Here is a 46,413-nt window from a genome sequence, read left to right as displayed (position 1 = left end):
GCTGCTCGGCCCGCTCAAAGTGCAAAAACGTCAGCGCGGCGAAGCGCAGCAGCAGGCCGAAGCCTTGCTTGCGCGCGTAGGCCTGGCGGACAAGCGCGACGCCTTCCCGCGTCAGCTCTCCGGTGGACAGCAGCAACGCATCGCCATCGTCCGTTCGCTGTGCATGAACCCGCGGGTGATGCTATTCGATGAAGTCACCGCGGCGCTTGATCCGGAAATGGTCAAGGAGGTACTGCAAGTGATTCAGGGCCTGGCACGCGAAGGCATGACCCTGCTGATCGTCACCCATGAAATGGCCTTCGCCCGCGCGGTGGCCGACCGCATCGTGTTCATGGATGCCGGGCGCATCCTCGAACAGACCCCGCCCGAGATTTTCTTTACGAACCCGCAAACCGCACGCGCGCAGCAGTTTCTGGAGAAGTTCTCCTTCGTGGCAACACTGCCGAAAACGAACCCGACCAAGGAACTGGAACTGTTATGAAAACTGCCGTTTTGTTACTGCCCCTGTTGAGCCTGGCCTTGCTGGCCGGTTGCAGCAAAACCGAAGAACCGGCGAAACCGAAAGTCGCCAGCGAGAGTGCTGCGCCGGCCGGTTATCTGGAAAAGATCAAGGCCCGCGACAAGCTGATTGTTGGCGTGTTCACCGACAAACCGCCGTTCGGCTTTGTCGACGAGAGCGGCCGTTACGTCGGTTTCGATACCGACATCGGCCGGCGTTTTGCCAAGGATCTGCTCGGCGATGAAAACAAGGTCGAATTCGTCGCGGTGGAACCGGCCAGTCGTATTCCGTTTCTGCAAAGCGACAAGGTCGACCTGATCCTCGCCAACATGACTGTGACACCGGAGCGCAAGGAAGCGGTGGAATTCACTAACCCCAATCTCAAGGTTGCGGTACAGGCCTTGGTGCCGCAGGGCAGCTCGGTGAAAAAACTCGATGATCTGGCGACTCGTACCACCATCGTCACAACCGGTACGACCGCCGATATCTGGCTGACCAAGACTCATCCGGACTGGAAGTTGCTCAAGTTCGAGAAGAATTCCGAGTCGCTGCAAGCCTTGGCCAACGGTCGCGGCGATGCCTATGCACAGGACAATCTGGTGCTGTTCAGCTGGGCCAAGCAGAATCCGGGCTATCGCGTGCTGGAAGAAAAACTCGGGGCCGAAGCGCCAATTGCGCCGGCGGTGAAGAAGGGCAATACCGAGCTGCGCGACTGGGTGAACAGCGAGCTGGCGAAACTGGGCGAGGAGAAATATCTGCTCAAGCTGTATGACCAGTATGTGCGCAAGGAGCTGAGCGATGACACCCGGCCTGAGAGTGTGATTGTCGAGGGAGGCAAGTGGCAGGGGTGATTGCCTGTGGGATCGGCGGTGAGGCTTGTCCCCTCACCCCAGCCCTCTCCCCAGGGAGAGGGAGCCGATCTTTGTGCTTTTCAAACCTGAGTTCGACCCGAGATTTTCAGGTAGACGCAACTCTCATAAACAACTCGGTCAGTCCCCTCTCCCTCCGGGAGAGGGTTAGGGTGAGGGGGTTTTTCGCTGGCACAGCTCAATCCGGCCAGTTCCAAGCCGGCTCATCCAGCACCCGCTGCCCAACCAGCCCGGTCTGCCCCAGCGTTTTCTCCAGCACGATGCAATTGCACTCGGGATCTTCCTGCAACGCCGAAATCAGCCGTCGTGCATGCGACACCACCCACACCTGACACTGCTCCGAGGCGCGAATGATCAGTCGTGCCAGTGCCGGCAGCAGATCCGGGTGCAGACTGGTTTCCGGCTCGTTGAGCACCATCAATGACGGCGGTCGCGGCGTCAGTAGCGCCGCGACCAGCAGCAGATAACGCAAGGTCCCGTCCGACAGCTCTGCCGCCGACAACGGCCGTAGCAAGCCTTCTTGATAAAACTCGATGGCGAAGCGTCCACCAGCCAGCGGTGCGATGTTCAGCCGCGCACCGGGGAAGGCATCACTGATCGCTGCGCGCAAGGCTTCGGGGTCGCCGATTTCGATGATGGTCTGCAAGGCTGCCGCGAGGTCGCGCCCGTCGTGGTGCAGCACTGGCGTGCGGGTGCCCAGTTGCGGCTGACGCACCGGCGCCTCGGCATCGCTGCGAAAATGATCATAGAAGCGCCAGCGGCGAATGAACTCGCGCATCTGAAACACTTCTGGCGAGCTGCGCAGGCTGCCAATCTGGTCAAACAGGCTGTCGAAGTTCGGCGTGTGCTGCGCCAGAACATCCCATTTGCGCTCGTTACGGGCGCGGATCATCGGCCCATCGCGATCCACCAACAGGCTCGCCGGGCGATACAGCGGTCCGGCCCAGATGCATTCGCGCTTGATTTGCGGGTCGAGGCTGAAACGCGAGGGAATTGGTCGCGAATGTTCTGGCAGCATGAAATGGCCATTGGAATCAGGCAGACCAAGGCTGATCGAATAACTGAAATCCTCCCCGGCAAACCCCAGGCGCAATCGCTTCACGCCCTGACGCACCGTCGGTTCGATCGCCACTTCACCGTTGCGCATGCGTCGGCTGATGGTTTCCGGCCCGGCCCAGAAGGTCGAATCCAGCCCACCCTCGCGGGCCAAGGCATTGACCACGCCACCCTGCGCGGTTTCCGCCAGCAGGCGCAGTGCGCGGTAAAGGTTGGATTTGCCACTGCCGTTGGGCCCGGTGATCAGGTTCAGACGCCCGAGCGGGATCACCAGTTTGTTGATCGAGCGGTAGTTGGCCACCGCCAGGGTGTTGAGCATGAAATCCTTCTCCAGGTGACTGCGGAACGTTCGCAGCATACCCGCAATGAGATAAATCTGTGCTTGACCCCTGCAACCGTGGAACCCTGTTCTAAGCTCTGAAGTCGTATCGTCTCGACAGCAGCATTAAAGGCCAAGGAGTGTGCATGGCGGGTCCCGGATTGAAAGTGCTGATGGCGTTGAGCGCCATGGTCTTGCTCACCGCTTGCGGCGACAAGAAACCCGCTCAGGAATACTTGCCACGGGTCTTTGTGCAAGAGGTCAAGCCCCAGAATTATGCGGCAGCGGTGACCCTCACCGGTGACGTGCAGGCGCGCGTGCAGACGCAATTGTCATTTCGCGTGGGCGGCAAGATCATCCAGCGCATGGTCGACGTCGGTGACCGCGTCACTGCCAAACAGGTGCTGGCCAAGCTTGACCCCAAGGATCTGCAGACCAATGTCGATTCGGCCCAGGCTCAGGTCCTCGCCGAACAGGCCCGCGTGAAACAGGCCGCGGCGGCCTTCGTCCGCCAGCAAAAACTGCTGCCCAAGGGCTACACCAGCCAGAGCGAATACGATTCCGCCCAAGCGGCGTTGCGCAGCAGCCAAAGCGCCCTGAGCGCCGCGCAGGCACAACTGGCCAACGCCAAGGATCAACTCAGCTATACCGCACTGATTGCCGATGCCCCCGGAGTGATCACCGAGCGTCAGGCCGAAGTCGGGCAAGTGGTGCAGGCCACCGCACCGATCTTCAGCCTGGCCCGCGATGGCGACCGTGATGCGGTGTTCAACGTGTATGAATCGCTGCTGGCCGAGCGCCCTGCGGACAATTCGATCGTGGTCAGCCTGCTCGATAATCCCGAGATCAAAACCACCGGCACCGTGCGTGAAATAACCCCGGCGGTATCGGCGCAATCCGGCACTGTGCAGGTCAAGGTCAGCCTCGACAAACTGCCGCCGGGCATGCAGCTCGGCTCGGTCGTCAGTGCCACAGCGAAAGGTGCGGGCAAGTCGGCGGTGGAGCTGCCGTGGTCGGCGCTGACGAAAAACATCAGCGAGCCAGCAGTCTGGATGGTCGATGACAAGGGCGAGGCGCAGTTGCATACGGTCACGGTCGGTCGCTATCTGACCGGCAAGGTGATCATCAGCGAGGGCCTGAAGGGCGGCGAGAAAGTCATCGTCGCCGGCGGGCAGCTGTTGCACCCCGGGATGAAAGTCGAAATCGCTGAAAACACTTACAAAGACCTGCAACCGGGAGCGCAGCCATGAAGCGTCTCGGACTGTTTTGCCTGGCGCTGCTGCTGGGCGCCTGCTCGGAAAAGGAAACGCCGCCGGAACCAGTGCGTCCGGTTTTGTCGGTCAAGGTCGAAGCGTTGAGCGAGGAAAATCTCGGGCGTTTCGCCGGCAGCATTCAGGCGCGTTACGAGAGCAATACCGGTTTCCGCGTTGGCGGGCGCATTGCCAGTCGTAATGTCGATGTCGGCGCCGAAGTACAGAAAGGCACGTTACTCGCCACCCTCGACCCGTCCGACCAGCAAAACCAGCTGCGTTCGGCCGAGGGTGATCTGGCCAGGGTTCAGGCGCAATTGATCAATGCGCAGGCCAACGCGCGCCGGCAGCAGGCGCTGTTCGATCGCGGCGTGGGTGCACAGGCGCAACTGGACGTTGCCACGACCGACCTGAAAACTACCCAGGCTTCGCTGGATCAGGCGCGCGCGGCGGTCAACCAGAGCCGGGATCAACTCGGCTACACCGAACTGCGCGCCGATCACAAAGCCGTGGTCACCGCGTGGAACGCCGAAGCCGGGCAGGTGGTGACCGCCGGCCAACAAGTCGTGACGCTGGCTCAGCCGGACATCAAGGAAGCGGTGATCGACCTGCCGGATACCTTGGTCGATCAGCTTCCGCCCGACGTGGTGTTTTCGGTGGCCGCGCAACTCGACCCGAGCATCAACACCACGGCGATCATCCGCGAAATCGAGCCCCAGGCGCAGAGCGCCACACGCACGCGCCGGGCGCGTTTGACCTTAACCGACACCCCGGACGGTTTTCGCCTCGGCACGGCGATCAGCGTGACCCTCAGTTCGGCGATCAAACCGCGCATCGAATTGCCCGCCACCGCGTTGCAGGAGGTCGAAGGCAAACCGCGGATCTGGGTGATCGACACGCAAAGCAAAACCGTCAGCCCCCGCGACGTCACGGTGATCAGCCGCACCGACAGCAGCGTGGTGCTGGCCGGCGGCGTGAAGAACGGCGAGCGCGTGGTCAGCGCCGGCGTCAACAGCCTCAAACCCGGGCAATCGGTAAAACTTGACGAGGACAGTCAATGAAAGGCTCTTTCAACCTCTCCGAATGGGCCCTCAAGCATCAGTCATTCGTCTGGTATCTGATGTTCGTCGGATTGCTCATGGGGGTGTTCTCCTATTTCAATCTGGGCCGTGAAGAAGACCCATCGTTTACCATCAAGACCATGGTCATCCAGACCAAATGGCCCGGCGCGACCCAGGACGAAACCCTCAAGCAGGTCACCGACCGCATCGAGAAAAAACTCGAGGAACTCGACTCGCTCGATTACGTGAAAAGCTACACGCGCCCCGGCGAATCGACGGTGTACGTGTACCTGCGCGACACCACCAGCGCCGAAGACATTCCGCAAATCTGGTACCAGGTGCGAAAGAAGATCGATGACATTCGCGGGCAGTTTCCCCAAGGGATTCAAGGGCCGGGGTTCAACGACGAGTTCGGCGATGTGTTCGGCTCGGTCTATGCGTTTACTGCCGACGGCCTGACCATGCGCCAATTGCGCGATTACGTGGAGCAGGCCCGCGCCGAGATTCGCAGCGTGCCGGGGCTGGGCAAGATCGAAATGGTCGGCCAGCAGGACGAAACGATTTACCTGAACTTCTCCACGCGCAAACTCGCCGCGCTGGGCATCGATCAGCGTCAAGTGGTGCAAAGCCTGCAGTCGCAGAACGCGGTAACGCCGGCCGGGGTGATCGAGGCCGGGCCCGAGCGGATTTCCGTGCGCACGTCGGGGCAGTTCGCTTCGGAGAAGGATCTGGCCGAGGTCAATCTCAAGCTCAACGACCGTTTCTATCGTCTGGCCGATATCGCCGACATCCGTCGCGGCTACGTCGACCCGGCCACGCCTGAATTCCGCTTCGACGGCAAACCGGCCATCGGTCTGGCGATTGCGATGCAGAAGGGCGGCAACGTTCAGGAGTTCGGTAAAGCGCTGCACGAGCGCATCGACCAGCTCACCGCAGATTTGCCGGTGGGCGTCGGTGTGCACACGGTGTCCGATCAGGCGGTGGTGGTGGAAGAAGCCGTCGGCGGCTTCACCAGCGCCTTGTTCGAGGCGGTGATCATCGTGCTGGTGGTGAGCTTCATCAGCCTTGGCGTGCGCGCTGGGCTGGTGGTGGCGTGCTCGATTCCGCTGGTGCTGGCGATGGTATTTGTATTCATGGAGTACAGCGGCATCACCATGCAGCGGATTTCCCTCGGGGCGTTGATCATTGCCCTCGGCCTGCTGGTGGACGATGCGATGATCACCGTGGAAATGATGGTCACGCGTCTGGAAATGGGTGAAACCAAGGAGCAGGCGGCGACGTTCGCCTACACCTCGACGGCATTTCCAATGCTCACCGGTACGCTGGTGACGGTGGCCGGGTTCGTGCCGATCGGCCTCAACGCGAGCTCCGCCGGTGAATATACGTTCACGCTGTTTGCGGTGATTGCCGTGGCGATGATCGTCTCGTGGGTGGTGGCGGTGTTCTTTGCGCCGGTGATCGGCGTGCATATCCTCAGCGACAAGGTGAAGGCGCATGACGCCGAACCGGGTCGCATCGGTCGCGCCTTCAACGGCGGCCTGTTGTGGGCGATGCGCAACCGTTGGTGGGCGATCGGCGTCACCGTACTGTTGTTCGTGCTGGCGGTGTTCTGCATGCGCTTTGTGCAGAACCAGTTTTTCCCCGCTTCGGACCGTCCGGAAATTCTCGTCGACCTCAACCTGCCGCAAAACGCTTCGATCGATGAAACCCGCAAAGCGGTGGACAAGCTCGAGGCCACGCTCAAGGGCGACCCTGACATCGTGCGCTGGAGCACCTACATCGGTCAGGGCGCGATTCGTTTCTATCTGCCCCTCGACCAGCAATTGCAGAACCCGTATTACGCGCAACTGGTCATCGTCAGCAAGGATTTCGAGGCCCGCGAAGCGCTGAGCCAGCGCCTGCGCGAGCGCTTGCACAAGGACTTCGTCGGCATCGGCAGCTACGTGCAGGCGCTGGAAATGGGCCCGCCAGTCGGGCGTCCGATCCAGTACCGGGTCAGCGGCAAGGACGTCGATCAGGTGCGCAAACATGCGATCGACCTGGCCACTGAACTGGACAAGAACCCGCATATCGGCGAGATCATCTACGACTGGAATGAGCCGGGTAAAGTCCTGCGCGTTGACATTGCTCAGGACAAGGCCCGCCAGCTCGGGCTGTCGTCGGAAGACGTGGCGAACCTGATGAACAGTATCGTCAGCGGCTCGCCATTGACCCAGGTCGATGATGATATCTACCTGATCAACGTGGTCGGCCGCGCGGTGGACTCCGAACGCGGTACGCCGGAGACCCTGCAGAACCTGCAGATCGTCACGCCAAGCGGCACCTCGATTCCGCTGCTGGCGTTCGCCACCGTGCGCTATGAACTGGAGCAGCCGCTGGTGTGGCGTCGCGACCGTTTGCCGACGATCACCATCAAGGCTTCGGTGCGCGATGAGATCCAGCCAACCGATCTGGTGAAACTGCTCAAGCCATCGATTGACGCTTTCGCGTCGAAACTGCCGGTCGGCTACAAGGTTGCCACCGGCGGTACCGTCGAGGAAAGCGGCAAGGCCCAGGGGCCGATTGCCAAGGTCTTGCCATTGATGCTGTTCCTCATGGCGACCTTCCTGATGATCCAGTTGCACAGCGTGCAAAAGATGTTCCTGGTGGCCAGCGTCGCGCCGCTGGGGCTGATCGGCGTGGTGCTGGCGCTGGTGCCGACCGGCACTCCGATGGGCTTCGTGGCAATTCTGGGGATTCTTGCGCTGATCGGCATCATCATCCGCAACTCGGTGATTCTGGTGACGCAGATCGATGAGTTCGAGCAGAAAGGCTATGCGCCATGGGATGCGGTGGTGGAAGCGACCGAGCACCGGCGCCGGCCGATTCTGCTGACCGCCGCCGCGGCGAGCATGGGCATGATCCCGATCGCTCGCGAAGTGTTCTGGGGGCCGATGGCCTACGCGATGATCGGCGGGATCGTAGTGGCGACGTTGCTGACGCTGCTGTTTCTGCCGGCGCTGTATGTGGCCTGGTACAAGATTCGCGAGCCGCAGAAGGAAACAGAGTAAAAGCGAGCGCTGCGCACTCATCGCGAGCAGGCTCACTCCCACAATTGCAATGCGCGCTCCTGTGGGAGCCAGCCTGCTGGCGATGGCGTCTTGATGGACTATGCAGATTTACGCCAAACACTCGCCAACCAAGGCTGTTGCTCGCGCGGCAGCCCCGCTGGCCGGTAGTAATGCTCCAGCTCGACAAACCCCGCCGCCGTCAGCAAACCTTGCCAGGCCTGGAGATCGTGATACGAGCCATAGCGCGGCCCGTTCCAGCCCTCCCGGTTATCCCCGCGTGGATTGGAGCTGAACAACACACCGCCCGCTTTCAACGCACCGTGCAATTGCTTGAGCACTCGCGGTAATTCCTGCAACGGCACATGAAACAACACCGCGTTGGCGAAGATCCCGTCGAAGCGCTCCGCCGGCAGATCCAGCTTGAGGAAATCCTGCTGCAATACCTCGCAGCCGCTGTCCTCACGGGCCATGCGGGCAAATTCCTCGGAACCGTCCAGCCCGACAGCGATGTGCCCCATACGGGTAAACGTCTGCAAATCCCGCCCCGGCCCGCAGCCGAAGTCCAAGATGGTAAACGGCGCCAGGCCCTGGATATGCCGCAGCAACGCATCGATGTTCTGACTGACATCGTGGTCGCGGGTGCCTTCGCGGAAGTCTTCGGCCACCGCGTTGTAATGACCGAGCGTCGTGGCGGTGATCTGTTCGAGGTCGCTGGGCGTTTGCTTCATCATCGATGCTGCTTTAGGCGGAGGAAGAAAGCGGACTATAAGCTTTTTCGCCGGCAAAAAAACGCCGCCTGCGCTGCTGCCAGCGCCGGCGGTGATTGAAAGCCTGGACTCAGTGCTGCTTCGCGCCCAGGCAATCGATCGAGCGGTCCATCATCGCTTTGGCCATCTCCAGCAGATGCCAGACCGAGAACACCATGGCTCGATCCGCGCCCCCGAGCTGATCGCCGCATTGATGGACAGTCACCGAAGCGCAGCGCAGCAGATCGGCGACATACAACTGGGCGTCCTCCAGCGTTACGTCTTCGCTGATGCTGTAGACACGTTTCTGTCCGGCTACCGTGACGTGATTGCCGGCCAGATGGGAGTCAACGGCGCGGCACAGTGCAGAGCGATCCTTGAGCAAATCCTCGGTGAACCGCTTGGTGGAGGTAAGGCTGAGTGGCGGATCGGCAAGATTTTTTTCCACGGGTAAACTCCTGACTTCAAGTGGGGAGCCAACCATTTCGCGACTAAACGAGCAGGACGGCGGCTGCACGCGGATCAGTCGCCGGCCGCCGGTTATCGGCGCACCCGAAAGTGCCCTGCGCACAGCCAACATCGGACAGCTTGAAGCTCTGCCGAGGTCAGGCCTGACCGCACGCCCAGCGAATCCGGACAACTGAATCCGGTCACCGCCAAGCAGTGACGAGCGGAGATTAGCTACAGGATATTTCGGGTACAAGCGGGCAAATCATTCTAGGAAGCGTCCTGCAAACCCGCGTGGATCGGGCTGGCGAAACGATAAATATTGCGTAGGACGGGTCTGATTTTTACGGAGGGCATTGCCCAAATGCGTGCGATCACATGGATCTTCTTGATGGCCACCTGCCGCCATCGAACATAGCGCTTATTCAGCCACCGCGCCAGCCCTGTCCATATACGATACGTGCGCGCATAAGCCGGAAAACCTGGCTGAAAGCAACTGGTAGTTCTTACAGTATCGGGCCAGAGAAAACAGGTTCAGTCTTGGTGCATGGCGCCAGGGACTCGCGTAGCCGTGAACACTCACCATCACACCGCCACTCCGACCTTGTCGGTCCTTGACTCGCGCGCATTGGCGATTCGCGGCGTTGCCTACTACCGGCATCCGGAAAAACCGGACATCGAATCGCGCATCACTCGGCAGAGCTTCGATGAGGCGGGGCGGCAGGTGGCGTCGTGGGATCCACGTTTATATGGCGCTGCGCCGAAGCCAAATCTGGCCGCTGTCTACGCGTTGAGCGGGCAAGGGCTATTCACAGACAGTGTCGACGCCGGATGGCAGGCGTGCCTGTTGAACGAAGCGGGTTCGTTGTGTGCTGTCTGGGATGCGCGGGGCAGTCAGAGCCATCACCAATACGATGAGCTGCAACGGCCGGTCGCCCTCACTGAGCAAGCGCACAACGGGCCGTCTCGCGTAGTCGAGCGCTGGACCTATGGAGAAGCCACCGATGATGCCGCCCTGCGCAATCAGTGCGGTCAACCGATTCGTCATGACGACCCGGCCGGCAATCGACACTTCGATGACTACGGCCTCGGCGGGTCAGCACTGGTGGAATCGCGACGCTTTCTGATTGAACTGGAAACACCGGACTGGCCCCTCGATCCGGACCGCCGAGATGAGTTTCTCGAGGAGAAAAACTACGTCACTCGACAGTCTTTCAGCCCCACAGGCGACCTGCAGCATCACACCGACGCGGTGGGTAATATCAGAACGCAGCATTACAACATGGCCGGGCAATCTGCCGCGATCTGGCTGTTACAGGCCGGCGAGGGCAGGCAGCCGCAGTGCCTGGTCAGCGCCATCCGTTACAACGCGCAGGGTCAGATCGAAAGCGAAACGGCCGGCAACGGCATCGTCGCCCGCTCCGAATACAGCCGCGATGATGGCCGGTTACTCAGATTGGTCGCCAGTGTCGGTGCGCAAGAGCCGTTGCAGGATCTGAATTACACCTATGACCCGGTGGGCAATGTCACCAGCCTGGAAGATAAAACCCAGGCTGTGTCTTACTTCAACAATCAGCGGATCGAGCCGGTCTGTCGATATCGCTACGACAGCCTTTATCAACTGGTCGAGGCCCGGAGTTGGGAAGTCAGTAATCCGAGCCACGGCCCGGCATTGCCGGATCTGTTACCTACACCGCTGGACCCCAATCAGCGGCGCAACTACACACAGACATTCGACTATGACGCGGCGGGTAATCTGATCACCCGTCATCACAGCGGTGCGCCTGGGTTTTCGATGTTTACTTCGGCGTACAACAACCGAAGTCTGGGCCAGCGCGATGACGGTAATTTGCCCGGGGAAGCGGATATAGCGTCGGGATTCGATGCGGCGGGTAATCAGCTCGAGTTGCAACGCGGTCAGGCGATGACGTGGAACGAGCGTAATGAGCTGAGCCAGGTAGTACTGGTTCAACGCGAGGCAAAAAACGGTGACGCCGAATGCTTCAGTTATGAGCGTCCCGGACATCGATCGCGCAAAGTATTCATCCGACAGACTACGGTCCGAATTTTGAATAGCGAGGTTCGTTATTTTTCCGGTCTTGAATTACACCGTAGTGCCGAAGGTGAAGAGCATCAAGTGATCGAAATCGGAGTCGGTCGATCTTCTGTGACACTGTTGCACTGGCCTGGCGGCAGACATCCAGACCAACTGCGCTTTGGCTATGACGATCTCGTCGGCTCCTGCACTCTGGAGCTTGATGCGCAAGGCTGTGTTCTGACACTGGAACAGTATTATCCGTTTGGAGGCACCGCCTGTTGGGCTGGAAAAAATGCGGCTGCGGCGGCATACAAGAGCACTCGATACTCTGGCAAGGAGCGAGACGCCACGGGGCTTTATTACTATGGCTACCGATATTACGCGCCCTGGCTGCAGCGATGGATCAGCGCGGATCCGGAGGAGGACGGATTGAATTTGTACGCAATGGTCACAAACAATCCGACAACCGCTGTTGATCCCGACGGTCGCAAGCGAAGCGATGCGCAGGATCGTTGGCGCAGAGCTTATGCGGGAGTAGTGGCTTCAAGAGACGGTGTCTGGGTACGCACCGTGGCGAAGGGGATTATTGCAGTCGATATTGTCGGCGGTAATGAACTGTTCAAGCGGATGGGAATGAATTTGAATCGCCCTGTCATTGGCGATAGAACGCTTGCCTACCTGTCGCTTGATTCGACATTGCAAAGCAAAGTTGCGGGAGCAAAAACAGGATTTCGTCTGAATACTGCGCCGGGGCAGGACATCAAGGCGCAAGCAGCCATTCAGGATGCGGGTGTCGTTGCCTATGTAAACGGCGGCTTTTTCAATATGGGTAACCAGGCCAGCAGGCACGTTTCCCCCTTTGCGCCAATTGGCCCAAGCAAGATTGGTGGTAAAAGCCGGATTTACGTCCCGGTGCCTTCAGACTATCGAGAGCATTTCGTGACGGTTCAAATGAGAGACGGATCGAGTATTGAATCCGGGCCCGTGGTCTCACGAGGCGGTACAGCTGTTTTCCCTGAAAGCCTGTTAGGTCTTACCAAGTTTCTCTTCAACCCGAAAAACAATCAGCCGGGGAAGTTGGGTCACGCAGGTTCACCCAACATTCGCTCCGGTATCAGTAGGCCCGGCGGATCAGAGCACGGGCAGCGTACGCGTTTGGCATGGGGCGGCAGCACCGGGCGCAGCGAAGCAGCAACAGGCTATACCATGCCCGAATGGTCCAGGGTAATGGCCAGACTTGATGGGATGAGCGGGGCTAATGGATGGTCAGTGAACCTCGATGGCGGTTATTCGGCCGGAATCGGCGTGGTTGGAGCACAGGGCGAATTGCTTTACAGAAGACCACAGGAAGGATCGTCCGACAGATCCATCGCCAACTTCATCGCTTATTACGAAAAGCCCCCCAAGCAGAACTTTTTCAAAAAATGGTTCACCTGAATGGCGACGCCCGACTTGTGTAGGTACGCCGCCAAGGGGCGGCCCATTTCCAAAAAGATAACTGACTTTGGTTAAAGGGCTGCGACCATTGATCTCGCCTCAACGCTTGTTCAACCCCCGAGCTAACCGATCCCCACCCAACTGAATCACCGCCACCACCGCCACCAGCAACACAATCACCGTCAACATGATCTGGCTGTCAAAGCGCTGATAGCCGTAGCGATAAGCGATATCCCCCAGGCCCCCGGCGCCGATCGCCCCGGCCATCGCTGACGAGTTGATCATCGTCACCAGGGTAATGGTGAAGCCACCGACAATCCCCGGCAGCGCCTCGGGCAACAGCACATGCCAGACGATGTGCCAGCGCCGGCAACCCATCGCCTGCGCGGCTTCGATCAAGCCATGATCGACCTCGCGCAGACTGACCTCGGCAATACGCGCAAAGAACGGTGTTGCGGCGATGGTCAGCGGCACCACGGCGGCCCAGACTCCGTAGGTGGTGCCGACAATCAGCCGGGTGAACGGAATCAGCGCGACCATCAGAATCAGAAACGGGATCGAGCGGAACAGATTGACGAAGGCGCCCAATGCACGATTCAGCATCGGCGCTTGGTAGATGCCGCCCTTGTCACTGGTGACCAGAATCACCGCCATGGGAATGCCCACCAGCAATGCGATCAACGACGACACACCGACCATCAGGAACGTGTCGATAAAACCCTGCCACAAGCGCTCAACCCACATAGCCCATTACCTCCACGCGTTGTGCCCATGGCGCGGCGCGTTCGCGCAATTGCTCGGCGCTGTACGAGGAACCGCTGACTGCCAATAACAGTTGCCCCAGCGCATGCCCCTGAATCCGTTCCACGCCGCCCTGCAACAGCTTGACCCGACCGCTCAATGCAGCGAACAAGGCCGCCAGATCCGGTTCGTCGCTGGCGCTGCCGGTGAACTGCAAGCGCAGCACTACAGCGTCGCTGGCGGAAGTCGATTGCGCGAGCAAACGGCTGTGCAATTCTTCCGGCAAGGCGTGTTGCAGCGGCGCAAGCAGGGTCTGGCTGACCTCGTGCTGCGGATTACCGAACACCTGCCAGACCGGGCCTTGCTCGACGATCCGACCATGCTCAAGCACCACGACGCGGTCGCAGATCTCGCGGATCACCGCCATTTCATGAGTGATCACCACAATGGTCAGGCCGAGGCGTTTATTGATCTCGCGCAGCAGGGCGAGGATCGATTGCGTGGTCTCCGGATCGAGCGCCGAAGTCGCTTCGTCGCACAGCAGAATGTCCGGGTCGTGCACCAGCGCACGGGCGATACCGACGCGCTGTTTCTGTCCCCCCGAAAGCTGTGCCGGATACGCCTTGTGCTTGCTCTGCAGGCCGACCAGCTCGAGCAGTTCGCGGACCTTTTGCTCGCGTTGCCGTTTCGGTACACCCGCGACTTTCAGCGGCAACTCGACGTTCTGCCAAACGGTCTTGGCCGACATCAGATTGAAGTGCTGGAAGATCATGCCGATGCGCCGGCGCAACGCGACGAGACGGTCTTCGTCGAATTCGCCGATGTCGACCTGATCGATCAGAACGCGCCCCGACGTTGGTTGCTCAAGGCGATTGATCGTGCGGATCAACGACGACTTGCCGGCGCCGCTACGGCCGATGATGCCGAACACTTCGCCGCGCTGAATCGCTAGGTCAATGCCCTGCAAGGCGGCGACCGGACCTTGACGACCGTTGTAGGTTTTGCCCAACCCGATGAAGCGCACATGGGCACGGTTCAGCTCGGGATGCAGCTCGGTTTGTTCAGCAGTGTGTGGCTCTGGAGTCTCCAGTCGCCGTTGGATCGCGGCGGTCATGCTCAGCTTTCCCAACCGGCTTGATAGAGCCTGCCGTGGGCTTTATCCAGCGCTGCGCGAACGGCCGGCGAATGCTGGTAGATGTCGACGAATTTGATCAGGCGCGGATCGGTTTTGCTCTTCGGCTGAATGACGAACTGAATCACGTATTCCTTGTGATCGAGGCCGTCGAACAGCAGCGCCGAACCGGCATCGAAGGTCTTCGCCAAACGAATGTAGGCCGGGTAGCCCTGGACCAGATCGGCGTCATCGTAGGCGCGCACCAGTTGCACGGCTTCGACCTGGAGAATCTTGATTTTCTTCGGATTGGCGACGATGTCATCCTCGGTGGCTTTGTAGCCGACGCCTGGTTTGAGCGTGATCAAACCGGCCTTGGCCAGCAATTGCAGACCGCGACCGCTGTTGATCGGATCGTTGGCGATGGCAACGCTGGCGCCCTCCGGTAACTCGGCGAAGCTTTTGTATTTTTTCGAGTACAGACCGACGTTGTTGATGATCCCCGGCGCGAACGGCACCAGATCAAAACCCGACGCGGCTTTGGCGTTTTCCAGAAACGGAATGTGCTGAAAATAGTTCACGTCGATATCGCCGGCAGCGAGGCTGACGTTGGGCGCGATCCAGTCGGTGAACTCCACCAGCTCTACCTTCAGACCCTGTTTGGAGGCCTCTTCGACGGCCGCTTCCAGCGGAATGGCGAAGGCGGCGGTGGTGCCGATTTTCAAGGGTGCATCGGCGGCAAATACTGCCGAGCTGAACAGGCCGAGGGCCAGGGCCAGTGCTTTGACTGGGTGGGAGAGCAGATTCTTGGTCATGATGAGTTATCCAGTCCGTGCATGAATTTGTGGTGTATTGGATGGCATCATCGCTGGCAAGCCAGCTCCCACAGGTTTTGTGAACGGCACAGACCCTTGTGGGAGCTGGCTTGCCAGCGATGCTTTTAGCGGCGAAACGCGGAGCCTGTGTGTCGCTCGGGCAACTGCGCCCCTTCGTGAAACAGCTTTTCGCGCAAGGTGCCGCTGTCATACGCGGTCTTGTACGAGCCGCGCCGCTGTAGTTCGGGAATCACCAGGTCGATGAAATCCACATAGCTTTCCGGCGTGACGATGCGGGTCAGGTTGAAGCCATCCAGCCCGGTTTCGGCGATCCACGACTCCAGCTCGTCGGCCACTTGTTCAGGCGAGCCGACCACGGTGATGTAGCGGCCACCGAGGGCGTGCTGGTCGAGCAATTTGCGCCGGGTCCAGTCGTTGTTCTGCAGGGTTTTGGTGGCCGACTGGATCGCGTTGCTTTTCACGTACTGGATCGGTTCGTCGATTTCGTACCGGGAGAAGTCGATGCCGGTGGAGGCGGAAAAATGCGCCACGCCGGCCTCGGCGCTGGCGTAGCCGAGGTATTCGGCGTGCTTGGCCCAGGCCGCTTCTTCGCTGGCGCCGACAATCACATTAAGGCCCATGAACACCTTGATGTCTTCGGGGTTGCGTCCCGCAGCAACCGCACTGGCGCGGACCTTGTCCACTTGTGCCTTGGTCGACGATTTGTTCTGGCCGCTGATGAACACGCACTCGGCGTGGCGCCCGGCGAACTGCAAACCGCGCTCGGAACTGCCGGCCTGAAACAGCACCGGCGAACGCTGCGGCGACGGTTCGCACAGGTGATAACCCTCGACCTGGTAGAACTCGCCCTTATGCTCGACCTTATGGACTTTGTCCGGCTGCGCGTAGATGCGCTGCGCGCGGTCGTTGAGCACCGCGCCATTTTCCCAACTGCCTTCCCAGAGTTTGTAGAGCACCTGTAAATACTCGTCGGCCTGGTCGTAACGGCGGTCATGTTCAACCTGCGCGCTGAGGCCCATGGCTTTGGCGGCGCTGTCGAGATAGCCGGTGACGATGTTCCAGCCCACCCGGCCACGGCTCAAATGATCGAGCGTCGACAGACGCCTGGCGAACAGATACGGCGCTTCGTAGGTGAGATTGGCGGTGAGGCCAAAGCCGAGATTTTTCGTCACAGCAGCCATTGCCGAGACCAGCAGCAAAGGGTCGTTGACCGGCAACTGGATCGCCTCTTTCAGCGTCACGTCGAGCGAGTTCTGGTAGACGTCATACACCCCGACGATGTCGGCGATGAACAAGCCGTCGAACAGGCCGCGTTCGAGCAATTGCGCCAGTTCGGTCCAGTATTCGATCGTGTTGTAACGGGTCGAGGTATCGCGCGGATGCGTCCACAATCCGTGATTGATATGGCCGATGCAGTTCATGTTGAACGCGTTGAGCAGAATCTTCTTTTTCGCCGCGCTCATCAGATCGTCCCTCGCAGCGGAGGCTTTTCGTCGTTGAGGTAATAATTGCCGACCGCGTGATATTTCCAGCGCACTGGGTCATGCAACGTGTGCACCCGGGCGTTGCGCCAGTGGCGGTCGAGGCCGTGCTCGGCGAGGGTGGCCTGGCTGCCGGCCAGCTCGAACAATGTGCTGCCCGCCGCCAGCGATATTTCCGTGCTGATCGCGCGTGCTTCGGCGACGGCGATTGAGGCCGCTGCAACGGTTTCGGCGTTGGTGTCAGCCTGTGCGGCATCAAGGAATTCGCCGGCACGTTCAAGCAGGGCTTCGCTGGCGTGCAGGCGGATACTCAGGTGACCGAAGCTCTTCAGGGTCAGCGGGTCCTCGGTGGCTTTGTCATTGCCGGAGTCGATCCACGGCCGCGTCTTGCTGCGCACGAAATGCAAGGCGTCCTCGTAAGCGGCGCGAGCGATACCGGTATCGATGGCGGCGTGAAGAATTTGTGCCAGCGGGCCGACCGTGGTCGGCCGTTCGAAAGCACTTTGAAACGGAAGCACGTCTTCAGCCGCGACGTATACATCTTCGAAGACTACCGAGCCGCTGCCAGTGGTGCGCTGGCCGAAACCACTCCAGTCGTCGATCACGCTCAGACCTTTGCTGTTACGTGGGACAAAGGCCAGTTGCTGCACGCCATTTTCGTCCACCACCGAGGTCGGAATGCGCTGCGCGTAAATCGCCCCGGTCGCGTAGAACTTGCGGCCGTTGATGCGATAACCATCGCCGTCGCGCTTGAGACTGGTTACGCGGTCGTGAGCGGTTTTAGTACCCAGTTCCGCCAAGGCATTGCCGAAACGCTGGCCGACGAGAACATCGGCGTACAGGCGCTGTTTTTGCTGCTCGCTGCCGTTGACCCGCAGCACTTCCAGTGCGTAGAAATGGTTTTGCGGAATCTGCCCGAGCGAACCGTCGGCCTGCGCGATCAGGGCGATGACTTTGGCCAGGGTCACGTTGGACACGCCAGCGCCGCCGTACGCCTTGGGCACGCTGATGCCCCACAGGCCGGAGCGGGAAAACCCCTCCAGCTCGGGCAGCGGCAGGCGCCTTTCACGATCGCGCAGGGCGCTGTCGCGTTGGAAATCTTCGGCCAGGTCGCTGGCGACGATCAGGGCTTGCTCATCGCTGGTGATGAGCGCGACGGGTTGGGAAAAAGTCATGTGCTTCTCCAGAGATCTGGTCAAAAGTGTTCTGGTCGTCAGATCCAGGAGTGACGAGCAGGCAGCGTGCCGTTGAGGCGATAGGCGCCGACCGCGTGGTATTTCCAGCGCACCGGGTCGTGCAGGGTGTGCACCCGGGCGTTGCGCCAGTGGCGGTCGAGGTTGAATTCGGCGAGGGTCGCGCGGCTGCCGGCCAGTTCGAAAAGCTTTTCGCTGGCAAGCAAGGAAATCTCGGTAGTCAGCACTTTCGCTTCGGCCACGGCGATCGACGCACGCGCGGCGGAGGCCGCGGTGATCGGTGCGGCGTGCACCTGATCGAGCACTTGGCCTGCCTTGCGCAGCAGCGCTTCGGCGGCATGCAATTCGATCTTCAGTTTGCCGATATCGGCGATCACGTAGAGGTCATCGCTGGCGCGATCGACCTTGGCGTCGATCCACGGCCGTGCACGGGTTTGGACGAATTCGATGGCATCGTCAATCGCGCCACGAGCGATGCCGGCATCAATGGCTGCCTGAATCAACTGCGACACGGCGCCCTGGGTGTTCGGCGTTTCGTTGATCTTCCAGTTGTCGATGACCAGGCTCGACTCGACGCGCACGTTGTTGAGCAAAATCGTGCCGCTGGCGGTGGTGCGCTGACCGAAGCCCGACCAGTCGTCGACGATGCGCAAACCCGGCGTGCCGCGCCGGACGAACGCCAGCACTTGCTTGCCTTCATCGTTCAGCGCTTTCACCGCCACCCAGTGCGCAAACAGCGCGCCGGTTGAGTAGAACTTCTGGCCGTTGATCAGATAGCCATCGCCATCGGCGGTGATCCGCGCTTTCAATTCCAGGGTATTTTTGCTGCCGCGTTCCGGGCCGGCGTTGCCGATGCGCCAGCCTTGCAGAACACTGTCGAACAACTGCTGTTTCTGCGCCGCGCTGGCGCAGCCGAGGACCAGATGAATGATGCCGAACTGGTTCTGCGGGATTTGCCCCAACGCCGGGTCGGCGGCGGAGATGATGGCGAAGACTTCCGCCAGCGTGACGAACGAAACCTGCGGGCCACCGTACTCGCGCGGGATGGCAATGCTGCCCAGGCCGCTGCGGGTGAACTGCTCGATTTCCGACCACGGCAACTTGCGCTGACGATCGCGTTTCGCCGCCTGAACGCGGGCGACCTGCGCCAGCTCATGGGCAGCCTTGATGGCCTGGGCGTCGTTGCGCAAGACCTGCGCGGGCAACAACAGCGGGGCGATGTCCAGATCCGACTGGACGTTTGCATCGGCCAGACTGGACATCAGTGCCACTCCCTGGCTGCACGCAATGCCCTGGCGATCTGCACTGGGGTGATTGACTTCCGGACCATACGACCTACCTCACATCTCATTGAAAACGCCGCAAGGTGCGGCGAACGAAGGAATGTCCGGTGGTCCGGTGTATATACCCTAAGCGCGTATAAATATTAAATAAACTAACTTTTAGGAATATGTATAGAAGGAGGGGGCGAACCCTCGTCACCTCGCGACAGCATCAATGCTCACGTGCTTCGGCCGCTTCGAATTCCTGCTTCAACGGGACTTTCAGGTAGGGATTGACGCAGCCAATTTTCAGCGTGCGCGGCGGTGCCCAGCGGGAGTTGTTGCCGACCCGATCGAGGATGCAATAGGTCACGTCCAGTCGCAGATCTTCGCCCGCTTCGACAATCACCGCCGGCGGCACCCAGACCTGGATCGGCAAGCCGATGTCGGCTGCGGTGATCGGTGCCAGGTCCATCCGCACATCACCCCAGCGCAAGGTGATGGCGTCATCTTCGGCCATGTTCAGGTACGGCTCGATGCTCAGCGGCACGCCGCGTTTGATCTGGTTCGGGTTGACGCCCTGGCGGCGAATGACCTCGGGTATCGTCACCGGCGCCAATTGCTGGTTTTCGTCTGCGCTCAGGGCCGACGGCTGGCCGCCCGGGCAATCAAGTTTGACCTGCACTCGCGTTGTCGCCGATAACGCCGGCCCCTGGCCGACCTGCATCAGCCGGTAATGGATACGCGCAGTGCCGTTTTCGATGAAGCTTTCCGGCACCCGCAGGCTGACCGCCGTGCCGACATCCTCGGCAGTCAGAACCCTGGAGGCGACGTAACACTTGTTCCAGAACAATTCGATAAGGTCGCCGCTGTCCATGTCGGGGTAGGGCGCCACCTCGATCAACAGGTGAGCAGCGGCGGCCAGATTGATGCCGGTTTTCTGCGCGGGCGCCAGGCTCGGCGCTGCCAGTTCGGGGGTATGCGAAGTGCGGTTCATCTATTTCTCTCCTTGAAGCCTTGCAGCGAAGTCCGTTTCTGAAAGAACAAAAGGCGTGAATAAACCGGCAATAAAGCGTCAAACTTTTATTCAAGTTGAAGACGGCGTGACTGAACTGGGTGGAGCCGGTTGTCGACTAGATAAGAGTGTGCCGGGAGGAGTGTCAATAGACGAAATTAGTTAATCGGCGAATTACAAGTTAATCAGAAAGGTCCTACGGCGCGGACGCCGAAAGCCTAGGTGTCGAGGCGAATCGGGCCACGAGCTCCGCGGCTTCTGGTCCGTTTCTACTTGGGTTTATGGGGGCGTGATCAAATCGAAGGGCTCAGCTTACAAGCGCTATTCAACTGTTGCACAATGTTTGCAGATGCGCTCGTCCAAGTATTTTTGATATTGCTTTATATAGATCTTGATAAGGCATCTTCCATCCCTGGAAGTTGCCGATACGCACTTGAAAGAGACTCAGGCGTGATTCAGGAACTTGCTGAGAAACTGTTGTGTGCGCTGTTCTTTCGGATTGGCAAACAATGCCTTGGCTTCACCTTGTTCGACAATCACGCCCTTGTCGAAAAACACCACACGGTTGGCCACGTCGCGAGCAAAACCCATCTCGTGCGTGACGATGACCATGGTGCGTTTCTCTTCAGCGAGGCCGCGGATGGTCGCCAGCACCTCCCCGACCAGTTCCGGGTCGAGCGCCGAGGTCGGCTCATCGAACAGAATCACTTCCGGCTCCATCGCCAGGGCCCGGGCAATTGCGACGCGCTGCTGCTGACCACCGGAGAGACGACGCGGGTAAGCATCCTCTTTGCCGGCGAGTCCGACCTTGGCCAAGAGTTTTTTGCCGAGCGCAACAGCCTCGTCGCGCGGGATCTTCTTGACCACGATCGGGCCTTCGATGACATTTTCCAGCGCGGTGCGATGGGGGAACAGGTTGAAGTTCTGGAACACGAAACCCACGTGCTGGCGCAGATTGCGCACCAGGCTCTGTTGCTGGTTCAGCGGGCGGCTGGTATCGATTTCGATGTCGCCAACCTTGATCCGGCCGCTGGTGGGTTGTTCAAGGAAATTCAGGCAACGCAGGAACGTGGTTTTCCCCGAACCGCTGGGGCCGATGATCGCCACGACCTCACCTTCCTTGACCTCCAGATCGATGCCGTCAAGTACGACCTGACTCTTGAATTGCTTGGTCAGTTTTTCCACGACAATCATGGGCTCAGGACTCCTGGTCGTGCCGATTGACCCGCTCTTCCAACTTGTTCTGCAGGTGCGACAGCACCGTGGCCAGAATCCAGTAGATCAGCGCGGCGGCAAGATACATGGTGAAGACTTCAAAAGTCCGGGCGGTAATCAGTTGCGCCTGGCGGAACAGCTCCGGCACCTGAATGGTGGCGGCGAGCGCGGTGTCCTTGACCAGCGAAATGAAGCTGTTGCCCAGCGGCGGCAGCGCCGTGCGCATCGCTTGCGGCAGGATGGCCCGGCGCAAGGTCTGCGCGCGGGTCATGCCGATGCTCGCAGCCGCTTCCCACTGACCACGTTCGATCGAACCGATCGCGGCGCGGAGGATTTCACAGGCGTAGGCGGCCATGTTCAGCGAGAAGCCGATCAATGCCGCCGGCAGCGGATCAAGCTCGAGACCCAATTGCGGCAAGCCGTAATAGATCACGAACAGTTGCACCAGCAACGGCGTGCCGCGAAAGAACGACACGTAGATGCGTGCCAGCCAGCTGACCGATTTGAAGCGCGACAGGCGCATCAGCGCCAGACCGAAGCCCAGCAGCAGGCCGAAAAACATGCCGCCGAGGCTGAGGACTACCGTGTAATACGCGCCCTTGAGCAGGAAGGGCGCGGAATCCAGGGCGAGTTGGAAAGCTTCTTCCATTATTGAGTGACGTCAGCGTTGAAGTATTTCTTCGACAGCTTTTCCAGCGTGCCGTCGGCGCGCAGTTCGTCGAGGGCCTTGTTCACCGCAGCCAGCAGTTCCGGCTCGCCTTTGCGCAGGGCGATCCCGGATTCCTGACGCGAGAACGCTTCACCCGCGGCGACGGTTTTCGGGGCTTTCTTGGCATATTCCAGCGCGGCCAGACGGTCGATCAGGATCGCATCGGTGCGGCCGTTGTTGAGGTCGGCGAATTTGGTCGGATCATCATCGTAGGTGCGTACGTCAGCACCTGGCACGTTGGCGCGAACCCATTGTTCATAGTTGGTGCCCAGGCCGACGCCGACTTTCTTGCCGGACAGGTCAGCAGCGGTCTTGATGTTCAGCGCTGCTTCCTTGTTCTTCAGCACCAGCGCCTGGATCCCGGAAACGGTATACGGTTTGGAGAAGTCATACTTCTTCTTGCGCTCGTCGGAGATGGTCACCTGATTGACTACGATGTCCAGACGCTTGGATTCCAGCGCGGCGAGGATGCCATCCCATTTGGTCGGCTGAACCTTGGCTTTGACACCCAGTTTTTGCGCCAGCGCTTCGGAGAGTTCGACTTCGAAACCGGACAGCTTGCCGTTCTCGTCGACGAAACTGAACGGTGGATAAGTGCCTTCCAGGCCGACGTTGAGTACGCCTTTGTCCTTGATCTGTTGCAGTTGCTCACCGGCCACGGCCTGGCCGATCAGACCGGCGCCCAGCGCAAGCCCCAGCGAACCGACCAGCAGAGTGCGACGTAGTGCGGAAAAATTCATGACAAGCCCCTGTGTTTTCTTATGGAAGACGCTTAAGGAATGTAGGCACATTCGGGAATTTGACGACAGCGCTATCCTGCCTCAAAGCAGCTTATGCGTCTCGCCCGAAATTCGCCCGCGGCGTGACTATAGGATGTCGGATATAGACTTGAAAATACTCAATATCTGACTGGTTATTCTTTTCCTGCATATAAGTCGTCCCCACGCTCGGCGTGGGAATGCCTCAAGGTGCGCTCCGCGCTCCAGCTCTGGAAAGAACGCAGAGCGCCCCGGGCTGTGTTTCCGTGCGGAGCGTGGGAACGATCAGTTACAGAAAATCCTTATAGGCAAACAACGCCGGCGCACCGCCGGTGTGGAGGAAAATGATCGGTCCGTCATCAAAGCGCTGGCGCCCGATGCCATCGAGCAACCCGGCCATGGCCTTGCCGGTATAGACCGGGTCAAGCAACAGACCTTCCTGACCCGCCAGCAGTTTCACCGCTGCCAGGGTTCCGGCGTTCGGCTCACCATAGCGCGGGCCGAAATACTCGTCCCACAGTTCGACTTTGAAACTGGTCGGCAACTCGACACCGAGCAGCCCCGCGGTGCGCTCGGCCAGGCTCTGGACCTTCGGCCGCTGATCTTCTTCGCTGCGCGACACGGTCACGCCAATCACTGGCAGTTGCGGCAACGCCTCGCTCAGCGCCAGGGCCAGGCCGCTATGCGTACCAGCGCTGCCCGATGCCAATACGACGGCAGCGAACTCAAGTCCGGTGTCTTTGATCTGTTCGGCCAGTTCCAGCCCGGCGCGCACGTAACCTAACGCACCCAGTGCATTGGAACCGCCGATCGGCACCAGATAGGGCTTTTTGCCGTTGCTGCGCAGACGCACGGCGAGGGCGGCCAGTTGTTCGTCAGCGTTGTCCAGATTGTCGACCAGCTCGACCTTGGCATCGAACAGGTCCAGCAGCAGGCGGTTGCCATTGCCGATGTAATTGCTGTCCTCGGTACCCAGCGGATTTTCCAGCAGCGCCACGCAACCAAGACCTAGACGGGCGGCCAGCGCAGCCGTCTGGCGAACGTGGTTCGATTGCAGCGCACCGGCGGTGATCAGCGTGTCGGCGCCTTGTGCCAGAGCATCCGAGCCGAGGTATTCGAGTTTGCGCAGCTTGTTGCCACCCATGGCCAGCGGCGTCAGGTCATCGCGTTTGATGTACACCTCGCGGCCGAGCCATGTGGACAGACGCTCGAGTTTTTCCAGTGGCGTAGGATGGCCGAGCAGGTCGAGACGGTTAAAGCGTTCCAGCTGATTCTTGATCATGGGTCCGTACTGGCGGAGGAAGATGAAACGACTATAGGCACGCGCTTTTGCAGGGGCAACCGCCAATCGCTTATAGCCAACTGGACTTACGTCAGCACTATCGGTTCTTAATTTGCCCTCGCGGTCATGCCGTAAAGTGGGCGCCGTTGACGCGGCCAGACAGTCCGGCCGCCCGTGAGGAGTCTCTACCGTGAGCGAGCGTTCCAGTCATTGGCAATTGCACACCATCGTCGGCCGGTTGCGCAGCGCGCGCGATCAGTGGCGGGCACAGAATGGCCGGGCTTCCGGTGAGCAGGGTGGTCGCGAGTTGCCTTCGCGCGCAGCAATGGCGGAGATTCTTGAAGCACTGTGCGGCGCGCTATTCCCGATGCGCCTGGGCCCGGTGGATCTGCGTGAAGAAAGTGAAGACTTTTATGTCGGCCACACTCTGGACGTCGCGCTGAATGCCTTGCTGACGCAGACCCGTCTGGAATTGCGTTACGTAGCGCGGCACAGTGCGCAGGACGACAGCGAGGTCGAAGCCCGCGCGATTCAGATCGTTCAGGATTTTGCCTTGGCTTTGCCTGGCTTGCGCACCTTGCTCGACACCGATGTGCTGGCGGCCTATCACGGTGATCCGGCCGCGCGCAGTGTCGACGAAGTGCTGATTTGCTATCCGGGGATTCTGGCGGTGATTCACCATCGCCTTGCGCATCATTTGTACCGCGCCGGTTTGCCGCTGCTGGCGCGGATCAGCGCGGAAATCGCCCACTCGGCGACCGGTATCGACATTCATCCGGGCGCGCAGATCGGCCGCAGTTTCTTTATCGATCATGGCACGGGTGTGGTGATTGGCGAGACGGCAATCATTGGCGAGCGGGTGCGGATTTATCAGGCCGTGACGTTGGGGGCAAAGCGCTTTCCGGCGGACGAGGACGGCCAGTTGCAGAAAGGCCATCCGCGCCATCCGATCGTTGAGGACGATGTGGTGATTTACGCCGGGGCGACGATTCTCGGACGGATCACCATCGGCAAGGGCTCGACCATCGGCGGCAATGTGTGGCTGACCCGCAGTGTGCCGGCGGGGGCGAATCTGACGCAGGCGAATCTGCAGCATGATGACGGGACGCAGAAATAAGGACGTGGAATCCTTTTCCCCTCACCCCAGCCCTCTCCCAAAGGGAGAGGGAGCCGACGGAGGTGTTTCGGGTTATCCATCGACCTGAGAGACCGAGACGATTATGGATTCGCTACAGCAGGTTCGCCTCGGCGTATCTCTTAATATCCCCCGATCAGTCCCCTCTCCCTCTGGGCGGTCCGACGTTTCGGGAGGGCTAGGGTGAGGGGCTTTTGATTCTGCAACCGGAGCAATGAACGAATCCCCCGAATCCCGCGTCATACCCCTCCTCGGGCCGCTATAGGAAAACTACCGCCCAGCCCTGCGATTAGTCCTTACCACCCTATCCATGTTTAACTTGAACGTTCATTCAAGTTAAACCGGTGGTTCGCTGCCCGCTCACAACAGGAGGCTTGCCTTTGCTGAGTCCGATCATTTCAGCCATGTTTCAATCCCTCGAGGTGCACGTTTCATGAGTGCATCGTCTACCCCCGCCAGCGGTCTGGTGCGGATGAATCCGCCGGTGTTCTACTTCGCCGCAACGGTCATTCTGTTGTTTGGCCTTGTCGTTATCGCCATGCCCGAGCAGGCTGGCGCCTGGCTGCTGCAAGCGCAGAACTGGGCGGCCAACACGGTCGGCTGGTATTACATGCTCGCGATGACGGTGTATCTGATCTTCGTTGTGGTCACCGCCTTATCCGGCTACGGCAAGATAAAACTCGGTGCCGACCACGACGAGCCCGAATTCAGTTATCTGTCCTGGGCCGGCATGCTGTTCGCCGCCGGGATCAGCATCACGCTGTTTTTCTTTTGCGTGTCCGAACCACTGACGCACATGATTCAGCCGCCGCAAGGCGAGGCGGGCACCGCGGATGCGGCGCGTCAGGCGATGCAGATTCTGTTTCTGCACTGGGGTCTGCATGGATGGGGCGTGTTCGCCTTCGTCGGCATGGCGCTGGCCTATTTCGCTTACCGTCACAACCTGCCGCTGGCGCTACGCTCGGCGCTGTATCCGCTGATCGGCAAACGCATCAACGGGCCGATCGGTTACGCGGTCGATGGCTTCGGAATCATCGCCACGGTGTTCGGTCTGGGTGCCGACATGGGCTTTGGCGTGCTGCACCTCAACTCCGGTCTCGACTATCTCTTCGGCATCGCTCACACCCAGTGGATTCAGGTCGGCCTGATCACATTGATGATGGGCGCAGCGATTATCGTCGCCGTCTCCGGTGTCGATAAAGGCGTGCGGGTGATGTCCGACATCAACATGCTGCTGGCCTGTGCGCTGCTGCTGTTCGTGTTGTTCGCCGGGCCGACCCAGCACTTGCTCAACACCCTGATCCAGAACCTTGGCGACTATCTCGGCGCCCTGCCGATGAAGAGCTTCGACCTCTACGCCTACGACAAACCGAGCGACTGGCTCGGCGGCTGGACGGTGTTCTACTGGGCCTGGTGGATTGCCTGGTCGCCTTTCGTGGGCCTGTTCATCGCACGGATTTCCCGTGGCCGCACCATCCGCGAATTCGTCTTCGGCGTGCTGTTGATTCCGCTCGGTTTCACCCTGGCGTGGATGTCGATTTTTGGTAACAGCGCGCTTGATCAAGTGCTCAACCATGGCATGAGCGCGCTGGGCATGTCGGCCATCGACAACCCGTCGATGAGCATTTATCTGTTGCTGGAAACCTATCCGTGGAGCAAAACCGTGATCGCGGTGACGGTGTTCATCAGCTTCGTGTTCTTCGTCACCTCGGCGGACTCCGGCACTGTCGTGCTTTCGACGCTGTCGGCCAAGGGCGGTAACCCGGACGAAGACGGACCGAAATGGCTGCGGGTGTTCTGGGGCGCGATGACTGCGCTGATCACCAGTGCGCTGTTGTTCTCCGGCAGCATCGATGCACTGAAGTCAGCGGTGGTACTCACGTCGTTGCCGTTCTCGCTGATTCTGCTGCTGATGATGTGGGGACTGCACAAGGCGTTCTATCTGGAGTCGCAGAAGCAGATTGCGCAGTTGCATTCGCTGGCGCCGGTTTCCGGTTCGCGGCGTGGCACCGGTGGCTGGCGCCAGCGCCTGAGCCAGGCAGTGCACTTCCCGTCGCGCGACGAGGTGTATCGCTTCATGGACACCACGGTGCGCCCGGCGATTGAAGAAGTCACGGCAGTGTTCGTCGAGAAAGGCCTGAACGTGGTCACCCAGCCAGACCCGGCGCATGACAGCGTCAGCCTGGAAATCGGCCATGGCGAGCAGCATCCGTTCATCTATCAAGTACAGATGCGCGGTTACTTCACGCCGTCATTTGCGCGCGGTGGCATGGGCTCCAAACAGCTCAACAACCGCCGCTATTACCGCGCCGAAGTGCATTTGAGCGAGGGCAGTCAGGACTACGATCTGGTCGGCTACACCAAAGAGCAGATCATCAACGACATCCTCGACCAGTACGAACGGCACATGCAGTTCCTGCACCTGGTGCGTTGATCGGCGGCTGAGCGTCGGGTCTGTTCAGGACTCGGCGCTCAGCACCATGAACAACACCATCGCCGCCATTGGCACGCCGAACACCGCACTGCCAACCGCTATTTCCGAACCAACGGACTGGCTGGCATGCACCACCCCCACCGCGCCATTGATCAACGTCAACGCCAGCCACAGCGCGGCGAAGCCGTAGGCCATGGTCTGCCGACCGAAGCCGATGCGCTCACCGATGTAGAGCATCAGCGCGAGCAGGACCAGGCCGAAGAAAATCATGATGGCGGTGTGCATGGCGGGTTCTGTCTGGTGGAGATGTCGTGCCGGGAAGAGCGCCTTCGCGGTGTCACCTTGAGCATAGTCAATCGCGCCCTCGCTATTGCGCATAAGGTTGTTCTAGCGACACATTTTGCGACTCGTTTAAAAATGCCTGGCGGTTGACATGTTTTGCTCGCCGGCCCTTACCTACCGATGATCCACCCCATACCCACACGCCTGCTCCGTAAGCTAATATTTGTCTGCGTGTGTATCGTGTGTATGAAAAGCGCCTGGTCCACCTATTGTAAGAAGCTCTAGCTGTCGAACAGGGCGAAGGAAATGCGAAGTCGGGAAGTGATCAGGAGGATCGAGAACGATGGTTGGTATCTGGTGGCGGTGAAAGGCAGCCATCCTCAATACAAGCATCTGTTTAAGCCGGGGAGGGTGACGATCAAGCACCCTGACTCAGATCTTCCCAAGGGGACGATTAATAGCATATTGAAACAGGCGGGCTTGAAATGAGGCTCACCATTGAAAACGAAGGCCCTTTGATTGGCCTGGCAGAGGAAGGACTCATCCACATGAAATTCCCGGTCGTTCTGCACAAGGATGCCGACTCGGACTACGGAGTGATTATCCCGGATGTCCCCGGCTGCTTCTCCGCAGGCGCTACGGTTGCTGAGGCTTTTGAAAGTACTCGGGAGGCGTTGGCGCTTCACTATGAAGGTCTGGTTGCCGACGGAGCGCCGCTGCCGCAGGTACAAGACATTGATGCGCATCTTGATAATCCGGATTACGCAGGAGGGATCTGGGGCGTGGTCGATTTTGATATCACGCCGTATTTTGGCAAGTCAGTGCGGTTCAACGCCACACTGCCTGAGCAACTGTTGGAGCGTATCGATCAAACAGTCAGGCGTGATCAGCGCTACAACTCGCGTTCAGGGTTCCTGGCTGCGGCTGCCTTGCGCGAATTGTCGAGCTGAGCGAGAACTGCAGGACAGGTGCGTTTTCCCGCTCGATAACCTGGCAGTGCCTGGAGTTTTTTATCGTGGTCGGCCGACTGAAGCGAAAGCGCAGGAAAAGTGTGAAACGTTTCAGCAATCAGTCGAACCGGAGGTGGGCGTGGCCTTGCTTGGGCGTATGCTGGGCAACTTCGATTTGTCGAAGTTTGTGCCAAACCTGCCGGACGGGCTCGAAGACTTCACCAACGCTGTGGTTCCGGAACTGCAATGGCGTGGACTGTTCAGAACGGAGTATGAGGGCCGGACGTTGCGCCAGAACCTGGGGCTGGCGCACCGGAAAACAGATTTGCGTGACCGCTTCGCGGTCAATCGCCAGCAGGCTGGCTCCCACACTGGATAGCAGCCTGCTCGAAGGGGTTGGTTTTCCAACGGTAATGCGGTCCCCTGTGGGAGCCAGCCTGCTGGCGAAAAGGTCTGCACGACCTTGTAGAATTCAGACAAGACAGACAAGAGAGCATTCGATGACCTACACCGCTGCCGAAAACCGCTACGACTCCATCCCTTACCGCCGCGTCGGGCGCAGCGGTCTGGTACTGCCGGCGCTGTCGCTGGGCCTGTGGCACAACTTCGGCGACAGCACGCCGATCGACACCCAGCGCGCCCTGCTGCGTACTGCGTTCGATCTGGGCATCAACCACTTCGATCTCGCCAACAACTACGGCCCGCCGTACGGCAGTGCCGAAGTCAATTTCGGTCGTCTGCTGCGTGAAGACTTTCAGCAGTACCGCGATGAGCTGATCATCTCCAGCAAGGCCGGTTGGGACATGTGGCCCGGCCCGTATGGGCAGGGCGGCGGTTCGCGTAAATACGTGCTGGCCAGCCTCGATCAGAGCCTGCAGCGCCTCGGTCTGGATTATGTGGATATCTTCTATTCGCACCGCTTCGACCCGGACACCCCACTGGAAGAAACCGCCAGCGCTCTTGCCACGGCGGTGCAGCAGGGCAAGGCTTTGTACATCGGCATCTCGTCGTACTCCGGGGTGAAAACCCGCGAAATGGCCGCGCTGTTGAAGGAGTGGAAAGTGCCCCTGTTGATTCATCAACCAGCGTACAACCTGCTCAATCGCTGGGTGGAAAAAGATCTGCTCGACACCACCGATGAACTCGGCACCGGCGTGATTGCCTTCACCCCGCTGGCGCAAGGTCTGCTCACCGACAAATACCTCAACGGCGTACCGGCGGATGCGCGGGTCAACCGTCCGGGCGGTGGCTCGTTGCAGTCTTCGCACCTGTCAGAGGAAAACATTGCTCACGTACGGGCGTTGAACGAGATCGCCAAACGTCGCGGCCAGAGCTTGGCGCAACTGGCGCTGGCGTGGACGCTGCGTGATCCACGGGTGACCTCGGCACTGATTGGCGCGAGCCGGCCGGAGCAGATCATCGAGAACGTCGGCGCATTAAAGAATCTGAATTTCAGCGCTGAGGAACTGGCGGAGATTGACCGGTTCGCCCAGGAGGGCGGGATCAATCTGTGGGAGAAGCCTTCGACGGCGGAGTGATGAAGATTGGGTTGGGTCAGCAAGATCCAACCCCCTCACCCCAGCCCTTCCCCCAGGGGGGCGAGGGGGAAAGGGAGCCGATCTTCATGATTTTCAATACTTGACTTCAACCCGAGATTTCAGGCCGATGTAGCTCGTACAATCACCTCGGTCAGTCCCCTCTCCCTTCGGGAGAGGGTTAGGGTGAGGGGCTTTTCTGCTGTTCAGGGCTCAGCGAAAAAACGGCACATCCCCCAACACCGTCGCCCGCTGCATCACCCGCCGTGCCGGGCGGTAATCGTCCACCGCGTAATGCTGGGTCACGCGGTTGTCCCAGAACGCAATATCGTCTTTCTGCCAGCGCCAGCGAATGGTGAACTCCGGCCGCGTCGCGTGGGCGAACAGAAACTTCAGAATCGCTTCGCTTTCGGCCTCCGCCAGTTCATTGATCTTCGAGGTGAAGCCCTCGTTGACGAACAGCGAGCGCCGGCCGCTGACCGGATGCGTACGAATCACCGGGTGCGACAGCGGTGGATTCTTGCGTCGCGCTTCTTCCCACTGTGCCAGCGCCTCGGGCGTGTTGCCGTAGCGTTCCCGCGGAAACGAACGCGTGAAATCGTGAGTCGCGGTCAGCCCTTCGAGCAAGCCTTTCATTGGCGTCGACAGCGCCTCATACGCAGCAATGCCGCTGGCCCACAAGGTGTCGCCACCAAACTCCGGCAGCAACTTGGCGCTGAGCACCGCGCCCATCGCCGGGGTCGGCAGGAACGTCACGTCGGTGTGCCAGATGGCGTTGTCGCGTACATCGGTGACGGCCGTATCCAGGATCAGAACTTCTGGCTGTTCGGGCACATTCGGGTAGATCGGATGAATGTGCAGGTCGCCGAAATACGCGGCGAAGCGTGCCTGTTGCGGCGGTTCGATTGGCTGGTTGCGGAAGAACAGCACTTGATACTTGAGCAGCGCCTGCTCAATCGCATCGCGATGTTCCAGGCTCAGTGGCTGGCTGATGTCGACGCCACTGATCTGCGCGCCGAGGGCCAAGCTTAAGGGGGTGATGGTAAGGCTGCTCATGGTTGTTCTCATCAATTCGGGGTTCAAGCTTTTGCAGGCGAAGGCCTACAGAGAATTCGCAGGGAATTTGTCAGTGCGCCTGACCATGCCATGGCACCAGCTTGCGCTGCAGGGCGCGCAGGCCCATTTCCATGGCGAAGGCGATCAGGGCAATGACCAGAATCCCCAGCACCACCACATCGGTGACCAGAAACTGTGCGGCCGACTGCACCATGAAGCCCAGACCACTGGTCGCCGCGATCAATTCAGCGGCGACCAGGGTCGACCAGCCGACACCCAAACCAATGCGCACCCCAGTGAGAATGTCCGGCAGGGCGCTGGGTAAAATCACATGGCGAATCAGTTGTGCACGGGTCGCCCCCAGCGACTGCGCGGCGCGCAATTTCGCCGGATCAACCGTGCGCACGCCGGTCGCGGTGGCGATGGCAATCGGCGCAAAAATCGCCAGGTAGATCAGCAGCACTTTCGACAACTCGCCGATGCCGCACCAGATCACGATCAGCGGCAGATAAGCCAGCGGCGGAATAGGGCGGTAGAACTCGATCAGCGGATCGAGCACGCCACGGGCGATGCGGTTGGCGCCGATGGCGATGCCCACCGGCACGGCGGTCAGAATGGCAAAGCCGAGGCCCAGACCGATGCGGCTCAGGCTCGCGCCCAAGTGTTGCCACAGGGTCGAATCCATGTAGCCAGTGGTCGCCAGCAACCAGCCTTTTTGCAACACCGCAGACGGTGGTGGCAGGAACAGCGGTTCGATCAATCCAGTGGCCGTCACCGCCCACCAGATCGCCAGCAACGCGAACAACGTCAGCAGGCTGATCCAGCGTGTACTCAGGCTGCGGCGCACCGGGGTGACCACCGAGGATGTTTTCACCGCCGCCGCGGAAACGTCGTAACTGCTCATGCGCGCTCCTGCCGTTGCTCGGCGCTGCGTTGCGAGAACACTTTGCTCAGCACGTGTTCGCGGGTTTCGATAAAGCGCGGATCGGATTTGATCGCGCGGGCCGACTCGCCAGCGGCATAACGCTGACCAAAATCCAGGTGCAGGCGCTCAACGATCTGCCCCGGATTCGGCGCCAGCAGAATCAGGTCAGTGGCGAGAAACACCGCTTCTTCAATGTCATGGGTAATCAGGAAAACCGGCTTGGCTGTGCGCTGCCAGACTTGCAGCAGCAGCTCTTGCATCTGCTCGCGAGTGAACGCGTCGAGAGCGCCGAAAGGCTCGTCCATCAGCAACACGCGAGGATCGGCGGCAAGAGCGCGGGCGAGGCCGACACGTTGTTTCTGGCCGCCGGAAAGTTGCCAGATACGGCGGTTTTCAAACCCCGAGAGATCCACCAGCGCGAGCATTTCACGGGCGATTTTTTCGCGTCTGTCCCTGGCGACACCGGCCAGTTCCAGACCGAATGCAACGTTGGCCAGCACGTCCTGCCATGGCAGCAAGGCGTCGTCCTGAAACACCATACCACGCTCGGCGCTCGGGCCTTTGACCGGCACGCCGTCAAGGGTGATGCGCCCGGCACTCGGTGCGACGAAACCGGCAATCAGGTTCAACAGCGAAGTCTTGCCACTGCCGGACGGGCCGAGGGCGACCAGCAACTGCCGGGGCCCCAGGGTCAAAGAAATATCCGCCAGCACCGGCTCAGGGCTGCCCGGGTACTGTGCGCTGATGCGCTCCAGCTGTAGCAAGGCCATCGCTGTCTACTCCCGATCAGTTGGTGATGTATTTGGCGCTGACGTACGGCGCGTAGTCCGGCAGCACAGCTTCGACCTTGCCTTGCTCCTTGAGGAACGCGGCGGTGTCGGTGATGGCTTTGGTGGTCGGCGCGCCGAGGTCGCTGACCTGATCCGCCGCCAGCGGGTAGACGTTGCCTTGCAGCAACAACGGAATGTCGCTGGCCTTGGCGCCCGACAGCTTGACCAGCTTGTCGACGTTGGACTGATTTGCCAGCCAGGCTTGCGGATCCTTGCGGTAATCGGCGTAGGCGTCGAGGGTGACCTTGGCGAACGCGGTGACGATTTCCGGATGCTTCTCGGCGAAGTCTTTGCGCACGATCCACGCATCGAAAGTCGGCGCGCCGAATTTGGCCAGCTCGCCGGAGGTGATCAGCACTTTGCCGTTCTCCTTGGCGACGCCGAGTGCCGGATCCCAGACGTAGGTGGCGTCGATGTCACCACGTTTCCAGGCGGCGATGATCGCGGGCGGGGCGAGGTTGAGCACGGTGACTTTCGACGGGTCGATGTTCCAGTGCTTCAGCGCGGCGAGCAGGCTGTAGTGCCCGGTGGAGACGAACGGCACGGCGATTTTCTTGCCGATCAGATCCTGCGGCGTCTTGATGCCGGAGCCATCGCGCGCAACCAGTGCTTCGGCGGCGCCGATCTGCGTGGCGATGAGGAATGTTTGCACCGGAACCTTACGCGTGATCGCGGCGGTCAGGGGACTCGAACCGAGGTAACCGATCTGCACGTCACCGGAGGCGATGGCGGCGATGATGTCGGCGCCGTTGTCGAACTTGCGCCAGGCGATATCGGCGTTGGTGGCTTTTTCGTAAGTGCCGTCGGCCTGGGCGACTTTCGCCGGGTCGACGGTGGTCTGGTAGGCAACGGTGAGGTCGGCAGCCTGCGCCAGAAAGCTTGCGGCAGCCAGAGTGGCAGCGGCGAGCAGGCGAAGCGGGACATTCAGTTTCATTGAAGAGCTCCATATCAGGCGACCGAGCGTCGGCGTGGATGGAGACTAAATGATCTAAGAATCTTGAAATAAATAACTTTTTAGAATGAGCTTATGAGCGGAAAAATCTAAGCGCGAGGAGGTTGTGGGCGGTTCGGATTTATTCGTTCGACGTTAGATCTTTGCCCCCTCACCCCAGCCCTCTCCCCCAGGGGGGCGAGGGGGAAAGGGAGCCGATCTTCATGTTTTTCAAGTCTTGAGTTCGGCGCGGTATTGCAGGTTTACGTACGTCGCACCAACACCGCGGTCAGTCCCCTCTCCCTCCGGGAGAGGGTTAGGGTGAGGGGCTCTTCAAGGGGCTCTTCAGTTGCTGATTGCGAGGATGCTTGCCTGATACGAACCGACAAACACATCAAAATCCCCCACCTCGTTCTGCTCCAGCTCAGCCTGCGCTGCCAAAGAAGTGCGGGCCACCTCCTCGAACTTCGCCTGCTCATCCGCCGGTAATGGCTCGCCGCGGAAGAACTCCGCATGGGCCTGGCTCTGACGCAGCGAGAACTGCGCAAAGCTTTCCTTGTGCTCGGCCATCGCCGCCAGCACCTGCGCGGACGGCGTCAGGGACGGATCGCTGACCTTGGCCAGTTGCGCATCCAGCGCCTTGCTGTGCGCATCGCCGCCCTGGCTCTGATCGAGCAGCGCCGCCAGCGGAGCGATTTGCTCGAGCAGTTCGGCAGCCCAGGTCTTCATCTCGACCGCTTGGCCGTCACGCTGCAGTTGCAGGCCCGGACGCCGACCTTCCTTGACCACACTGAGGAAGTTCGAGGTCGCGTTACCGCACGAAGTGTTGGTTAGCAGCGGGCTGTCGTTCAACGCGCAGTACAGCAGGAATGCGTCGAGGAAGCGCGACTCGGTCAGGTCGATGCCCATCGGCAGGAACGGGTTGATGTCCAGGCAACGCACTTCAACGTATTGAATGCCGCGTGCCATCAAGGCCTGGATCGGCCGCTCGCCGGTATAAGTCACGCGTTTCGGGCGGATGTTCGAGTAGTACTCGTTTTCAATCTGCAGGATGTTGGTGTTGAGCTGCACCCACTCGCCATCCTTGTGCGTGCCGACTTCAACGTATGGCGCGTACGGCGTGGCCACGGCTTTGCGCAGGCTGTCGGTGTAGCTCGCCAGATCGTTGTAGCACGGCGTCAGACCGGCCTGGGCGTTGCTCTGGTAACCGAGGTCGCTCATGCGCAAGCTGGTCGCGTACGGCAGGTACAAGGTGTCCGGGTCGAGCTGTTCGAGCTGATGCGAACGACCGCGCAGGAATCCCGCATCCAGCGCCGGCGAGGCACCGAACAGGTACATCAGCAGCCAGCTGTAGCGACGGAAATTACGGATCAGCGCAATGTACGACACCGACTGGAAATCGCGGTCGGTGCCGACGAAGCCCTCGGACTCGCGCAGCAGCGGCCAGAGCTGTTCCGGCAGCGAGAAGTTGTAGTGAATCCCGGCGATGCATTGCATGGTCTTGCCGTAACGCAGGGCCAGACCCTTGCGGTAGACGTATTTGAGCTGACCGATATTGGAGGTGCCGTAATAGGCGATCGGGATATCTTCCTCGGCCGGCAACGGGCACGGCATCGACGGACTCCACAGGTACTCGTCGCCGAGTTTGCTGTAGGCAAAGCGATGAATCTTGTCCAGGCTCGCCAGGGTGTCGGCCGGGTCGGGCAGGGCGGGCGTGATGAATTCCAGCAGCGACTCGGAGTAGTCGGTGGTGATCTGTTCGTTGGTCAGCGCGGAACCCAAGGCTTCGGGGTGCGGCGTTTGCGCCAGGCGACCTTCGCTGGTCACGCGCAGGCATTCACGTTCGATACCGTGCAGGCACTGCTCGAGCAGAGAGAGGTTAGCGCGCTCGCCGAGCAGAGCCAGGCGGCGGTTGAGAAGTTCGCTCAATTTGGATTCCTTCACGCGTCAGTCGCCCCAATATGGGGGTGGGCAGGACGGTCTACAAGGGTGAAGTTGAAACTGGCGTTATCGCCTGGTTTAGTAGCGGCAGGCCATTTGCCGGTCAGTCAGGAACTGCACAATCCTTGTGGGAGCGAGCCTGCTCGCCGCACTGTCGCTCCCACAGGGTTCGTTGCGCCGAAATTAACTCAAAATGATGGCCAACATCTACAGGACAGCGAAGGTGCCTTGCGCTTTTGCGACCAGTTTGTCGCCCTGCATCACCTCGGCCTCGACCACCAGCGTGCGCCGGCCCGGGTGGATCACCCGCGCCGTGCACAGCACCTCGCCGTCGGAAACGGCGCGGATGTAGTTGATCTTGCATTCGATGGTCGCGCTCTGCTGATCGAAACCGTGGGTGCTGGAACAGGCCAGCCCCATGGCAATGTCGACCAGGCTGAACAGCGCGCCGCCGTGCAGTTTGCCGCCGCGATTGCGCAGCTGCGGCTCCAGCACCAGGGCGACTTGCGCCACCCCGGTTTCCAGACTGTGCAGGCGGCAGCCCAACAGCTTGAAAAAGGCGCTCTCGACAAGCCCGGCCGGCAGCTCCATCAGCGTTTCTTCAACTGTTTGGCGTTGGCGAATAGCGAGGCCATCGCATTGTTCACCGGCGCTGCGGTGACGGTTTCCTTGCGTGGCGCGTTGTTCGACGGCTGGCGTTGCGCCGAGCCCGGACGCGAGCCACGGGCGCCGTCGATTTTCTCGCCCGGCGTGTCGCCCATGCGCATCGATAGGCCCACGCGTTTGCGTGGGATGTCGACTTCCATGACCTTCACTTTCACCACGTCACCGGCCTTCACCGCTTCGCGCGGATCCTTGATGAATTTTTCCGACAGCGCCGAAATATGCACCAGACCATCCTGGTGCACACCGATGTCAACGAATGCGCCGAACGCGGTCACGTTGGTCACCACGCCTTCGAGGATCATGCCCAGTTGCAGGTCCTTGAGATCTTCGACGCCTTCCTGGAATTCGGCGGTCTTGAATTCTGGACGCGGATCGCGGCCGGGTTTTTCCAGTTCCTGAAGGATGTCGGTCACGGTGGGCAGACCGAAAGTTTCGTCGGTGAATTTCTTCGGATCGAGACGCTTGAGGAACGCGGCATCGCCGATCAGCGAGCGAATGTCACGGTTGGTTTCGGCGGCGATACGCTGTACCAGCGGATACGCTTCCGGGTGCACCGCGGACGAATCCAGCGGATTGTCGCCGTTCATCACGCGCAGGAAGCCGGCGGCCTGTTCGAAGGTTTTCTCGCCCAGACGCGCGACTTTCTTCAGCGCCGCACGGGTCTTGAACGCACCGTGTTCGTCGCGGTGTGCGACGATGTTTTGTGCCAGTGTCGCGTTGAGGCCGGAGATGCGCGCCAGCAGCGCCACCGACGCGGTGTTGACGTCAACGCCGACGGCGTTCACGCAATCCTCGACCACTGCGTCCAGACCCCGCGCCAGCTTCAGCTGCGATACGTCGTGCTGGTACTGGCCGACACCGATGGACTTCGGATCGATCTTCACCAGCTCCGCCAGCGGATCCTGCAAGCGACGAGCAATCGACACTGCGCCACGGATCGACACGTCGAGATCGGGGAACTCCTTGGCCGCCAGTTCCGATGCCGAATAAACCGATGCGCCCGCTTCGGACACCATGACCTTGGTCATCTTCATCGCTGGATATTTCTTGATCAGCTCGATCGCCAGCTTGTCAGTCTCGCGGCTGGCGGTGCCGTTGCCGATGGCGATCAGGTCCACCGAATGCTTGGCGCACAGCGCGGCCAGAATGGCGATGGTCTGGTCCCATTTGTTGTGCGGCACGTGCGGGTAAACCGTGGCGTGATCGAGCAGCTTGCCGGTCGAATCGACCACGGCCACTTTGCAACCGGTACGCAGGCCCGGGTCGAGGCCCAGGGTCGCGCGCGGGCCGGCCGGTGCGGCCAACAGCAAGTCATGCAGGTTGTGCGCAAACACGTTGATCGCTTCGGTTTCGGCGCCATCGCGCAGCTCGCCGAGCAGGTCGGTTTCCAGATGGGTGTAGAGCTTGACCTTCCAGGTCCAGCGCACCACTTCGCCGAGCCATTTATCCGCCGCGCGGTTCTGGTTCTGGATGCCGAATTGCTGGGCGATCATGCCTTCGCACGGGTGCATGGTGCCCGGCAGTTCGTCGCCGACCTTCAACGCAGAGCTGAGGATGCCTTCGTTGCGGCCACGGAAAATCGCCAGCGCGCGGTGCGACGGCATGCTTTTCAGCGGTTCATCGTGTTCAAAGTAATCGCGAAACTTGGCGCCTTCCTCTTCCTTGCCGGCGATTACGCGGGCACTGAGGGTGGCTTCCTGTTTCAGGTAGTTACGCAATTTCTCCAGCAGGCTGGCGTCTTCGGCGAAGCGCTCCATGAGGATGTACTTGGCGCCTTCCAGCGCAGCCTTGACGTCCGCCACGCCTTTTTCGGCATCGACGAAGCGCGCGGCTTCGGCTTCGGGGGCCAGAGTCGGGTCGTTGAACAGGCCGTCGGCCAGTTCGCCGAGGCCGGCTTCGAGGGCGATCTGGCCCTTGGTGCGGCGCTTCTGCTTGTACGGCAGGTACAAGTCTTCGAGGCGGGTCTTGGTGTCGGCGAGCTTGATGTCGCGCTCAAGGGCCGGGGTGAGTTTGCCTTGCTCTTCGATGCTGGCGAGGATGCTGATGCGCCGTTCGTCGAGTTCTCGCAGGTAGCGCAGGCGCTCTTCCAGATGACGCAACTGGGTGTCATCGAGGCTGCCGGTGACTTCTTTCCGGTAACGGGCGATGAAGGGAACGGTAGAGCCTTCATCGAGTAGCGCGACGGCCGCTTCGACCTGTTGTGGGCGTACACCGAGTTCCTCGGCAATGCGGCTGTTGATGCTGTCCATAAAACCACCTGACATAGTGTGAAAGCAGGCTCGCGGGCACGGAAATAAAGGCCCGGAGTCTGGTTGAACGGCTAGAGAATTGCCGCTGCCTGGATCAAGAGGCAGCCCATTGACCCGTGAAATCGAACGATTACTGCGCGGGGCGGGGAAAAAAGCCTGCCACCTGCGGTAACGATTCAGACGTTGCCTGGCACAAAACGCCGCGCATTATAACCAGCGTTCTGTCGTTCGGGGGCGTTGCAGTCTGTAGGCATAAACCCCGGTTTTCTGGCAGTGAAGGAAAAATCTGCTAACAATGCACACGGTGCGTATAACGGCAGCTACGCCATAATGCGCGCCGAGCTAAAAGGAGCATCCAATGAGCAGCACTGCACAAACTGCTGAAGGCGAAAAAATTCTCATCGTTGACGACGATCCGGGGCTGAGCAGCCTGCTGGAACGTTTTTTCGTCAGCAAGGGCTACCGTGCCCGGACCGTACCGAACACCGAGCAGATGGATCGTCTGCTGTCGCGTGAAGTGTTCAATCTGGTCGTGCTCGACCTGATGCTGCCGGGCGAAGATGGCCTGACCGCCTGCCGCCGTCTGCGTGGCGCAAACAATCAGATCCCGATCATCATGCTCACCGCCAAGGGCGACGAGCTGAGCCGCATCAAAGGCCTGGAACTGGGCGCCGACGACTACCTGGCCAAGCCGTTCAACCCGGACGAGCTGATGGCCCGGGTCAAAGCCGTGCTGCGTCGCCAGGCTGCCCCTGTACCGGGCGCGCCGGGCAGCGAAGACGAAAACGTCACCTTTGGTGATTACGTGTTGTCGCTGGCGACCCGCGAACTGAAGCGCGGTGACGAAGTGCACATGCTCACCACCGGTGAATTTGCGGTGCTCAAGGCGCTGGTGATGAACGCCCGTCAGCCGCTGACCCGCGACAAGCTGATGAACCTGGCCCGTGGCCGCGAATGGGATGCCCTCGAGCGTTCCATCGATGTGCAGATCTCCCGTCTGCGCCGGATGATCGAACCTGATCCGTCCAAACCGCGTTATATCCAGACCGTCTGGGGCGTTGGTTACGTGTTCGTACCGGATGGCACCGCCAGCAAGTGATCGGTGATTTGTAGGAGCGGGTCTGCAGGGCGGGTCGAGAGGTCACGTCCGCAGACTCGCAATCCGCAATATGCGAGCATTGCTCGCTCCTGCAAGTGTGTAGCGGTTAAAGATGAAAACCCCCGTCTGGTTCCCCCAAAGTTTTTTCTCCCGCACCCTCTGGCTGGTGCTCATCGTCGTGCTGTTTTCCAAGGCGCTGACCCTGGTTTATCTGTTGATGAACGAGGACGTGCTGGTGGATCGCCAATACAGCCACGGCGTCGCCCTGACGCTGCGTGCCTATTGGGCCGCCGATGAAGAAAACCGCGCGAAAATCGCTGATGCCGCGACCCTGATCCGCGTGGTCGGCGCCGGTGTGCCGGAAGGCGAACAGCATTGGCCGTACAGCGAAATCTACCAGCGGCAGATGCAGGCGGAACTGGGCGCCGATACCGAGGTGCGCTTGCGCATGCATTCGCCGCCAGCGTTGTGGGTGCGCGCGCCAAGCCTGGGCGATGGCTGGCTGAAGGTGCCGTTGTACCCGCACCCTCTGCGCGGTCAGAAAATCTGGAACGTGCTCGGCTGGTTCCTCGCCATCGGCCTCCTGTCGACGGCCTCGGCATGGATTTTCGTCAGCCAGCTCAATCAGCCTTTGAAACGTCTGGTCTATGCCGCGCGCCAACTCGGTCAGGGCCGCAGCGTGCGCCTGCCGATCAGCGACACACCGAGTGAAATGACCGAGGTTTATCGCGCCTTCAACCAGATGGCCGAAGACGTCGAACAGGCCGGACGCGAGCGTGAGCTGATGCTGGCCGGCGTGTCTCATGACTTGCGCACACCGTTGACCCGCCTGCGGCTGTCGCTGGAATTGATGGGCGACCGCAACGATCTGACCGATGACATGGTCCGCGATATCGAAGACATGGACGCAATTCTCGACCAGTTCCTCGCGTTCATTCGCGACGGACGCGACGAGTCGGTGGAAGAGGTCGATCTCAGCGATCTGGTGCGTGAAGTTGCGGCGCCGTACAACCAGAACGAGGAGAAGGTGCGCTTGCGCCTGGAGCCGATCCAGCCGTTTCCGCTGCGTCGGGTATCGATGAAACGTCTGCTCAACAACCTGATCGGCAACGCCTTGAACCATGCCGGCGGTCACGTCGAAGTGGCGGCTTACGTGTCCGGAGACGTCAGCGCGCCGTACGTAGTACTGAGCGTGATGGACCGCGGCGCGGGGATCGATCCGTCGGAGCTGGAGGCGATCTTCAATCCGTTCACCCGTGGCGACCGTGCACGGGGCGGCAAGGGCACCGGGTTAGGCCTGGCGATCGTCAAACGGATTGCTTCGATGCATGGCGGCAACGTCGAACTGCGCAATCGGTCCGGAGGTGGACTGGAGGCGCGGGTGAGATTGCCGTTGGGATTGATGTTGCCGCGGGATGCGGTATAGAAGCAGCTGCAAGTTTCAAGCTGCAAGCGGCAAGCGGCAAGCAAGAGCGACTTTGCTTGCAGCTTGCCGCTTGCCGCTTGAAGCTGGCTTCAGCCCTTACCCTTGGTCCGGGTCATATTCGGCCCGCCATTCTTCTCAAGATGCTCGATAATGATCCCCGCCACGTTCTTGCCGGTGGTGGTCTCGATCCCTTCCAGACCCGGCGACGAATTCACCTCCATCACCAGCGGCCCATGGTTGGAGCGCAGGATATCCACGCCCGCCACCGCCAGGCCCATGACCTTGGCCGCACGCAACGCGGTCATGCGTTCTTCCGGGGTGATCTTGATCAGGCTGGCGCTGCCGCCACGGTGCAGATTGGAACGGAATTCACCCGGTTTGGCCTGGCGCTTCATCGCCGCAATCACCTTGTCGCCGACCACGAAACAGCGGATGTCCGCGCCGCCCGCTTCCTTGATGTATTCCTGCACCATGATGTTCTGCTTCAGGCCCATGAACGCCTCGATCACCGACTCGGCAGCGGTCGCGGTTTCACACAGCACGACACCAATGCCCTGAGTACCTTCCAGCACTTTGATCACCAGGGGCGCGCCGTTGACCATGTCAATCAAGTCGGGAATGTCATCTGGCGAGTGCGCAAAACCGGTCACCGGCAAACCGATACCGCGGCGCGACAGCAGTTGCAGCGAACGCAGTTTATCCCGCGAGCGGGCGATGGCCACCGATTCGTTGAGCGGGAATACCCCCATCATTTCGAACTGGCGCAACACCGCGCAGCCGTAGAAAGTCACCGACGCGCCGATCCGCGGAATCACCGCATCGAAGCCTTCCAGCGGTTTGCCGCGATAGTGGATCTGCGGCTTGTGGCTGGCGATGTTCATATAGGCGCGCAAGGTGTCGATCACCACCATTTCATGCCCGCGCTCGGTTCCGGCTTCGACCAGACGGCGGGTGGAATACAGACGCGGATTACGCGACAGCACAGCGATCTTCATGCAACACCTGTGGAAAAGGTAGATACCGGGAACACCGGCTTGTCTTGTACATATTTGATGCCCGGATTGACCACCAGGTGGCCATCGATCAGGGCTTTGGAACCGAGCAACAGGCGATAGCGCATGGACTTGCGGCAGGCGAGGGTGAACTCGACCCGCCACACTCGATCGCCCAGGGCCAGGGTGGTGCTGATCACGTAGCGCACCTGCGCATGGCCGTTGGAGCTTTTGATGGTCTTGCGCGTCACCAGCGGCGCTTCGCAGCGACGATGACGCAACTGCACCACCGTGCCGAGGTGCGCGGTGAAACGCACCCATTTCTCGCCGTCACGTTCGAACGGCTCGATGTCGGTGGCGTGCAGGCTGGAGGTGCTGGCGCCGGTGTCGATTTTCGCCCGAAGGCCGGCGACTCCCAGATCCGGGAGCGCCACCCACTCGCGCAGACCGACAACGGTCAAATGATCAAATGTCTTCAAAGAAAGAAACCAACGATTAACGCGTCCAGGCTTCAGGTGTGACCTGGGCCAACGCTTTGAATGCAGGTCTGGCGAACCAGTAGCCCTGCATCAGAAATATTCCACAGTCCGCCAGGAAATCCCGTTCACCGGCGCTCTCGATACCTTCGGCGATGACTGTAACGTTCAACTCCGCACAGATTGTGACAATCCCCCGAACGATCGCCTGACGAACACGGTCGCGATCGACATCACGGATCAGCGCCATGTCGAGTTTGATCAGGTCCGGTTGGAAATCCGCCAGCAGATTGAGCCCCGAATACCCGGCACCGAAATCGTCGATGGCGGTCTTGAAGCCGAATTCGCGGTATTCACGCAGAATATTGGTCAAATGGCGATAGTTATCTACGTGCTCGCTTTCCAGGGTTTCGAAAATCAGCCGGTCGATCGGAAAATTGTGTTTTTTCGCCGCCTCCAGGGTGCTGCGAATGCATAACTCTGGACGATAGACGGCGTTGGGCATGAAGTTGATCGACAAGTATGTCTGCATGTTTAGCGCTGCCGCGCCTTCGATGGCGCGGGTCCGGCAGAGCTGGTCGAAGCGGTAGCGGCTTGCTTCTGTAACCTGATCTAACACGGACATCGCGCCTTCACCGGCGACGCCGCGCACCAGCGCTTCATGGGCGAACACCGATTGGTCGCGCAGGTCGACAATCGGTTGATAGGCAAAGGCAAAATCGAAATCCAGCGGCTCGCTTTGCTGGCAGCCCTGGCAACCGCTCTTGGGCGCGGTCAACGAAGAGGGGAAAATTGTAGTCACTCGAACACTCCATGCCGCATAGCCGGCCTAGATCACAGTCTATCTGGAGGGCCGAGTTCTTGCGCCCGACAGAAACGGTAGTACAGTTCCGACTACTGGCTGAACGAGGAATTCATATGGCGCAAAAACAGGAAGAGGACGACAAGGTCCGTCTCGACAAGTGGCTGTGGGCAGCGCGCTTCTATAAAACCCGCGCGTTGGCGAAAGCCGCGATCGAAAGCGGCAAAGTGCATTGTCGTGGTGAACGCTGCAAGCCTGGCAAAGAGCCGCGGATTGGCGACGAATTCCAGATTCGTACCGGTTTCGAAGAGCGCACTGTGAGGGTTGAAGCGTTATCGATTGTGCGGCGCGGGGCGCCGGAAGCCCAGACGCTTTACAGCGAGACCGAGGCGAGTATTGCCAAGCGCGAAGCCGCAGCAGCGATGCGCAAAGCGGGGGCGCTGGGCGTCAGCACCGACGGCAAGCCAAGCAAGAAACAGCGGCGGGATTTGTTCAAGTTTCGTGGCAGCAGCAACAACGATTAACCCGAGGTTTGTGCTGTCAGTGCCGGCCTCATCGCCAGCAGGCTGGCTCCCACATTGACCGCATGATGCTCAAGCAACTCGGTTTACTGTGGGAGCCAGCCTGCTGGCGATTCGAGTGCGCAGCACTCGCTGAAGGCGACGCGGAATCACGCGCTACGCACCACACTCATCCGCGCAACCACCGGCAACTTGCCGAGCAACGCAAAAATCGGCGCAGTCACCTTCAGCCAGAAATTTGCCGCGTGATAAGCGAACGGCGTGTAATAACCCCAACCCAACGCCCACACCGCCAGCAATACGCCGCCGATGTAATCGTCCTGACCCCAATGCGCACCGGCCACCAGGCGCGGCAACATGAACAACAGCGCCAAGCCCCAGACCGTCAGAAACTGGCCCACCGTGCGGCTGAACACCGCCATGAACAACGCCCAGATCAACAGCACCGAAGCGTGATCACCGGGAAAACTCTGCCCGGAGCGGTCCTTCAGCTCCCAGGTCTTTTCCAGATGCGGGAAGTAATCGCTGATATGTACCGCGCCTTCAAGGACCATCGATGGGCTGTTGTGCTGCCAGCCCATGTGATCGGCGAATCTGGAAAACAGCGCGCGGATCACCACCATCAGCAGCAGGATCGAGAAAAAACCGAAAAATGCGCGGCGAACGTCGATCGCCTTGAACACCCAGTCGCCCTTGATAAGCAGCGTCAGCAAAATCAGACCGACAACGATGTCGAACGGGCGCAGACTTGCAATTGCCCAGATGTGGAGCCATATCGGGTTGCTGGCCAGTGGTGTGTTGAGCGAGCGGAACAGCCGCTCGTCGAAAATCACACACAGCATCTGGCCTGTAGGCCATAACCAGAAAGCCAGTAGCGCCAATGGCACTACGTTACACAGAACCAGCCGGCCGAGGTTCCACCTTGATTGGAACAAACCCGGATTGTTCATAAAATGCCTCCCATGGCCAAAACGCCGGCACCAAAAAGGGTGCCAAGAAGCGCAAATTTTCACGTTTTGTAATCATTTTGTCATCACCTTCAGATACCCGGACCTATGACCGACCTAACGGATACCGATTTCACCCAACGTTTCATCTTCGACGACAGCGACACTCGCGGCGAACTGGTCGCGCTCGAGCGCAGCTACGCCGAGGTTCTTGCCAAGCACCCGTACCCGGAGCCGGTGGCGCAGTTGCTCGGCGAATTGATGGCGGCGGCATCGCTGATGGTCGGCACTTTGAAGTTCGACGGTCTGCTGATTTTGCAGGCGCGCTCCGAAGGGCCGATTCCGCTGCTGATGATCGAATGCTCCAGCGAACGCGAAATCCGTGGCCTGGCGCGCTATGACGCCGAGCAGATTGCCGCGGACGCCACCCTGGCCGACCTGATGCCCAACGGCGTACTGGCCCTGACCGTCGACCCGACCGTTGGCCAGCGTTATCAGGGCATCGTTGATCTCGACGGCGAAACCCTGTCGGATTGCTTCACCAACTATTTCGTCATGTCGCAACAGGTCGGCACTCGCTTCAAACTGTTCGCCGACGGCCGTCGTGCCCGCGGCATGCTGCTGCAGCAATTGCCTGCCGACCGCTTGAAAGACGAGGAAGATCGCGCCGCCAGTTGGCAGCACCTCACCGCGCTGGCCAGCACTCTGGGCGCCGATGAGTTGCTCAGCCTGGACAACGAAACCGTGCTGCACCGCCTCTATCACGAGGAGCAAGTGCGCCTGTTCGATGTGCAGCATTTGCGCTTCAACTGCAGCTGCTCGCGGGAACGCTCCGGCAATG

General features: G+C 60.2%; 41 protein-coding genes and 1 pseudogene (1 of these 42 cut by a window edge). 16 read left to right on the top strand and 26 right to left on the bottom strand.

Features of this window, described 5'->3' with window-relative positions:
* Positions 1-481, top strand: a 481-nt coding sequence (locus BLU24_RS27485; RefSeq protein ID WP_157720880.1) for an amino acid ABC transporter ATP-binding protein, incomplete at its 5' end; no start/stop codon positions are given.
* Positions 478-1,350: a transporter substrate-binding domain-containing protein gene (locus BLU24_RS27480; protein ID WP_093106316.1), complete on the top strand. Its 873-nt coding sequence runs from the start codon at positions 478-480 to the stop codon at positions 1,348-1,350. The genes BLU24_RS27485 and BLU24_RS27480, both read left to right, overlap by 4 nt.
* A gap of 196 nt (positions 1,351-1,546) precedes the next feature.
* On the opposite strand, the gene BLU24_RS27475 is transcribed toward BLU24_RS27480, so the two are convergent.
* Positions 1,547-2,743, bottom strand: coding sequence for an AAA family ATPase (locus BLU24_RS27475; RefSeq protein ID WP_093106311.1), 1,197 nt, complete (start codon positions 2,741-2,743; stop codon positions 1,547-1,549).
* A gap of 146 nt (positions 2,744-2,889) precedes the next feature.
* On the opposite strand from BLU24_RS27475, the gene BLU24_RS27470 reads away from it, so the two are divergent.
* The 3 genes from BLU24_RS27470 to BLU24_RS27460 are packed head-to-tail and all read left to right on the top strand — an operon-like array spanning position 2,890 to position 8,104.
* The gene (locus BLU24_RS27470) at positions 2,890-3,993 is read left to right on the top strand and encodes an efflux RND transporter periplasmic adaptor subunit (protein WP_090288227.1); all 1,104 of its coding nucleotides are present in this window, start codon (positions 2,890-2,892) and stop codon (positions 3,991-3,993) included.
* On the top strand, positions 3,990-5,054 hold the full coding sequence (locus tag BLU24_RS27465) for an efflux RND transporter periplasmic adaptor subunit (protein ID WP_090288229.1): 1,065 nt from the start codon (positions 3,990-3,992) through the stop codon (positions 5,052-5,054). The genes BLU24_RS27470 and BLU24_RS27465 overlap by 4 nt, the downstream gene beginning before the upstream one ends.
* On the top strand, positions 5,051-8,104 hold the full coding sequence (locus BLU24_RS27460) for an efflux RND transporter permease subunit (protein ID WP_093106307.1): 3,054 nt from the start codon (positions 5,051-5,053) through the stop codon (positions 8,102-8,104). The genes BLU24_RS27465 and BLU24_RS27460 overlap by 4 nt, the downstream gene beginning before the upstream one ends.
* Before the next feature lie 98 nt (positions 8,105-8,202).
* Here BLU24_RS27460 and BLU24_RS27455 read toward each other — a convergent pair whose 3' ends face one another.
* Both BLU24_RS27455 and BLU24_RS27450 read right to left on the bottom strand, forming a co-directional pair.
* Positions 8,203-8,832 carry a class I SAM-dependent methyltransferase gene (locus tag BLU24_RS27455; RefSeq protein WP_093107035.1) on the bottom strand — a complete coding sequence of 210 codons (630 nt, stop codon included), beginning with the start codon at positions 8,830-8,832 and terminating at the stop codon, positions 8,203-8,205.
* Between the two features lie 109 nt (positions 8,833-8,941).
* Entirely contained in the window at positions 8,942-9,298 is a 357-nt protein-coding gene (locus tag BLU24_RS27450; RefSeq protein ID WP_093106302.1) for a DUF6124 family protein, read from the bottom strand.
* Between the two features lie 570 nt (positions 9,299-9,868).
* Here BLU24_RS27450 and BLU24_RS27445 point away from each other — a divergent pair.
* Entirely contained in the window at positions 9,869-12,772 is a 2,904-nt protein-coding gene (locus tag BLU24_RS27445; RefSeq protein WP_093107030.1) for an RHS repeat-associated core domain-containing protein, read from the top strand.
* Positions 12,773-12,871: 99 nt separating this feature from the next.
* On the opposite strand, the gene BLU24_RS27440 is transcribed toward BLU24_RS27445, so the two are convergent.
* The 11 genes from BLU24_RS27440 to BLU24_RS27390 all read right to left on the bottom strand — a co-directional run bounded on the left by BLU24_RS27440 (position 12,872) and on the right by BLU24_RS27390 (position 24,375).
* Positions 12,872-13,516 (bottom strand): methionine ABC transporter permease, encoded by a 645-nt coding sequence (locus tag BLU24_RS27440; RefSeq protein ID WP_093106298.1) that lies wholly within the window; start codon positions 13,514-13,516, stop codon positions 12,872-12,874.
* On the bottom strand, positions 13,506-14,627 hold the full coding sequence (locus BLU24_RS27435) for a methionine ABC transporter ATP-binding protein (RefSeq protein WP_093106293.1): 1,122 nt from the start codon (positions 14,625-14,627) through the stop codon (positions 13,506-13,508). The genes BLU24_RS27440 and BLU24_RS27435 overlap by 11 nt, the downstream gene beginning before the upstream one ends.
* A gap of 2 nt (positions 14,628-14,629) precedes the next feature.
* A complete protein-coding gene (locus BLU24_RS27430; protein WP_093106289.1) occupies positions 14,630-15,439 on the bottom strand; it encodes a MetQ/NlpA family ABC transporter substrate-binding protein in 810 nt (269 codons plus the stop codon).
* A gap of 125 nt (positions 15,440-15,564) precedes the next feature.
* Complete coding sequence (locus BLU24_RS27425) at positions 15,565-16,923, bottom strand: LLM class flavin-dependent oxidoreductase (RefSeq protein WP_093106283.1); 1,359 nt, start codon at positions 16,921-16,923, stop codon at positions 15,565-15,567.
* Positions 16,923-18,116 carry an SfnB family sulfur acquisition oxidoreductase gene (locus tag BLU24_RS27420; protein WP_093106278.1) on the bottom strand — a complete coding sequence of 398 codons (1,194 nt, stop codon included), beginning with the start codon at positions 18,114-18,116 and terminating at the stop codon, positions 16,923-16,925. The genes BLU24_RS27425 and BLU24_RS27420 overlap by 1 nt, the downstream gene beginning before the upstream one ends.
* A gap of 38 nt (positions 18,117-18,154) precedes the next feature.
* Positions 18,155-19,396 carry an SfnB family sulfur acquisition oxidoreductase gene (locus BLU24_RS27415; protein ID WP_093106273.1) on the bottom strand — a complete coding sequence of 414 codons (1,242 nt, stop codon included), beginning with the start codon at positions 19,394-19,396 and terminating at the stop codon, positions 18,155-18,157.
* A 232-nt stretch (positions 19,397-19,628) separates the two neighbouring features.
* Complete coding sequence (locus BLU24_RS27410) at positions 19,629-20,393, bottom strand: hypothetical protein (RefSeq protein WP_093106270.1); 765 nt, start codon at positions 20,391-20,393, stop codon at positions 19,629-19,631.
* Between the two features lie 462 nt (positions 20,394-20,855).
* On the bottom strand, positions 20,856-21,605 hold the full coding sequence (gene tcyN, locus BLU24_RS27405) for an L-cystine ABC transporter ATP-binding protein TcyN (RefSeq protein ID WP_090288255.1): 750 nt from the start codon (positions 21,603-21,605) through the stop codon (positions 20,856-20,858).
* Between the two features lie 4 nt (positions 21,606-21,609).
* Positions 21,610-22,275: a cystine ABC transporter permease gene (gene tcyL, locus BLU24_RS27400; protein ID WP_093106265.1), complete on the bottom strand. Its 666-nt coding sequence runs from the start codon at positions 22,273-22,275 to the stop codon at positions 21,610-21,612.
* Complete coding sequence (tcyJ, locus tag BLU24_RS27395; RefSeq protein WP_093106261.1) at positions 22,275-23,075, bottom strand: cystine ABC transporter substrate-binding protein; 801 nt, start codon at positions 23,073-23,075, stop codon at positions 22,275-22,277. Before tcyJ ends, tcyL begins: the two co-directional genes overlap by 1 nt.
* A 307-nt stretch (positions 23,076-23,382) precedes the next feature.
* Complete coding sequence (locus BLU24_RS27390; protein ID WP_093106256.1) at positions 23,383-24,375, bottom strand: D-cysteine desulfhydrase; 993 nt, start codon at positions 24,373-24,375, stop codon at positions 23,383-23,385.
* A 190-nt stretch (positions 24,376-24,565) separates the two neighbouring features.
* On the opposite strand from BLU24_RS27390, the gene epsC reads away from it, so the two are divergent.
* Both epsC and betT read left to right on the top strand, forming a co-directional pair.
* Complete coding sequence (gene epsC, locus BLU24_RS27385; RefSeq protein ID WP_093106252.1) at positions 24,566-25,492, top strand: serine O-acetyltransferase EpsC; 927 nt, start codon at positions 24,566-24,568, stop codon at positions 25,490-25,492.
* A 490-nt stretch (positions 25,493-25,982) separates the two neighbouring features.
* Positions 25,983-27,944 carry a choline transporter BetT gene (gene betT / locus BLU24_RS27380; protein WP_167359944.1) on the top strand — a complete coding sequence of 654 codons (1,962 nt, stop codon included), beginning with the start codon at positions 25,983-25,985 and terminating at the stop codon, positions 27,942-27,944.
* 24 nt (positions 27,945-27,968) lie between these two features.
* Here betT and BLU24_RS27375 read toward each other — a convergent pair whose 3' ends face one another.
* The gene (locus BLU24_RS27375) at positions 27,969-28,229 is read right to left on the bottom strand and encodes a hypothetical protein (protein ID WP_093107025.1); all 261 of its coding nucleotides are present in this window, start codon (positions 28,227-28,229) and stop codon (positions 27,969-27,971) included.
* A gap of 303 nt (positions 28,230-28,532) precedes the next feature.
* On the opposite strand from BLU24_RS27375, the gene BLU24_RS27370 reads away from it, so the two are divergent.
* The 4 genes and pseudogenes from BLU24_RS27370 (at position 28,533) to mgrA (ending at position 30,714) form a co-directional block, all read left to right on the top strand.
* Positions 28,533-28,715 carry a type II toxin-antitoxin system HicA family toxin gene (locus tag BLU24_RS27370; protein ID WP_093106247.1) on the top strand — a complete coding sequence of 61 codons (183 nt, stop codon included), beginning with the start codon at positions 28,533-28,535 and terminating at the stop codon, positions 28,713-28,715.
* Positions 28,712-29,176, top strand: a complete 465-nt coding sequence (locus tag BLU24_RS27365; RefSeq protein WP_442965759.1) for a type II toxin-antitoxin system HicB family antitoxin — start codon at positions 28,712-28,714, stop codon at positions 29,174-29,176. Before BLU24_RS27370 ends, BLU24_RS27365 begins: the two co-directional genes overlap by 4 nt.
* Before the next feature lie 46 nt (positions 29,177-29,222).
* Positions 29,223-29,509 (top strand): annotated as a pseudogene (locus BLU24_RS27360) (nitrilotriacetate monooxygenase); the annotation flags it as partial.
* A 167-nt stretch (positions 29,510-29,676) separates the two neighbouring features.
* Complete coding sequence (gene mgrA / locus BLU24_RS27355) at positions 29,677-30,714, top strand: L-glyceraldehyde 3-phosphate reductase (protein ID WP_093106242.1); 1,038 nt, start codon at positions 29,677-29,679, stop codon at positions 30,712-30,714.
* A gap of 210 nt (positions 30,715-30,924) precedes the next feature.
* On the opposite strand, the gene tauD is transcribed toward mgrA, so the two are convergent.
* The 7 genes from tauD to BLU24_RS27320 all read right to left on the bottom strand — a co-directional run bounded on the left by tauD (position 30,925) and on the right by BLU24_RS27320 (position 39,309).
* The gene (tauD, locus tag BLU24_RS27350) at positions 30,925-31,767 is read right to left on the bottom strand and encodes a taurine dioxygenase (RefSeq protein WP_093106237.1); all 843 of its coding nucleotides are present in this window, start codon (positions 31,765-31,767) and stop codon (positions 30,925-30,927) included.
* A gap of 70 nt (positions 31,768-31,837) precedes the next feature.
* Positions 31,838-32,671, bottom strand: coding sequence for a taurine ABC transporter permease TauC (gene tauC / locus BLU24_RS27345; RefSeq protein ID WP_093106232.1), 834 nt, complete (start codon positions 32,669-32,671; stop codon positions 31,838-31,840).
* Positions 32,668-33,462: a taurine ABC transporter ATP-binding subunit gene (gene tauB, locus BLU24_RS27340; RefSeq protein ID WP_093106227.1), complete on the bottom strand. Its 795-nt coding sequence runs from the start codon at positions 33,460-33,462 to the stop codon at positions 32,668-32,670. Before tauB ends, tauC begins: the two co-directional genes overlap by 4 nt.
* Positions 33,463-33,478: 16 nt before the next feature.
* Positions 33,479-34,456, bottom strand: coding sequence for a taurine ABC transporter substrate-binding protein (gene tauA, locus BLU24_RS27335; protein ID WP_093106222.1), 978 nt, complete (start codon positions 34,454-34,456; stop codon positions 33,479-33,481).
* A 342-nt stretch (positions 34,457-34,798) separates the two neighbouring features.
* On the bottom strand, positions 34,799-36,382 hold the full coding sequence (gene gshA / locus BLU24_RS27330) for a glutamate--cysteine ligase (RefSeq protein WP_093106218.1): 1,584 nt from the start codon (positions 36,380-36,382) through the stop codon (positions 34,799-34,801).
* Between the two features lie 219 nt (positions 36,383-36,601).
* Positions 36,602-36,985 carry a PaaI family thioesterase gene (locus BLU24_RS27325; protein WP_093106213.1) on the bottom strand — a complete coding sequence of 128 codons (384 nt, stop codon included), beginning with the start codon at positions 36,983-36,985 and terminating at the stop codon, positions 36,602-36,604.
* Positions 36,985-39,309: a Tex family protein gene (locus BLU24_RS27320; protein WP_093106208.1), complete on the bottom strand. Its 2,325-nt coding sequence runs from the start codon at positions 39,307-39,309 to the stop codon at positions 36,985-36,987. Before BLU24_RS27320 ends, BLU24_RS27325 begins: the two co-directional genes overlap by 1 nt.
* A gap of 358 nt (positions 39,310-39,667) precedes the next feature.
* Between BLU24_RS27320 and ompR the strand changes: the two genes are divergently transcribed.
* Positions 39,668-40,408: an osmolarity response regulator transcription factor OmpR gene (gene ompR / locus BLU24_RS27315; protein ID WP_090288291.1), complete on the top strand. Its 741-nt coding sequence runs from the start codon at positions 39,668-39,670 to the stop codon at positions 40,406-40,408.
* A gap of 112 nt (positions 40,409-40,520) precedes the next feature.
* Positions 40,521-41,834 (top strand): ATP-binding protein, encoded by a 1,314-nt coding sequence (locus BLU24_RS27310; RefSeq protein WP_090288293.1) that lies wholly within the window; start codon positions 40,521-40,523, stop codon positions 41,832-41,834.
* An 89-nt stretch (positions 41,835-41,923) separates the two neighbouring features.
* Here the strand turns inward: BLU24_RS27310 and rimK are convergent, their stop codons facing one another.
* Genes rimK through rimA form a run of 3 tightly spaced genes read right to left on the bottom strand, consistent with a single transcriptional unit; the run spans position 41,924 to position 44,104 of the window.
* Complete coding sequence (gene rimK, locus BLU24_RS27305) at positions 41,924-42,829, bottom strand: 30S ribosomal protein S6--L-glutamate ligase (protein WP_007949201.1); 906 nt, start codon at positions 42,827-42,829, stop codon at positions 41,924-41,926.
* Positions 42,826-43,305, bottom strand: a complete 480-nt coding sequence (rimB, locus tag BLU24_RS27300) for a retropepsin-like aspartic endopeptidase RimB (protein ID WP_090288295.1) — start codon at positions 43,303-43,305, stop codon at positions 42,826-42,828. Before rimB ends, rimK begins: the two co-directional genes overlap by 4 nt.
* Before the next feature lie 16 nt (positions 43,306-43,321).
* Positions 43,322-44,104, bottom strand: a complete 783-nt coding sequence (rimA, locus tag BLU24_RS27295) for a S6 modification regulatory phosphodiesterase RimA (protein WP_093106204.1) — start codon at positions 44,102-44,104, stop codon at positions 43,322-43,324.
* Positions 44,105-44,220: 116 nt separating this feature from the next.
* Between rimA and BLU24_RS27290 the strand changes: the two genes are divergently transcribed.
* Positions 44,221-44,628 (top strand): RNA-binding S4 domain-containing protein, encoded by a 408-nt coding sequence (locus BLU24_RS27290; RefSeq protein WP_090288299.1) that lies wholly within the window; start codon positions 44,221-44,223, stop codon positions 44,626-44,628.
* A gap of 146 nt (positions 44,629-44,774) precedes the next feature.
* Here BLU24_RS27290 and BLU24_RS27285 read toward each other — a convergent pair whose 3' ends face one another.
* On the bottom strand, positions 44,775-45,575 hold the full coding sequence (locus tag BLU24_RS27285; protein WP_093106199.1) for a phosphatase PAP2 family protein: 801 nt from the start codon (positions 45,573-45,575) through the stop codon (positions 44,775-44,777).
* A 105-nt stretch (positions 45,576-45,680) separates the two neighbouring features.
* On the opposite strand from BLU24_RS27285, the gene hslO reads away from it, so the two are divergent.
* Positions 45,681-46,413, top strand: partial view of an Hsp33 family molecular chaperone HslO gene (gene hslO, locus BLU24_RS27280; protein ID WP_090288303.1) — the 5' portion only. The gene runs 170 nt beyond the window's last position; only the first 733 of its 903 coding nucleotides appear in the window; it begins with the start codon at positions 45,681-45,683; its stop codon lies off the right edge, out of view.

This window comes from Pseudomonas sp. Z003-0.4C(8344-21) (assembly GCF_900104975.1).
Classification (GTDB): domain Bacteria; phylum Pseudomonadota; class Gammaproteobacteria; order Pseudomonadales; family Pseudomonadaceae; genus Aquipseudomonas; species Aquipseudomonas granadensis.
Note: the sequence above shows the minus strand (reverse complement) of the source record. Positions and strands in the feature narration are given on the sequence as shown.

Excerpts from the sequence above, each read along its gene's own strand:
- BLU24_RS27475 (WP_093106311.1), bottom strand. The coding sequence starts at position 2,743 with ATGCTCAACACCCTGGCGGTGGCCAACTACCGCTCGATCAACAAACTG.
- BLU24_RS27310 (WP_090288293.1), top strand. The coding sequence starts at position 40,521 with ATGAAAACCCCCGTCTGGTTCCCCCAAAGTTTTTTCTCCCGCACCCTC.
- BLU24_RS27425 (WP_093106283.1), bottom strand. The coding sequence starts at position 16,923 with ATGAGCGCGGCGAAAAAGAAGATTCTGCTCAACGCGTTCAACATGAAC.
- rimK (WP_007949201.1), bottom strand. The coding sequence starts at position 42,829 with ATGAAGATCGCTGTGCTGTCGCGTAATCCGCGTCTGTATTCCACCCGC.
- BLU24_RS27460 (WP_093106307.1), top strand. The coding sequence starts at position 5,051 with ATGAAAGGCTCTTTCAACCTCTCCGAATGGGCCCTCAAGCATCAGTCA.
- BLU24_RS27320 (WP_093106208.1), bottom strand. The coding sequence starts at position 39,309 with ATGGACAGCATCAACAGCCGCATTGCCGAGGAACTCGGTGTACGCCCA.
- tauA (WP_093106222.1), bottom strand. The coding sequence starts at position 34,456 with ATGAAACTGAATGTCCCGCTTCGCCTGCTCGCCGCTGCCACTCTGGCT.
- BLU24_RS27325 (WP_093106213.1), bottom strand. The coding sequence starts at position 36,985 with ATGGAGCTGCCGGCCGGGCTTGTCGAGAGCGCCTTTTTCAAGCTGTTG.
- BLU24_RS27285 (WP_093106199.1), bottom strand. The coding sequence starts at position 45,575 with ATGAACAATCCGGGTTTGTTCCAATCAAGGTGGAACCTCGGCCGGCTG.
- tauB (WP_093106227.1), bottom strand. The coding sequence starts at position 33,462 with ATGGCCTTGCTACAGCTGGAGCGCATCAGCGCACAGTACCCGGGCAGC.
- tcyL (WP_093106265.1), bottom strand. The coding sequence starts at position 22,275 with ATGGAAGAAGCTTTCCAACTCGCCCTGGATTCCGCGCCCTTCCTGCTC.
- BLU24_RS27440 (WP_093106298.1), bottom strand. The coding sequence starts at position 13,516 with ATGTGGGTTGAGCGCTTGTGGCAGGGTTTTATCGACACGTTCCTGATG.
- BLU24_RS27290 (WP_090288299.1), top strand. The coding sequence starts at position 44,221 with ATGGCGCAAAAACAGGAAGAGGACGACAAGGTCCGTCTCGACAAGTGG.
- BLU24_RS27390 (WP_093106256.1), bottom strand. The coding sequence starts at position 24,375 with ATGATCAAGAATCAGCTGGAACGCTTTAACCGTCTCGACCTGCTCGGC.
- BLU24_RS27470 (WP_090288227.1), top strand. The coding sequence starts at position 2,890 with ATGGCGGGTCCCGGATTGAAAGTGCTGATGGCGTTGAGCGCCATGGTC.
- BLU24_RS27455 (WP_093107035.1), bottom strand. The coding sequence starts at position 8,832 with ATGAAGCAAACGCCCAGCGACCTCGAACAGATCACCGCCACGACGCTC.
- tauC (WP_093106232.1), bottom strand. The coding sequence starts at position 32,671 with ATGAGCAGTTACGACGTTTCCGCGGCGGCGGTGAAAACATCCTCGGTG.
- tcyJ (WP_093106261.1), bottom strand. The coding sequence starts at position 23,075 with ATGAATTTTTCCGCACTACGTCGCACTCTGCTGGTCGGTTCGCTGGGG.
- tauD (WP_093106237.1), bottom strand. The coding sequence starts at position 31,767 with ATGAGCAGCCTTACCATCACCCCCTTAAGCTTGGCCCTCGGCGCGCAG.
- BLU24_RS27415 (WP_093106273.1), bottom strand. The coding sequence starts at position 19,396 with ATGTCCAGTCTGGCCGATGCAAACGTCCAGTCGGATCTGGACATCGCC.
- tcyN (WP_090288255.1), bottom strand. The coding sequence starts at position 21,605 with ATGATTGTCGTGGAAAAACTGACCAAGCAATTCAAGAGTCAGGTCGTA.
- ompR (WP_090288291.1), top strand. The coding sequence starts at position 39,668 with ATGAGCAGCACTGCACAAACTGCTGAAGGCGAAAAAATTCTCATCGTT.
- BLU24_RS27430 (WP_093106289.1), bottom strand. The coding sequence starts at position 15,439 with ATGACCAAGAATCTGCTCTCCCACCCAGTCAAAGCACTGGCCCTGGCC.
- BLU24_RS27365 (WP_442965759.1), top strand. The coding sequence starts at position 28,712 with ATGAGGCTCACCATTGAAAACGAAGGCCCTTTGATTGGCCTGGCAGAG.
- BLU24_RS27480 (WP_093106316.1), top strand. The coding sequence starts at position 478 with ATGAAAACTGCCGTTTTGTTACTGCCCCTGTTGAGCCTGGCCTTGCTG.
- BLU24_RS27465 (WP_090288229.1), top strand. The coding sequence starts at position 3,990 with ATGAAGCGTCTCGGACTGTTTTGCCTGGCGCTGCTGCTGGGCGCCTGC.
- BLU24_RS27370 (WP_093106247.1), top strand. The coding sequence starts at position 28,533 with ATGCGAAGTCGGGAAGTGATCAGGAGGATCGAGAACGATGGTTGGTAT.
- BLU24_RS27375 (WP_093107025.1), bottom strand. The coding sequence starts at position 28,229 with ATGCACACCGCCATCATGATTTTCTTCGGCCTGGTCCTGCTCGCGCTG.
- BLU24_RS27435 (WP_093106293.1), bottom strand. The coding sequence starts at position 14,627 with ATGACCGCCGCGATCCAACGGCGACTGGAGACTCCAGAGCCACACACT.
- BLU24_RS27410 (WP_093106270.1), bottom strand. The coding sequence starts at position 20,393 with ATGAACCGCACTTCGCATACCCCCGAACTGGCAGCGCCGAGCCTGGCG.
- mgrA (WP_093106242.1), top strand. The coding sequence starts at position 29,677 with ATGACCTACACCGCTGCCGAAAACCGCTACGACTCCATCCCTTACCGC.
- BLU24_RS27420 (WP_093106278.1), bottom strand. The coding sequence starts at position 18,116 with ATGACTTTTTCCCAACCCGTCGCGCTCATCACCAGCGATGAGCAAGCC.
- betT (WP_167359944.1), top strand. The coding sequence starts at position 25,983 with ATGAATCCGCCGGTGTTCTACTTCGCCGCAACGGTCATTCTGTTGTTT.